This window comes from Variovorax atrisoli, from assembly GCF_014195185.1.
Lineage (GTDB): Bacteria > Pseudomonadota > Gammaproteobacteria > Burkholderiales > Burkholderiaceae_C > Variovorax > Variovorax atrisoli.
Map to the genome: position 1 here is coordinate 1 of NZ_JACIBG010000012.1, position 56470 is coordinate 56470.

The 56470-nt window shown below is 67.7% G+C and carries 53 protein-coding genes and 1 tRNA gene (1 of these 54 cut by a window edge); 33 read left to right on the forward strand and 21 right to left on the reverse strand.

Annotation, left to right across the window (positions count from 1 at the left end; genetic code table 11):
• The 6 genes from FHY06_RS31275 to FHY06_RS31300 form a co-directional block, all read left to right on the forward strand.
• Positions 1–684 (forward strand): glutamyl-tRNA reductase (locus tag FHY06_RS31275; RefSeq protein ID WP_184607370.1); only part of this gene is annotated, 684 nt, incomplete at its 5' end.
• A 183-nt stretch (positions 685–867) separates the two neighbouring features.
• Positions 868–1956 carry a peptide chain release factor 1 gene (gene prfA / locus FHY06_RS31280; protein WP_019656555.1) on the forward strand — a complete coding sequence of 363 codons (1089 nt, stop codon included), beginning with the start codon at positions 868–870 and terminating at the stop codon, positions 1954–1956.
• Complete coding sequence (prmC, locus tag FHY06_RS31285) at positions 1953–2807, forward strand: peptide chain release factor N(5)-glutamine methyltransferase (RefSeq protein WP_184607371.1); 855 nt, start codon at positions 1953–1955, stop codon at positions 2805–2807. Before prfA ends, prmC begins: the two co-directional genes overlap by 4 nt.
• A 29-nt stretch (positions 2808–2836) precedes the next feature.
• Entirely contained in the window at positions 2837–3163 is a 327-nt protein-coding gene (gene grxD / locus FHY06_RS31290) for a Grx4 family monothiol glutaredoxin (protein ID WP_019656553.1), read from the forward strand.
• A 17-nt stretch (positions 3164–3180) separates the two neighbouring features.
• A complete protein-coding gene (locus tag FHY06_RS31295; RefSeq protein ID WP_019656552.1) occupies positions 3181–3702 on the forward strand; it encodes a cupin domain-containing protein in 522 nt (173 codons plus the stop codon).
• A 141-nt stretch (positions 3703–3843) separates the two neighbouring features.
• Positions 3844–5154, forward strand: a complete 1311-nt coding sequence (locus tag FHY06_RS31300) for a polyamine export protein PaeA (RefSeq protein WP_019656551.1) — start codon at positions 3844–3846, stop codon at positions 5152–5154.
• Between the two features lie 27 nt (positions 5155–5181).
• Here the strand turns inward: FHY06_RS31300 and FHY06_RS31305 are convergent, their stop codons facing one another.
• Together FHY06_RS31305 and FHY06_RS31310 are read right to left on the reverse strand one after the other, a co-directional pair.
• Positions 5182–5889: a lytic transglycosylase domain-containing protein gene (locus FHY06_RS31305; RefSeq protein WP_184607372.1), complete on the reverse strand. Its 708-nt coding sequence runs from the start codon at positions 5887–5889 to the stop codon at positions 5182–5184.
• Positions 5886–7631, reverse strand: a complete 1746-nt coding sequence (locus FHY06_RS31310) for a proline--tRNA ligase (protein ID WP_019656549.1) — start codon at positions 7629–7631, stop codon at positions 5886–5888. Before FHY06_RS31310 ends, FHY06_RS31305 begins: the two co-directional genes overlap by 4 nt.
• 145 nt (positions 7632–7776) lie before the next feature.
• On the opposite strand from FHY06_RS31310, the gene FHY06_RS31315 reads away from it, so the two are divergent.
• Positions 7777–8448, forward strand: a complete 672-nt coding sequence (locus tag FHY06_RS31315; protein WP_126024797.1) for an RNA pyrophosphohydrolase — start codon at positions 7777–7779, stop codon at positions 8446–8448.
• Positions 8393–8989 carry a CNP1-like family protein gene (locus tag FHY06_RS31320; protein WP_184607373.1) on the forward strand — a complete coding sequence of 199 codons (597 nt, stop codon included), beginning with the start codon at positions 8393–8395 and terminating at the stop codon, positions 8987–8989. Before FHY06_RS31315 ends, FHY06_RS31320 begins: the two co-directional genes overlap by 56 nt.
• 62 nt (positions 8990–9051) lie before the next feature.
• Here the strand turns inward: FHY06_RS31320 and proB are convergent, their stop codons facing one another.
• From proB to rplU, 4 genes are all read right to left on the reverse strand, one after another.
• A complete protein-coding gene (gene proB / locus FHY06_RS31325; protein ID WP_019656546.1) occupies positions 9052–10191 on the reverse strand; it encodes a glutamate 5-kinase in 1140 nt (379 codons plus the stop codon).
• A gap of 89 nt (positions 10192–10280) precedes the next feature.
• Positions 10281–11357: an Obg family GTPase CgtA gene (gene cgtA, locus FHY06_RS31330; RefSeq protein WP_019656545.1), complete on the reverse strand. Its 1077-nt coding sequence runs from the start codon at positions 11355–11357 to the stop codon at positions 10281–10283.
• Between the two features lie 71 nt (positions 11358–11428).
• Entirely contained in the window at positions 11429–11689 is a 261-nt protein-coding gene (gene rpmA, locus FHY06_RS31335) for a 50S ribosomal protein L27 (protein ID WP_019656544.1), read from the reverse strand.
• A gap of 21 nt (positions 11690–11710) precedes the next feature.
• Positions 11711–12022, reverse strand: a complete 312-nt coding sequence (rplU, locus tag FHY06_RS31340; protein WP_019656543.1) for a 50S ribosomal protein L21 — start codon at positions 12020–12022, stop codon at positions 11711–11713.
• A 195-nt stretch (positions 12023–12217) separates the two neighbouring features.
• Here rplU and FHY06_RS31345 point away from each other — a divergent pair, with 195 nt between their 5' ends.
• The 10 genes from FHY06_RS31345 (at position 12218) to FHY06_RS31390 (ending at position 21782) form a co-directional block, all read left to right on the forward strand.
• Positions 12218–13210 (forward strand): polyprenyl synthetase family protein, encoded by a 993-nt coding sequence (locus FHY06_RS31345; protein WP_145760932.1) that lies wholly within the window; start codon positions 12218–12220, stop codon positions 13208–13210.
• Positions 13211–13261: 51 nt separating this feature from the next.
• Positions 13262–13338, forward strand: a tRNA-Pro gene (locus FHY06_RS31350).
• Positions 13339–13454: 116 nt separating this feature from the next.
• Positions 13455–15188, forward strand: coding sequence for a type IV-A pilus assembly ATPase PilB (gene pilB, locus FHY06_RS31355; RefSeq protein ID WP_019656541.1), 1734 nt, complete (start codon positions 13455–13457; stop codon positions 15186–15188).
• A 26-nt stretch (positions 15189–15214) separates the two neighbouring features.
• Positions 15215–16444: a type II secretion system F family protein gene (locus tag FHY06_RS31360; protein WP_184607374.1), complete on the forward strand. Its 1230-nt coding sequence runs from the start codon at positions 15215–15217 to the stop codon at positions 16442–16444.
• A complete protein-coding gene (locus tag FHY06_RS31365; protein WP_184607375.1) occupies positions 16444–17409 on the forward strand; it encodes a prepilin peptidase in 966 nt (321 codons plus the stop codon). The genes FHY06_RS31360 and FHY06_RS31365 overlap by 1 nt, the downstream gene beginning before the upstream one ends.
• Before the next feature lie 7 nt (positions 17410–17416).
• Positions 17417–18028 carry a dephospho-CoA kinase gene (gene coaE / locus FHY06_RS31370; protein WP_019656538.1) on the forward strand — a complete coding sequence of 204 codons (612 nt, stop codon included), beginning with the start codon at positions 17417–17419 and terminating at the stop codon, positions 18026–18028.
• Positions 18029–18097: 69 nt separating this feature from the next.
• Positions 18098–19591: an MBOAT family O-acyltransferase gene (locus FHY06_RS31375; protein WP_184607376.1), complete on the forward strand. Its 1494-nt coding sequence runs from the start codon at positions 18098–18100 to the stop codon at positions 19589–19591.
• Positions 19592–19752: 161 nt separating this feature from the next.
• Complete coding sequence (locus FHY06_RS31380; protein ID WP_019656536.1) at positions 19753–20787, forward strand: hypothetical protein; 1035 nt, start codon at positions 19753–19755, stop codon at positions 20785–20787.
• A 30-nt stretch (positions 20788–20817) separates the two neighbouring features.
• Positions 20818–21573: a cell division protein ZapD gene (gene zapD, locus FHY06_RS31385; protein ID WP_019656535.1), complete on the forward strand. Its 756-nt coding sequence runs from the start codon at positions 20818–20820 to the stop codon at positions 21571–21573.
• Positions 21570–21782, forward strand: a complete 213-nt coding sequence (locus tag FHY06_RS31390) for a DNA gyrase inhibitor YacG (protein ID WP_019656534.1) — start codon at positions 21570–21572, stop codon at positions 21780–21782. Before zapD ends, FHY06_RS31390 begins: the two co-directional genes overlap by 4 nt.
• A 55-nt stretch (positions 21783–21837) precedes the next feature.
• Here FHY06_RS31390 and FHY06_RS31395 read toward each other — a convergent pair whose 3' ends face one another.
• The 6 genes from FHY06_RS31395 to secA form a co-directional block, all read right to left on the reverse strand.
• Positions 21838–23817 carry an acyltransferase family protein gene (locus FHY06_RS31395; RefSeq protein ID WP_184607377.1) on the reverse strand — a complete coding sequence of 660 codons (1980 nt, stop codon included), beginning with the start codon at positions 23815–23817 and terminating at the stop codon, positions 21838–21840.
• A gap of 44 nt (positions 23818–23861) precedes the next feature.
• Positions 23862–25829: an acyltransferase family protein gene (locus FHY06_RS31400; RefSeq protein WP_184607378.1), complete on the reverse strand. Its 1968-nt coding sequence runs from the start codon at positions 25827–25829 to the stop codon at positions 23862–23864.
• Between the two features lie 7 nt (positions 25830–25836).
• Positions 25837–26298, reverse strand: a complete 462-nt coding sequence (locus FHY06_RS31405; RefSeq protein WP_184607379.1) for an NUDIX domain-containing protein — start codon at positions 26296–26298, stop codon at positions 25837–25839.
• Positions 26295–27170: an ATP-binding protein gene (locus FHY06_RS31410; protein ID WP_019656530.1), complete on the reverse strand. Its 876-nt coding sequence runs from the start codon at positions 27168–27170 to the stop codon at positions 26295–26297. Before FHY06_RS31410 ends, FHY06_RS31405 begins: the two co-directional genes overlap by 4 nt.
• An 82-nt stretch (positions 27171–27252) precedes the next feature.
• Positions 27253–28482, reverse strand: a complete 1230-nt coding sequence (argJ, locus tag FHY06_RS31415) for a bifunctional glutamate N-acetyltransferase/amino-acid acetyltransferase ArgJ (RefSeq protein WP_019656529.1) — start codon at positions 28480–28482, stop codon at positions 27253–27255.
• A gap of 165 nt (positions 28483–28647) precedes the next feature.
• On the reverse strand, positions 28648–31425 hold the full coding sequence (gene secA / locus FHY06_RS31420) for a preprotein translocase subunit SecA (RefSeq protein WP_019656528.1): 2778 nt from the start codon (positions 31423–31425) through the stop codon (positions 28648–28650).
• Positions 31426–31598: 173 nt separating this feature from the next.
• On the opposite strand from secA, the gene FHY06_RS31425 reads away from it, so the two are divergent.
• From FHY06_RS31425 to FHY06_RS31440, 4 genes are all read left to right on the forward strand, one after another.
• Positions 31599–31907 carry a hypothetical protein gene (locus tag FHY06_RS31425; RefSeq protein WP_019656527.1) on the forward strand — a complete coding sequence of 103 codons (309 nt, stop codon included), beginning with the start codon at positions 31599–31601 and terminating at the stop codon, positions 31905–31907.
• 56 nt (positions 31908–31963) lie between these two features.
• Entirely contained in the window at positions 31964–32950 is a 987-nt protein-coding gene (locus tag FHY06_RS31430; RefSeq protein ID WP_184607380.1) for an ornithine cyclodeaminase family protein, read from the forward strand.
• Positions 32947–33207: a hypothetical protein gene (locus FHY06_RS31435; RefSeq protein ID WP_184607381.1), complete on the forward strand. Its 261-nt coding sequence runs from the start codon at positions 32947–32949 to the stop codon at positions 33205–33207. The genes FHY06_RS31430 and FHY06_RS31435 overlap by 4 nt, the downstream gene beginning before the upstream one ends.
• Positions 33208–33554: 347 nt before the next feature.
• Positions 33555–35552 (forward strand): YadA family autotransporter adhesin, encoded by a 1998-nt coding sequence (locus FHY06_RS31440; protein WP_184607382.1) that lies wholly within the window; start codon positions 33555–33557, stop codon positions 35550–35552.
• A 108-nt stretch (positions 35553–35660) separates the two neighbouring features.
• Here FHY06_RS31440 and FHY06_RS31445 read toward each other — a convergent pair whose 3' ends face one another.
• Positions 35661–36806: a threonine synthase gene (locus tag FHY06_RS31445; protein WP_184607383.1), complete on the reverse strand. Its 1146-nt coding sequence runs from the start codon at positions 36804–36806 to the stop codon at positions 35661–35663.
• A 117-nt stretch (positions 36807–36923) separates the two neighbouring features.
• On the opposite strand from FHY06_RS31445, the gene FHY06_RS31450 reads away from it, so the two are divergent.
• A complete protein-coding gene (locus FHY06_RS31450; RefSeq protein ID WP_132799312.1) occupies positions 36924–37553 on the forward strand; it encodes a helix-turn-helix transcriptional regulator in 630 nt (209 codons plus the stop codon).
• A 16-nt stretch (positions 37554–37569) separates the two neighbouring features.
• Here the strand turns inward: FHY06_RS31450 and FHY06_RS31455 are convergent, their stop codons facing one another.
• Complete coding sequence (locus FHY06_RS31455; RefSeq protein ID WP_019656523.1) at positions 37570–38562, reverse strand: Bug family tripartite tricarboxylate transporter substrate binding protein; 993 nt, start codon at positions 38560–38562, stop codon at positions 37570–37572.
• A gap of 19 nt (positions 38563–38581) precedes the next feature.
• Entirely contained in the window at positions 38582–39814 is a 1233-nt protein-coding gene (locus tag FHY06_RS31460) for a threonine synthase (RefSeq protein WP_184607384.1), read from the reverse strand.
• 95 nt (positions 39815–39909) lie between these two features.
• Between FHY06_RS31460 and FHY06_RS31465 the strand changes: the two genes are divergently transcribed.
• Positions 39910–40830: a LysR substrate-binding domain-containing protein gene (locus tag FHY06_RS31465; protein WP_019656521.1), complete on the forward strand. Its 921-nt coding sequence runs from the start codon at positions 39910–39912 to the stop codon at positions 40828–40830.
• Positions 40831–40843: 13 nt separating this feature from the next.
• On the opposite strand, the gene FHY06_RS31470 is transcribed toward FHY06_RS31465, so the two are convergent.
• The 3 genes from FHY06_RS31470 to FHY06_RS31480 form a co-directional block, all read right to left on the reverse strand.
• Positions 40844–41494: a PA4824 family protein gene (locus FHY06_RS31470; protein ID WP_019656520.1), complete on the reverse strand. Its 651-nt coding sequence runs from the start codon at positions 41492–41494 to the stop codon at positions 40844–40846.
• A gap of 166 nt (positions 41495–41660) precedes the next feature.
• Complete coding sequence (locus FHY06_RS31475; protein ID WP_026346573.1) at positions 41661–42668, reverse strand: response regulator transcription factor; 1008 nt, start codon at positions 42666–42668, stop codon at positions 41661–41663.
• A gap of 20 nt (positions 42669–42688) precedes the next feature.
• On the reverse strand, positions 42689–46276 hold the full coding sequence (locus tag FHY06_RS31480) for a hybrid sensor histidine kinase/response regulator (protein ID WP_132799308.1): 3588 nt from the start codon (positions 46274–46276) through the stop codon (positions 42689–42691).
• A 197-nt stretch (positions 46277–46473) separates the two neighbouring features.
• Here FHY06_RS31480 and FHY06_RS31485 point away from each other — a divergent pair, with 197 nt between their 5' ends.
• From FHY06_RS31485 to ureG, 7 genes are all read left to right on the forward strand, one after another.
• The gene (locus tag FHY06_RS31485) at positions 46474–46776 is read left to right on the forward strand and encodes an urease subunit gamma (protein ID WP_019656517.1); all 303 of its coding nucleotides are present in this window, start codon (positions 46474–46476) and stop codon (positions 46774–46776) included.
• Between the two features lie 29 nt (positions 46777–46805).
• The gene (locus FHY06_RS31490) at positions 46806–47420 is read left to right on the forward strand and encodes a HupE/UreJ family protein (protein ID WP_184607385.1); all 615 of its coding nucleotides are present in this window, start codon (positions 46806–46808) and stop codon (positions 47418–47420) included.
• Positions 47421–47430: 10 nt separating this feature from the next.
• Complete coding sequence (locus FHY06_RS31495) at positions 47431–47736, forward strand: urease subunit beta (protein WP_019656515.1); 306 nt, start codon at positions 47431–47433, stop codon at positions 47734–47736.
• Positions 47736–49454: an urease subunit alpha gene (gene ureC, locus FHY06_RS31500; protein ID WP_184607386.1), complete on the forward strand. Its 1719-nt coding sequence runs from the start codon at positions 47736–47738 to the stop codon at positions 49452–49454. Before FHY06_RS31495 ends, ureC begins: the two co-directional genes overlap by 1 nt.
• A gap of 92 nt (positions 49455–49546) precedes the next feature.
• Positions 49547–50227 (forward strand): urease accessory protein UreE, encoded by a 681-nt coding sequence (gene ureE, locus FHY06_RS31505; protein ID WP_184607387.1) that lies wholly within the window; start codon positions 49547–49549, stop codon positions 50225–50227.
• 19 nt (positions 50228–50246) lie between these two features.
• Positions 50247–50915, forward strand: a complete 669-nt coding sequence (locus FHY06_RS31510) for an urease accessory protein UreF (RefSeq protein ID WP_019656512.1) — start codon at positions 50247–50249, stop codon at positions 50913–50915.
• A 16-nt stretch (positions 50916–50931) separates the two neighbouring features.
• Positions 50932–51582, forward strand: a complete 651-nt coding sequence (ureG, locus tag FHY06_RS31515) for an urease accessory protein UreG (protein WP_019656511.1) — start codon at positions 50932–50934, stop codon at positions 51580–51582.
• Between the two features lie 56 nt (positions 51583–51638).
• On the opposite strand, the gene FHY06_RS31520 is transcribed toward ureG, so the two are convergent.
• On the reverse strand, positions 51639–51818 hold the full coding sequence (locus FHY06_RS31520) for a DUF3606 domain-containing protein (RefSeq protein ID WP_019656510.1): 180 nt from the start codon (positions 51816–51818) through the stop codon (positions 51639–51641).
• 270 nt (positions 51819–52088) lie between these two features.
• Here FHY06_RS31520 and FHY06_RS31525 point away from each other — a divergent pair, with 270 nt between their 5' ends.
• Both FHY06_RS31525 and FHY06_RS31530 read left to right on the forward strand, forming a co-directional pair.
• Entirely contained in the window at positions 52089–53570 is a 1482-nt protein-coding gene (locus tag FHY06_RS31525; protein ID WP_019656509.1) for an ATPase domain-containing protein, read from the forward strand.
• Complete coding sequence (locus FHY06_RS31530) at positions 53567–55147, forward strand: hybrid sensor histidine kinase/response regulator (protein ID WP_019656508.1); 1581 nt, start codon at positions 53567–53569, stop codon at positions 55145–55147. The genes FHY06_RS31525 and FHY06_RS31530 overlap by 4 nt, the downstream gene beginning before the upstream one ends.
• 43 nt (positions 55148–55190) lie before the next feature.
• On the opposite strand, the gene FHY06_RS31535 is transcribed toward FHY06_RS31530, so the two are convergent.
• Together FHY06_RS31535 and FHY06_RS31540 are read right to left on the reverse strand one after the other, a co-directional pair.
• Positions 55191–55670 (reverse strand): hypothetical protein, encoded by a 480-nt coding sequence (locus FHY06_RS31535; protein ID WP_244164374.1) that lies wholly within the window; start codon positions 55668–55670, stop codon positions 55191–55193.
• Between the two features lie 148 nt (positions 55671–55818).
• On the reverse strand, positions 55819–56470 hold the 3' end of the coding sequence (locus FHY06_RS31540) for a tripartite tricarboxylate transporter permease (RefSeq protein ID WP_019656506.1). 860 nt of this gene lie beyond the right edge of the window; 652 of the gene's 1512 nt are visible here — the last part of the coding sequence; its start codon lies beyond the right edge, outside the window — the gene reads right to left on this strand; its stop codon occupies positions 55819–55821.

Here is a 56470-nt window from a genome sequence, read left to right on the forward strand (position 1 = left end):
ATCGACCTCGCGGCCACGCACTTCGCGGCCAAGGAGCCCAAGTCGATCGCCATCGCCAACCGCACGCTGGAGCGCGGCGAGAAGCTGGCCTCGCGTTTCGGTGGCGAGGCGATGCGCCTGGCCGACCTGCCCTCGCGGCTGGCCGAGTTCGACATCGTCGTGAGCTGCACCGCCAGCACGCTGCCGATCATCGGCCTGGGCGCCGTCGAGCGCGCGCTCAAGGCCCGCAAGCACCGCCCGATGTTCATGGTCGACCTGGCCGTGCCGCGCGATATCGAGCCCGAGGTGAAGGCGCTGGAAGACATCTATCTCTACACCGTCGACGACCTCGCCCAGGTGGTGCAGCAGGGCCAGGCCAACCGCCAGGCCGCGGTGGCGCAGGCCGAGGTGATCATCGACGCCGGCGTGCAGAACTTCATGCACTGGCTGGGCCAGCGCGGCACGGTGCCGCTGATCCAGCAGCTCAACGCGCAGGCCGACGAGTGGCGCGCCGCCGAGATGGCGCGTGCGCGCAAGCTGCTGGCCAAGGGCGAGCCGATCGAGGCGGTGCTCGAGGCGATGTCGCGCGGCCTCACCCAGAAGATGATGCACGGCGCGATGGCCGAGCTGCATGCGGGCGATGCCGCCTCGCGCGAGCAGACGGCGCAGACGATCTCGCGCCTGTTCCTGCGCAAAGAGCGTTAGCGACGCTGGCTTGCGTTCCGGTCCGCTGAATGCGGACGTCCGGACGCAGAGGGCGCGAAGGTTTCGCGAAGAACGCAAAAGAAACCTTCGAGAAAAGAACTTCTCTCCCTTCTGCGTTTTCTGCGAAACCTTCGCGCCCCCTGCGTTCGGTTCCCGCTCCCAGTTTTCCAGTACCCCATCCACGTGAAGCCTTTCCTCCGCCACCAACTCGAACGCTATGCCCAACGCCTGGGCGAGCTCGACTTCCTGCTCTCGCGCGAAGACATCATGAGCGACATGGCCCAGTACCGCACCATCTCGCGCGAGCACGCCGAGGTCACGCAGGTCGCGGGCCGCTACGAGCGCTACAGGCAGCGCGAGTCCGACATCGCCGCTGCCAGGGAGATGCTCGACGACCCCGACATGGCCGAGATGGCGAAGGAGGAGATCGCCGGTGCCGAGGCCGAGCTGGTGCAGCTCGAGGAAGAACTCCAGCGCCTGCTGCTGCCCAAGGACCCGGACGACGCGCGCAACGCCTTCCTCGAAATCCGCGCGGGCACGGGCGGCGACGAGTCGGCCCTGTTCGCGGGCGACCTGCTGCGCATGTACACGCGCTACTGCGACCGCGCCGGCTGGCGCTGCGAGATCGTGAGCGAGAGCGAGAGCGAGCTCGGCGGCTACAAGGAAGTGGTGGTGCGCATCGTGGGCGACGACGTGTTCGGACGGCTGCGCTTCGAATCGGGCGGCCACCGCGTGCAGCGCGTGCCGGCCACCGAGACGCAGGGCCGCATCCACACCAGCGCCTGCACGGTCGCCGTGCTGGCCGAGCCCGACGAAACCGTCGCGGTGCAGATCAACCCGGCCGACCTGCGCATCGACACCTACCGCGCGAGCGGCGCCGGCGGCCAGCACATCAACAAGACCGATTCGGCCGTGCGCATCACGCACATTCCGACCGGCATCGTGGCCGAGTGCCAGGACGACCGCAGCCAGCACCGCAACAAGGCGAAGGCGCTGCAGGTGCTGTCGGCGCGCATCCAGGAGAAGGAACGCAGCGAGCGCGCCGCCAAGGACGCCGCCATGCGCAAGGGCCTGATCGGCAGCGGCGACCGTTCCGACCGAATCCGCACCTACAACTTCCCGCAGGGCCGGCTCACCGACCACCGCATCAACCTCACGCTCTACAAGCTGACAGCCATCATGGAAGGCGACCTCGGCGACGTGCTGGACGCCCTTCGCGCCGCACGCGAAGCCGAGCAGTTGGCCGAGCTGGAATCGAGCCTGCCGGCATGAGCGCAGTGGAAGACCCGAAGCCGGCCACCGTGGCACAGGCGCTGGCCGCATCCATCGCCCTCGGCGTGGATCGGCTCGATGCCCAGCTGCTGCTGCTGCACGCCCTGGGCCGCGCGCCACACGACCGCGCCTGGCTGCTGGCGCACGACACCGACGCGATGCCCGATGCCGCGTGGTCCGCGCTGGCCGCGCATCTCTCGCGCCGCCGGGCCGGAGAGCCTGTCGCGTACCTGCTGGGTGAAAAAGAATTTCATGGACTCGCCCTGCAGGTCGACGCCCGCGTGCTGGTGCCGCGTCCCGACACGGAAACGCTGGTCGAATGGGCGCTGCAGTGCCTCGAGGGCCAGGCCGCGCCGCGCGTGCTCGACCTCGGCACCGGCAGCGGCGCGATCGCGCTCGCACTGCAGCATGCCCGACCCGACGCGCAGGTCGATGCGGTCGATGCCAGCGTCGACGCGCTGGCCGTCGCCCGGGCCAACGCCGGCCGGCTCGGCCTGCCCGTGCGCTTCGGCCAGGCCGACTGGCTGGACGGCGCCGGCACGGGCTACACGGTCATCGCCAGCAATCCGCCGTACATCGCCGCCGGCGACCCGCACCTGCCCGCCCTGCGCCACGAGCCCTCTTGCGCCCTGGTTTCGGGCGCGGACGGCCTCGACGACATCCGCCGCATCGTGCAGGACGCCCCCGGCCACCTCGCCGAGGGCGGCTGGCTGCTGCTGGAACACGGCCACGACCAGGCCGCGGCCGTGCGCGGCCTGCTCGCCGCGCGCGGCTTCGCCGAAGTTCAAAGCCGCGACGACCTTGCCGGCATCCAGCGCTGCTCCGGCGGAATCTGGCGCACGGTGAAATAATCCCCTCAGCCTATTTTTCAGGAGTCCCCATGTCCGACGCCCAGCAACGCATCGACGACCTCGTCAAGACCAACGACCTCGTGCTCTTCATGAAGGGCAACGCCAGCTTTCCGATGTGCGGCTTCTCGGGCCGCGCGATCCAGATCCTGAAGGCGGTCGGCGTCGACACGAAGACGCTCAAGACCGTCAACGTGCTCGAGGACGACAGCATCCGCCAGGGCATCAAGGAATACAGCAACTGGCCCACGATCCCGCAGCTGTACGTGAAGGGCGAGTTCATCGGCGGCTCGGACATCATGATGGAGATGTACGAATCGGGCGAACTGCAGCAGGTGGTGAACGGCGCCAGCGCCTGAAGCCCGAGGGAACGGTCATGAGCCACGATCACGCGGATCACGACCATTCCCATGAAGACAGCGGCAACGACAGTGCCGCCCCGGCCTGGAAGCACGACGGCGTGCGCGTGATCCCGGCCGGCCAGCTCGACACGAACACCGCCCAGACGCCCGGCATGAACCGGGCCGCCGCCATCAACTTCGCCCGCGTGGGCGCCCGCAAGCTCTGGGCCGGCACCGTGACCATCCACGCCGACGCGAAGACCGGCGCCCATCATCACGGGCACCTCGAATCGGTGATCTACGTGGTGCGGGGCCGAGCGCGCATGCGATGGGGCGAGAAGCTCGAATTCACGGCAGAGGCCGGACCGGGCGACTTCATCTACGTGCCGCCCTACGTGCCGCACCAGGAGATCAACGCCAGCGCGACCGAGACGCTCGAATGCGTGCTGTGCCGCAGCGACGGCGAGGCGGTGGCGGTCAACCTCGACATCGAGCCCGTTGAAAGGCCCGAATCGGTGCTCTGGATCGACCCGACGCACCCGCACGGCGGAACATAGTCCTGCCCGCAGGCTGCGCGCACTTCGCGCCGCCCCACCTCCCGCTTCCAGTGGCACATCGGCCGCCCGGCAGAGCCGGTTCCGCGGCCTCGCTGGAATGCTCTCCAGTCATGGCACCATGGCGATCTTCGACCTTCCACCATGACCCTCACCCAAAGCCTGCTCATCATCGCGTTGCTGATCGCGCTGAGCGCCTTCTTCTCCCTCGCCGAAATCACGCTGGCCGCCTCGCGCCGGCTGCGCCTGCGCCAGATGGCCGACGAGGGCGATCCCCGGGCGGAGAAGGTGCTTCGCGTGCAGGAGCAGCCGGGCCACTACTTCACCGTGGTGCAGATCGGGCTGAACGCGGTGGCGATCCTCGGCGGCGTGGTCGGCGAAGGCTCGCTGAGCCCGTACTTCGCTGTCGTCTTCGAGCGGTGGCTCAGTCCCGAGGCATCGGCCAGCGCGGCCTTCCTGTGCTCGTTCGTGATCATCATCGCGGTGTTCCTGGTGTTCGCCGACCTGTTCCCCAAGCGGCTGGGCATGAGCAACCCCGAACGGCTGGCGGTGCGCATGGTGGGGCCGATGCTGCTCCTGATCACCACCTTCAAGCCGCTGGTGTGGTTCTTCACGCGCTGCACCGACCTGCTGTTCAAGCTGCTGGGCATGCCGCTGGCGCGCGACGACAAGATCACATCGGCCGACATCCTCGCGATGACCGAGGCCGGCGCGCAGGCGGGCGTGCTCGCGGCGCGCGAGCAGCAGGTGATCGCCAACGTGTTCGAGCTCGACACGCGGCTGGTCAGCAGCGTGATGACCGTGCGCGACAACATCACCTGGTTCCTGCACGACGACCCCGAATCGGTGCTGCGCGCGCGCATCATCGCCGAGCCCTTCTCGGCGTACCCGGTGTGCGACGGCGACATCGACCACGTTCTTGGCTACGTCGACGCCAAGGACATGTTCCAGCGCGTGCTCAGCGGCCAGCCGCTGGCCTTCGACCAGGGGCTGCCGCTGCACAAGGCGCTGGTCATTCCCGACCGGCTCTCGCTCACCGAGGTGCTGGAGCAGTTCCAGCAGGCGCACGAGGACTTCGCGATCATCGTGAACGAATACAGCCTGGTGGTGGGCGTGATCACGCTCAACGACGTGATGAGCACGGTGATGGGCGACCTGGTGTCCACGCCCGACGAGGAGCAGATCGTCCAGCGCGACGAGAACTCATGGCTCATCGACGGCGTCACGCCCATCCAGGACGTGCAGCGCGCGCTGCACATCGACGAGATGCCGCACGCCGAGGAATACGAGACGCTGGCCGGCTTCCTGATGGTGATGCTGCGCCGCGTGCCCAAGCGGACCGACAACGTGAGCTGGGGCGGCTACACCTTCGAGGTGATGGACGTCGACAGCTACCGCATCGACCAGGTGATGGTCACCAAGGGTTCCGGCATCGCGAAGGCGCCGGCGAACTGAGCAGGAGAGCGCGGAGGCGGCGACGCCTCAGGCCGGCGAGCGGTCGCGCTGCTGTTGTTGTTGCTGCTGCTGTTGCAGCAGTTCCTTCTCGCGTTCCTTCTCGTTGAACGCCCACAGCCGCTGGTTGGAGAAAACCGCGTTCGGATACGGCGACTTGCCGCGGCTGCCGTTGTAGCGCCCCAGCGTCATGAACAGATCGCCGTTCTCCCGGTCCAGGTAGTGGCGAAGAATGACGCAGCCGAAGCGCAGATTGGTCTGCATGTGGAAGAGCTTGGCCGGGTCGCCGTCGCCGATCACGCGTGTCCAGAACGGCATCACCTGCATGTAGCCGCGCGCGCCGGCACTCGACACCGCGAACTTGCGGAAGTTGCTCTCGACCTGGATCAGCCCCAGCACCAGGCTCACCTCGAGCCCCGAGCGCTTGGCCTCGTACCAGACCGTCTGCAGGAACTCGATGCGCGTGGGCGCATCGGCCACCTTCCTCGACAGGCGCCCGCTCATCTCCCCGAGCCAGCGCAGGTAGGCCAGCCGGGCCTCGGTGTTCGCGAATTCCGGCACCGGCGGCGCCTTGTTGTGGATGGCCGAACTCAGCGCGGTGCGCACCGAGTCGATCAGCGGCTCCTCGATCTGCGCGCCGGCCATGGCGGCCCGCGGCAGCGACAGCATCGTGAGGGCGCCTGCGGTCACGGCGCCGCCCAGGCACTGGCGTCGCGAGAGGCCGCCCTCCAGGCTCATTGGGCGAGCTTGCCGACGATGAACTCGGCGATGCCGGCAGCCGGCACCTTCGTGGCCGCGGTGTCGCGGCGATGCTGGTATTCGAGCTGGCCTTCCTTGAGGCCGCGGTCGGAGATGACGACGCGGTGCGGCACGCCGATCAGCTCCCAGTCGGCGAACATCGCGCCGGGGCGCTCGCCGCGGTCGTCGAGCAGAACGTCGACGCCCTTGGCCAGCAACTCTTCATAGAGCGCCTCGGCAGCCGCCTTGACCTCGGCACTGCGGTCCATGCCGATCGGGCAGACCACCACGGTGAAGGGCGCGATCGCGTCCGGCCAGATGATGCCGCGCTCGTCGTGGTTCTGTTCGATGGCGGCCGCCGGCAGGCGGGTGATGCCGATGCCGTAGCAGCCCATCTCCAGAAGCTGCGGCTTGCCGGCTTCGTCGAGGTAGGTGGCGTTCATGTCCTTGCTGTACTTGGTGCCCAGCACGAACACGTGGCCCACCTCGATGCCGCGCTCGATGGCCAGCACGCCCTTGCCGTCGGGCGACGGGTCGCCGGCCACGACGTTGCGGATGTCGGCCACCAGATCGGGCTCGGGCAGGTCGCGGCCCCAGTTGACGCCGGTCATGTGGAAGTCGACTTCGTTGGCACCGGTGATCCAGTCGGCCATCACGGCGGCTTCGCGGTCGGCCACCAGCTTCACGGGCTTCTTCAGGTTCAGCGGACCCAGGTAGCCGGGCTTGCAGCCGAAGTGGTCCTCGATCTCGGCCAGGGTCGCGAAGCGGAAGCCCTGGTTGAGGCCGGGCAGCTTGCCGACCTTGATCTCGTTCATGTCGTGGTCGCCGCGCAGCAGCAGCAGCCAGACCTGCGAACCCTTGATGTCGCCGGCCTCGTCGACGACGTCGGTGGCTAGCACCAGCGACTTGATGGTGGTGGAAAGCGGCACGCCGAGCAACTCGGCCACGTCGGCGCAGGTGCTCTTGCCGGGGGTCGGCGTCTTCTCGAGCGCCTTGGCGGCGGCGGGGCGCGGACCGGCCGGGGCCAGCGCCTCGGCCTTCTCCATGTTGGCGGCGTAGTCGCTGTCGGGGCAGTAGACGATGGCGTCCTCGCCGGTGGCGGCGATCACCTGGAACTCCTCGCTCAGGTCACCGCCGATGGCGCCGCTGTCGGCCGCCACGGCGCGATAGCGCAGGCCGAAGCGGTCGAAGATGTTGCGATAGGCCTGCGCCATGACCTGGTAGCTCGCCTTGGCGGCGTCGAGGTCGCGGTCGAAGCTGTAGGCGTCCTTCATGATGAACTCGCGCCCGCGCATGAGGCCGAAGCGCGGACGTCGTTCGTCGCGGAACTTGGTCTGGATCTGGTAGAAGTTCTTCGGCAGCTGCTTGTAGCTGCGGATCTCCTGGCGGGCGATGTCGGTCACCACTTCCTCGCTGGTCGGCTGGACCACGTAGTCGCGGTCGTGGCGGTCCTTGATGCGCAGCAGCTCGGGGCCCATCTTGTCGAACCGGCCGGTCTCCTGCCAGAGCTCGGCGGGCTGCACCACGGGCATGGTCATCTCGACGGCGCCGGCGCGGTTCATCTCCTCGCGGACGATGGCTTCCACCTTGCGGATCACGCGCAGCCCCATGGGCATGTAGGTGTAGATGCCCGTGCCGAGCTTCTTGATCATGCCGGCCCGCATCATGAGACGGTGGCTCGCCACTTCGGCGTCAGCGGGCGCTTCCTTGAGGGTGGAGACGAAAAAACGGGAAGCTTTCATCGGGATTGCGGTGAGGGTTCGCTGGATTCGAGGTTCGGAAGTGGGGAACTGCTCCCCGGAGAGACCCTGAGAGCCTGGCATCGGCAGCTTGCCGAGGGCAACCCGGCATGCATAATCGACTCAGTTCAAAAATTGGGGTTTGATTATGCTCGACCGGGACGGCTTCAGGCCCAACGTCGGCATCATCCTGCTCAACCAGAGAAACCAGGTTTTCTGGGGCAAACGCATACGTACTCACTCCTGGCAGTTTCCGCAAGGCGGCATCGACCGCGGCGAAAGTCCCGAGCAGGCCATGTACCGGGAACTGCACGAGGAAGTGGGGCTCCACCCGGAGCACGTGCGCATCGTGGCCCGTACCCGCGACTGGTTGCGCTACGAGGTGCCGGATCGGTTCATTCGCCGTGACGCACGGGGCCACTACAAAGGCCAGAAACAAATCTGGTACCTGCTGCAACTCATCGGCCACGACTGGGATCTCAACCTGCGTGCAACCGACCATCCCGAATTCGACGCCTGGCGCTGGCACGACTACTGGGTGCCGCTCGACGTGGTCGTCGAGTTCAAGCGCGGCGTCTACGAGATGGCGCTCACCGAGCTCGCTCGCTACCTGCCGAGGCAGGACTTCCGCAACCGCTTCCTGCGCAGCAACGTGCGCGCCCGAGAATTCGAGCGCCACTCGCCGGACGCCGGGGCGCCGCCCGGACTCGATCTGCCGCCCGGCGGCAGCTTCGATCCGCATCCCGACATTCCTTCCGCGAGCAATGAACCTCCTGTCCAAGACAACAAGGCACCCCCGCCCCTTCCGACGCAGCGCTGAGCGCGTTCTCCTGCTGGCCTGCTTCGGCATCCTCGCCGGGTGCGCCTCGGGTCCGCACGACACCGACAACCCCGACTGGGCACAGGCAGGCCTGCCGCCCCCGCCCAAGCGATACGAGACGGACAAGGAGTGGGAAGAAACGGCCACCCCGCCCCCGCCGGCCTTCAGCGAAAGCCGCCTGCTGCCGATCGAAATGCCGCCCTACATGAGCCTGAAGTTCGGCATCGATCCGCAGACGATCGCCATCACCGGCGACGGCATCGTCCGCTACGTGGTGGTGGCCCAGAACCGCAGTGGCGGCGCGACCAATGCCTTCTACGAAGGCATCCGCTGCTCCACGGCCGAGATGAAGAGCTACGCCCGCTACAACAACGGGACCTGGCAGGACGTGGCGAAGCCGGAGTGGAAGCGCCTGAGCGACATGAACTCCAGCTACACCCGCAAGCTAGCCAACCAGGCCCTGTGCCGCGGCAACGCGCCGCGTGCGTCGGTGGGCGACATGGTCCAGAACCTCCGCAACCCGGTGCGCGAAGTTCAGTAGGCGTCCGCGCCGAAAGATGAAGAAACGGGGCCCATGGGCCCCGTTTTCGTTTCTGGGGCCTCTCAGCCCGGCATCAGCACCATGTTGTCGCGGTGGACCATCTCCGGCTCCGCCACATAGCCCAGAAGGCGCTCGAATTCGGACGAGGGCTTGCGGCACAGCAGCCGCGCCTCCACGCTCGAGTAGTTGGCAAGACCCCGGGCCAGCTCGACGCCGTCGGCGTCGCGCACCGCGATCACGTCGCCGCGCGAGAACTCGCCCGAGACGCCGGTCATGCCGATCGGCAGCAGGCTCTTGCCCTCGGCGCGCACCTTGGCGGCAGCGCCCGCATCGACCACGACGGAGCCGCGCAGTTGCAGATGGTCGGCCATCCAGCGCTTGCGGGCCTGGTGCTTGGCGGTCTGCGCCACCAGCAGCGTACCGATGGATTCGCCCTTCGCCAGTCGCAGCAGTGCGTCGGCTTCGCGGCCCCAGGCGATGACCGTGGAGGCGCCCGAGCCCGCCGCGCGCTTGGCCGCGAGGATCTTGGTGATCATGCCGCCCTTGCCGATGCTGGAGCCCGCGCCCCCGGCCATCGCCTCGAGCGCCGGGTCGCCGGCGGCGGCCTCGTGCACGAACTTCGCGTCCGGGTCCTTGCGCGGATCGGCCGTGTACAGGCCCTTCTGGTCGGTCAGGATGACCAGCGCATCGGCTTCGACCAGGTTGGCCACGAGGGCGCCGAGCGTGTCGTTGTCCCCGAACTTGATCTCGTCGTTGACGACCGTGTCGTTCTCGTTGATGACCGGCACCACGCCCAGCTTGAGCAGCGTGACCAGCGTCGAGCGGGCGTTGAGATAGCGTTCGCGATCCGCCAGGTCGGCGTGCGTCAACAGCACCTGGGCGCTGCCGATCTCGTTCTCGCGCAGCTTGGTCTCGTACATCTGGGCCAGGCCCATCTGGCCGACCGCGGCCGCGGCCTGGAGCTCGTTGATTTCATGCGGCCGGGTGCGCCAGCCGAGGCGCTTCATGCCTTCGGCAATGGCGCCGCTCGACACCATCACCACCTCGCGCCCGTCGCGCACCAGCGCAGCCAGCTGCCGGCACCACTCGCCGATGGCGGCCTCGTCGAGACCGCGCCCCTCGTTGGTCACGAGGCTGGAGCCCACCTTGACGACGATACGGCGGGCATCCCGCAAGGCAGTGGATCCGGAGTTCGAGGTCATCTTGGGAGGGAGTGGAGGTCTTTGGATGCTGCTGGGTTGGCTGTGTTGCGGCCGGCAGGGCCGGCCGTCGATGCTGCGGCGGATGCCGCTCAGGAGCCTTCGGGAGGCAGGGGCGCGAAACGCGGGTCGACCTCGACCGTCTGGTGCTCCGCCACCTGCTCTGCCTTGACCTGCTGGTAGATGGCCTGCACCAGATGCTCGCAGCCCTCGCGCGTGAGCGCCGAGATCTCGAACACCGGGCCCTTGAAGCGCAGGCGCTTCACGAAGTCCTTGATGCGCGCCGCGCGCTCGTCGGCGGGCACCATGTCGAGCTTGTTCAGCACGAGCCAGCGCGGCTTCTCGTAGAGATCGGCGTCGTATTTCTTAAGCTCGCCCACGATGGCCTTGGCCTGCGCCACCGGATCGACGCTGTCGTCGAAGGGTGCCATGTCGACGACGTGCAGCAGCAAGCGCGTGCGCTGCAGGTGCCGCAGGAACAGATGGCCGAGGCCGGCGCCTTCGGATGCGCCCTCGATCAGGCCGGGCAGGTCCGCCACGACGAAGCTCTGCTCGGGGCCGACGCGCACGACACCCAGGTTCGGGTGCAGCGTGGTGAAGGGGTAGTCCGCGATGCGCGGACGGGCGTTCGAAATGGCGCTGATCAGCGTCGACTTGCCGGCATTCGGCATGCCGAGCAGGCCCACATCGGCAAGCACCTTGAGTTCGAGCTTGAGGCTGCGCTTCTCGCCGGGCCAGCCCGGAGTCTTCTGGCGCGGGGCGCGGTTGATCGCGCTCTTGAAGCGCATGTTGCCGAAGCCGCCGTCGCCGCCCTTGGCGATGGTGATGACCTCGCCCTCCTTCAGCAGCTCGAACAGCACTTCGCCGGTTTCCGCGTCGGAAATGATCGTTCCGACCGGCATCTTCAGCGTGATGTCGTCGCCGGCGGCTCCGAACATGTCGGAGCCCATGCCGTGCTCGCCGCGCTTGGCCTCGTGGCGGCGCGAATAGCGGAAATCGACCAGGGTGTTGAGGTTGGAATCGGCCACCGCGAACACGTGACCGCCACGGCCACCGTCGCCACCGTTGGGGCCACCGAATTCCTTGTACTTCTCATGACGGAACGACACGCAGCCGTTCCCGCCGTCGCCAGCGGCGACGTCGATGAAGGCTTCGTCGACGAACTTCATGGGATACCTAGTTTACAAATGAAGAGGCCCCGGCAATGCGGGGCCTCGGGATGGTAGGTCTGACTCGGGGCTTAAGCCGCGGGAGTCACGTTGACCGTGTGCTTGTTCAGCGCACCCTTGGTAGCGAACGACACGTGGCCGTCGACCAGGGCGAACAGCGTGTGGTCCTTGCCCACGCCGACGTTCACGCCGGGGTGGAACTGAGTGCCACGCTGACGCACGATGATCGAGCCTGCGCTGATCAGTTCGCCGCCGAAAGCCTTCACGCCGAGCATCTTGGGCTTGGAATCGCGCCCGTTTCGCGTTGAGCCGCCGCCTTTTTTCTGTGCCATGGAATCTGCTCCTGTGCCGTGTTAAGCGGCGATCGCGCCGATTTGCAGCTCGGTGAACTGCTGGCGATGGCCTTGACGTTTCTGATAGTGCTTGCGACGGCGCATCTTGAAGATGCGAACCTTGTCGTGCTTGCCGTGCGACAGCACCGTGACCGTCACCGTTGCACCGGACACCAGGGGCGTGCCAACCTTGATTTCAGCGCCGTTGCCGACGGCCAGAACCTGGTCGATCACGATTTCCTGGCCTACGTCCGCAGCAATCTGTTCTACTTTGATTTTCTCGCCGGAAGCAACGCGATACTGCTTGCCACCGGTTTTTATGACCGCGTACATGTAAACCTCTTAGAAATGAGTCTCCGCGGCGAATTCCGCAGAGCCCAAGATTATAGCGCGGTTCGCGCCTGCTAGCCACTCCCGGGCGCAGGCCCCGCTGGCAAGCCTCTTCGGCTCCCTATAATTTGCGCCTTCCGGCCTTGCCCCGCCTGGGCTGCCCACCACCAACACTCAGCAGCGCCCCGCGCCTTCGCTTTGCCAGTTCCCGCCGCCGACACCTCCCCCACCGCCACCGTGCTGGACCTGATTGCCGGCGACATGGTCGAAGTCGACCGCGTGATCGCTCGTCGCCTCGACACGGGCGTGCCACTGGTCAGCCAGGTTTCCAGATACATCATCTCCGCAGGCGGCAAACGCCTGCGGCCGGCACTGCTGCTTCTGATGTCGGGGGCACTGGGATATACCGGCGAGCAGCGCTTCAACCTGGCGGCCGTGGTGGAGTTCATCCACACCGCCACGCTGCTGCACGACGACGTCGTAGACGAATCCACCCTGCGGCGCGGCCGGGCGACGGCCAACGAGTCGTTCGGCAACCCGGCCAGCGTGCTGGTCGGCGACTTCCTCTATTCGCGCGCTTTCCAGATGATGTTGGACGCAAACAACATGCGCGTGATGCAGATCCTGGCCGAGGCTACGAACATCATCGCCGAGGGCGAGGTGCTTCAGCTGATGAACATGCACGACGCCTCGCTGGACGAAGCGGCCTACCTGCGCGTGATCCGCTCGAAGACCGCGAAGCTCTTCGAGGCCAGCACCCGCCTTGCAGCCGTGCTGGCCGACGCATCGCCCGAACTGGAAGAAGCCTGTGCCACCTACGGGCAGGCACTGGGCACAGCCTTTCAGGTGATCGACGACGTCCTCGACTACACGGGCGATGCCAGCGAAACCGGCAAGAACGTCGGCGACGACCTGCGTGAAGGCAAGACGACGCTGCCGCTCATCTTCGCAATGCAGCGAGGCACGTCCGCCCAGAGCGAACTCGTGCGCGCCGCCATCGAGGCCGGGGACACCACCCAGCTGGGCAAGGTCATCGAGATCGTCCAGGAAACCGGCGCACTGGATGCATCCCGCGCCGCCGCTGCAGCAGAGGCGCAGCGTGCGATTCATGCATTAAAAAACTTTCCGTCGAATTTGCACGCTTCAGGTTTGCTACAATTAGCGGCTCAGTTGCTTGAGCGACGTGCCTGAACACCTCTCCTGAGTTGGCATCTAGGACGACTTCTTCTTTCTTGCAACCATCGGGGTGTAGCTTAGCCTGGTAGAGCGCTACGTTCGGGACGTAGAGGCCGGAGGTTCGAATCCTCTCACCCCGACCAGCCTTTGGCTGGCATTAATCGACAAATGGCCAGCCTGTTGCTGTGTAGCGATTTACAGCACAGGACTGTTCAGCGATGATCGTGAAGCAATTTTTCACATCTTTTTCACTCGCTGAATGGCTGCAGCCGAACTTCCTGTTAAAGAACCTTCGCAAATAGCCCTGCCAGGGCTTGCGCGCGCCCTGGTTTCGGCCGGCAAGCTTCCCGCCAAGGCTGCCGAGGACATCTATCAGAAGTCTCTTACTGCTCGCACCAGCTTCATCGCCGAGCTGACCGGCTCCGGCGCCGTTTCGGCAGCCGACCTCGCCCATACGCTTTCCTCCGCCTTCGGCGCCCCGCTGCTCGATCTGGACGCCATCGATCCGCAGCGCCTGCCGAAGGACCTGGTCGACCCGAAGCTGTGCCAGGCGTATCGCATCGTCGTCCTCAGCAAGCGCAACAATCGCCTGATCGTCGCGACGGCCGATCCTTCAGACCAACAGGCGGCCGAGAAGATCAAATTCGCCTCGCAGATGGGCGTCGACTGGGTCATCGCCGAGTACGACAAGCTGTCGCGGATGATCGAGGCCGCCGCGGTCAGCGCGGCGGAGACCATCAACAGCATCGTCGGCAGCGAGTTCGAGTTCGACGAGGTCTCCGCCGAGACCGCGAACGAGAGCAACGACCAGGCCATCGCCGAAGTCGAAGACGCACCGGTCGTGCGTTTCCTGCACAAGATGCTGCTCGACGCCGTCAGCATGCGGGCATCGGACATCCACTTCGAACCGTACGAACACAACTACCGCGTGCGTTTCCGCATCGACGGCGAACTGCGCGAGGTGGCCAGCCCGCCGACCGTCATCAAGGACAAGCTGGCCTCGCGCATCAAGGTCATATCCCGGCTCGACATCTCCGAGAAGCGCGTGCCGCAGGACGGCCGCATGAAGCTCAAGATCGGGCCCGATCGCGTGATCGATTTCCGCGTGAGCACGCTGCCGACGCTCTTCGGCGAGAAGATCGTCGTGCGTATTCTCGACCCGAGCAGCGCACGGCTGGGCATCGACGCCCTGGGCTACGACGCGGACGAGAAGGCGCGACTGCTGCATGCGATCGGCCGTCCCTATGGCATGGTGCTCGTCACCGGCCCCACGGGCTCGGGCAAGACGGTGTCGCTCTATACCTGCCTGAACCTGCTGAACCAGCCGGGCGTGAACATCGCGACGGCCGAAGACCCGTCCGAAATCAACCTGCCCGGCGTCAACCAAGTGAACGTCAACGAGCGCGCGGGCCTGACATTCGCGGCCGCGCTGCGCGCCTTCCTGCGCCAGGATCCCGACATCATCATGGTCGGCGAAATCCGAGACCTGGAAACCGCCGACATCTCGATCAAGGCTGCGCAAACCGGCCACCTCGTGCTCTCCACGCTGCACACCAACGACGCGCCCACCACGCTCACGCGGATGCGCAACATGGGCATCGCACCGTTCAACATCGCGTCGAGCGTGATCCTGATCACCGCCCAGCGCCTCGCGCGCCGCCTGTGCACGGTCTGCAAGCTCCCGGCCGACATTCCGCGTGAAACGCTGCTGGACGCCGGCTTCAAGGAAGAAGAGCTGGACGGATCCTGGAAGCCCTACCGCCCCGTCGGCTGCTCTGCCTGCAACAGCGGCTACAAGGGCCGCGTCGGCATCTACCAGGTGATGCCGATCTCGGAAGCCATCCAGGAAATCATCCTGCGCGACGGCAGCGCACTCGACATCGCCCTGCAGTCCGAGGCCGAGGGCGTGCGCTCCCTGCGGCAGTCGGGCCTGCGCAAGGTCATGCAAGGTCTCACTTCGCTGGAAGAAGTGGTGGCCTGCACCAACGAATAACGAACATACCGAACACCGGAGATCGAATGGCTACAGTTGCATCCTCCCGCACCCAGCCCACCCACAAGGAATATGTCTTCGAGTGGGAAGGCAAGGACCGCAACGGCAAGCTGGTACGCGGCGAACTTCGTGCGGCCGGCGAGAACCAGGTGCAGGCCGCGCTGCGCCGCCAGGGCGTGCTCGCCTCCAAGATCAAGAAGCGCCGCATGCGCTCGGGCAAGGCGATCAAGCCGAAGGACATTGCGATCTTCACGCGCCAGTTGGCGACGATGATGAAGGCAGGCGTGCCGCTGATGCAGTCCTTCGACATCGTGGGTCGCGGCAATGCGAACGCGAGCGTGGCCAAGCTGCTCAACGACATCCGCAGCGACGTCGAGACCGGCACCTCGCTGTCCTCCGCCTTCCGCAAGTTCCCGAAGTACTTCGACAACCTGTATTGCAACCTGGTGGAGGCTGGCGAAGCGGCCGGTATTCTGGAAGAACTCCTGGACCGGCTGGCCACCTACATGGAGAAGACCGAGGCGATCAAGTCGAAGATCAAGTCGGCGCTGATGTATCCCACCTCCGTGATCGTCGTGGCCTTCGTGGTGGTGGCGATCATCATGATCTTCGTGATCCCTGCGTTCAAGCAGGTGTTCACGTCGTTCGGGGCCGACCTGCCCGCTCCCACGCTGTTCGTGATGGCGATGAGCGAGTTCTTCGTCTCCTACTGGTGGCTGATCTTCGGCGGCGTTGGAGGCGGGGTCTATTTCTTCCTGCAGGCCTGGAAACGCAACGAGCGCTTTCAACGCTTCATGGACCGCCTGCTGCTGAGGATTCCGATCTTCGGCGTCCTCATCGAAAAATCCTGCGTGGCCCGCTGGACCCGCACCCTGGCCACCATGTTCGCTGCCGGCGTCCCGCTGGTCGAAGCGCTCGACTCCGTGGGCGGCGCTTCGGGCAACACCGTCTACGGCGACGCCACGGCGAAGATCCAGCAGGAGGTGTCCACCGGCACCAGCCTCACGGCCGCCATGACCAACGCCAACCTGTTCCCGTCCATGGTGATCCAGATGACCGCCATCGGCGAGGAATCCGGCTCCATCGACCACATGCTCGGCAAGGCCGCCGACTTCTATGAATCCGAGGTGGACGACATGGTCGCCGGTCTCTCCAGCCTGATGGAGCCGATCATCATCGTCTTCCTCGGCACGATCATCGGCGGCATCGTGGTGTCCATGTACCTGCCCATCTTCAAGCTCGGCCAGGTCGTTTGATGTTGGTTTCGCGGGAGTTCGACACCGCTTTCGCCGGTGTCCTGGGGTTGTTGATCGGAAGCTTCCTGAACGTCGTCATCTACCGCGTGCCGGTGATGATGTATCGGGAATGGCTCGCCGACGCAGTCGCCAACCTGATGTCCTCCAAGGAGGCGCCGTCGCTGTGGACGCTCGCCTTCGGGCCGAAGGTCGCGGCACCCGCGGGGCTGGAGGCCGCGGCCGACAAGGCCGCCGACCTCGTAGAGAAGCAGCCCCCCTTCGACCTGATGCGCCCTGCTTCGCGCTGCGGTGCCTGCGGCCACCGGATCCGCTGGTACGAGAACATCCCCGCGCTGAGCTACGCCGTGCTGCGCGGGCGCTGCTCTTCGTGCAAGACTCCGATCAGCCTGCGCTATCCGCTGGTCGAGCTGATCACCGGCGCCCTGTTCGCCCTGTGCGCCTGGCGTTTCGGCATCACGCCCGCCGGGGCGCTGTGGGCGGCGTTCGGGGCCCTCCTGATCTGCCAGTTCCTGATCGATTTCGACACGCAGTTCCTGCCCGATTCGCTCAACTACCCCTTGCTGTGGCTTGGGCTGATCGGCGCGGCCATGGGCTGGACCGGCGTCTCCCTGGGTTCCGCCGTCTGGGGCGCCGTGTTCGGCTACCTGAGCCTGTGGCTTGTGTACCATGCCTTTCGCCTGGTCACGGGCAAGGAAGGCATGGGCTATGGAGACTTCAAGCTGCTGGCTGCGCTGGGTGCATGGCTCGGCGCCGACTACCTCATCGCGATCATCCTCGTCTCTTCGCTGGTGGGCGCGGTGATCGGCATCGCATTGCGCGTCGCCGGCAAGCTGGCGCACAAGGACATCCCGATCGCCTTCGGCCCCTTCCTGGCCGGCGCGGGCCTCGTCTGCCTGGCGGCTGGCCCCGAAGTCGTGAGGCAGTGGATTCCGTTCGCCTTCCCCCTGGGCGCACTGATCCGCTGACATCCGCATGGTGGTGCGGCGCATCGGCCTGACGGGCGGTATCGGCAGCGGCAAGAGCACCGTCGCCGGCCTTCTGGTGGCCCAGGGAGCGGTTCTCGTGGACACGGACGCCATCGCGCGGTCCATCGCGCTGCCGGGCGGCATCGCGATGCCCGCGCTGGAGGCCGCCTTCGGCCCTGGCGTCATCGACGCGGCCGGCGGCCTGGACCGTGCCGCCATGCGCCAGATCGTGTTCGCGGACGCAGGCGCCAAGGCCCGGCTCGAATCCATCCTCCATCCGCTGATCGGAGCCGAAACCCAGCGGCAGGCCGCGGCCGCTGGCGAGGATGCGGTCGTCGTGTTCGACGTTCCCCTGCTGGTCGAATCTGGGCGCTGGCGCGCCATCGTCGACCGGGTGCTGGTGGTCGACGCCACCGAGGAAACGCAGTTGAAACGCGTCGTTGCACGCTCCGGCTGGGCGCCGGAGGCGGTCAAGGCGGTGATCGCGCAGCAGGCCACCCGACGGGCGCGCCGGGCGGCGGCGGATGCCGTGATCTACAACGAGTCCCTGACCCTGGAGGAACTCGCTCAGGAGGTCCGGGGTTTCTGGGAAAGGTGGGCTAAGTCGGGCACGCGATAATTTGGGGTTGACGCCGCGACGGCAAAAGGACGATCACGTCAAACGGCGCATGCCCAAGCGCCCCTCACGATGCTTTTCAATTCGTACCCCTTCATCTTCGTTTTCTTCCCGCTGGTCCTGATCGGCTTCTTCCTGATCGGTGCGCGCAGCCCCCGGTCGGCGGCGGGGTTCCTGGCACTGGCCTCCCTCTTCTTCTATGGCTGGTGGAGCGTCAAGGCGCTTCCGCTGCTGCTGGGGTCGATCTGCGTCAACTACTGGTTCGGGCTCCGGCTCACCCCCTCGCCCAGCCGCGAGGACAAGTACCGCAAGACGCTGCTGATCGTCGCGCTGGTGGTCAACCTCGGGGTGCTGGCGGTCTTCAAGTACGCCAACTTCTTCCTCGAGAACATCGATGCCGGGTTGGCCGCTGCGGGCCTGCCGCAGATCGACCTGGTGCACATCGTCCTGCCGATCGGCATCTCGTTCTATACCTTCACCCAGATCGCTTTCCTGGTCGACTGCTGGCAGGGCAAGGTGCACGAGCGCAGCTTCATCCACTACGTGCTGTTCGTGACCTACTTCCCGCACCTGATCGCGGGCCCCGTGCTGCATCACGCGCAGATGATGCCGCAGTTCAACAACCCGGCCACCTACCGGATCAACGCCAACAACATCGCGCTGGGCCTGGGCATCTTCGTCTTCGGCCTGGGCAAGAAGATGCTGATCGCCGACCCGATGGGCCAGTACGCCGACATGATGTTCAAGGGCGTGCACGAAGGCGTGATGCCTTCCCTGTACACGGCGTGGTTCGGGGTGCTGGCGTACACGATGCAGATCTACTTCGACTTCTCGGGCTACTCCGACATGGCCGTGGGCCTGTCGCTGTGCGTCGGGGTGCAGCTGCCGCTCAACTTCCGCTCGCCCTACAAGTCGACCAACATGATCGAGTTCTGGCGGCGCTGGCACATCTCGCTTTCGACCTTCCTGCGCGACTACCTCTACGTGCCGCTGGGTGGCAACCGCAAGGGCCCGGCGCGGCGCTACATCAACCTGTTCCTGACGATGCTGCTGGGCGGCCTGTGGCACGGCGCCGCCTGGACCTTCGTGATCTGGGGCGCGCTGCACGGCTTCTACCTGATGGTCAACCACTTCTGGAACGCCAAGGTGCGGCGCGGCAGGACCGAGACCACCTGGTACGGCCGCGTGGTCGGATGGTTCATCACCTTCGTCTGCGTGATGATCGCCTGGGTGGTGTTCCGCGCCGACAGCATGTCGGCCGCCATCGAGATCTACAAGGGCATGCTGGGCATGCACGGTGCCCCCGTGTCGGCCTTCAGCGAATTCCGCGTGCCGTTCCGCAAGCCCGAGTTCTTCCAGACCCTGCTCGTGGCCATCGTGATCTGCCTGGCGCTGCCGCCCACGATCACGCTCGACCGCTGGATTCCTGCGGTCGCAGGCCTGGCCGGTCGCCCGCGCCTGCAGCGCCTGGCCACCTGGGTCACCGGCCTGGGCTGCGTCTACCTGTTTGGCCTGTGCGTGTCGAAGTTCGGCAGCTACAGCCCCTTCCTCTATTTCCAGTTCTGAAATGAAACTCCCCCAGGCTTCGCGCAATTCGTGTCGCTTCTCCAACCCCCTCGCCGGGGGCGACGCCGGTGGCCCGGCAAAGCCGGTTCCACGGCGTCCCGCGAGTGGAGCGCGCTCGATTCATGCAGCGCAGATCAGGCGGAGCGCGGTGGGGGGCTGAGATGGAAGACACGAAATCGGCCAAGACCTGGCTTCGCATCTTCGCCGCGGGCTACCTGGTGTGCTGCGCCTTGCTGCTCGTCAGCCTGCTCACGCCCATTCCGTACGGCGACCTGACCCGCATCGGGCGCATTTCCGAGCGCGAGTTCGGCTGGCACGAGCCGCCGCCGCCCATTCCCGACGCCGACGTCAAGACCTGGCCCATCACCGAATCCGACATCCTGGTGATCGGCGACAGCTTCTCGGTGCGCTACGCCTGGCAGTCGAAGCTCGTGGGTGCGGGCTACAAGGTCACCACCACGCACTGGGACAACCTGGGCGGCGTGCTCTGCGACGACTTCTCGGGCTGGCTCCAGAAGTCGGGCTTCAAGGGCAAGGTGGTGATCGTCGAGAGCATCGAGCGGCTGCTTTCCGACCGCATCGAGAAGTCCGAGTCGTGCAGGACCATGAAGCACGCGTTCAAGCCGACGCCGCCGCCCTTCGAGAACCCGTCCAGGCCCGCACCCGGCTTCCAGCTCAACTGGGACGCGCAGCTGCTCAGCGGCTGGCTGACCTACAAGAACACGAAGGAGATCCTGGCCTCCGACAGCTGGACCAACACGCCCGAGCGCTGGGGCCCGCTGATCGACGCGCGCGTGGTGCCCGACGGCTGCAAGCAGTTCAGCCATCGCGCCTGCGACAAGCTGCTGATGACCGCCGAGGACCGCGTCAATCCGGCGCTGACGGCCGAATCCGCGAAGTTCATGAAGCGCTTCGAGAGCACCGCAGCGCCCTACAAGGTGGTGTGGATGGTCGTGCCCAACAAGACCAGCGTGTATTTGCAACAAAACCATGCCGACGAGTTCCGGGCTGCGTTCAACCCGCAAAATATCGGACCGGACCTGTTCGCGCTGGCGGAACAGAATCGCTTCAAGATGAAGGATCTTTTTCCTGCCAACGAGACACATGTGTCGACCCGGGGTTACATTCTTTTCGGGGAGCGTATGCTGGAGGCTGTGCGCGAGGTGTTCCCGCCACCGGCCCCCAAGACGCAATGAGCCCGAACCCGACGTGAAAAACCGATACGCGTGATCCTCTACGAGTACCCCTTCAACGAGCGCATCCGCACGTACCTGCGGCTCGAGCACCTGTTCCGCCGCCTCGGCGAGCTGGTGCCGGCCGAATCTCCCCTGTCGCACCACTACGCCCTGGTCACGATCTTCGAGATCATGGACGTCGCTGCGCGCGCCGACCTCAAGGCCGACGTGCTGCGCGACCTGGACAAGCACAAGAACGTCTTCAACGGCTACCGGGGCAATCCGGCGATCGCCGAGGCCGTGCTCGACCAGGTCATCGGCCAGCTCGAAGGCAACTTCGCCGCCCTCAACAGCGTCGCCGGCAAGGCCGGCCAGGCGCTGACCGAGAACGAGTGGCTCATGAGCATCCGCAGCCGCGCCGGCATTCCGGGCGGCACCTGCGAATTCGACCTGCCTGCCTACTACGCCTGGCAGCACCGCCCCGCCGCCAGCCGGCGCGCCGACCTGGAGCGCTGGTCGAACACGCTGTCGCCCCTGGCCTCGTCGATCTACCTGCTGCTCAAGCTGCTGCGCGACGCCGACGTGCCCTACAAGGTGATCGCGGTCAACGGCCAGTTCCAGCAGAACCTGCCCCAGGGCCGCAGCTTCCAGCTGCTGCGCCTGCGCATCGACCCCAAGCTGGGGCTCATTCCTGAAATCAGCGGCAACCGCCTCATGGTCTCGGTGCGCCTCATGCGCCACGACAAGGACGACCGCCTGCAACAGAGCTCGGAAGACGCGCCCTTCGAGCTTACCCTCTGCGCATGACCGTCGGCGTGAACGAAAGGGGCGAGCGCATCGTGCGTTGCCCGACCTGCGGCGGCGACAGCATCTACGCTCCCAGCAATGCCTACCGGCCCTTCTGCAGCGCGCGCTGCAAGGGCATCGACCTGGGCGCCTGGGCCAGCGAGGAATTCCGCATGCCGGCCGAAGCGCCGCCGGACGACGAGCCTTTCGGCGATCCCAAGATCCAGTAAGCAGAGAGAAATGGCGGACCGGCAGGCCGATGAGGCCGTACGGTGCAGCGGCTGGTTATTTGCCGGCCACGCCATCGTCCAGCAGCGCCGGATCGATGTACGTCGCGAAGCTGCGCGCATAGCGCGGCCTCAGGTGGCCGATGTCCTTGTAGGCCGGCGAACCGTCGTCGGGCATGCTGCGGATGCATTCGCCGCCAGCGCACAGGCTGGCGAAGGGCTCTATGACCCGCGCGCCATTGGCCTCGGCCACCTGCTTCAGGCGCGCATTGAACTGCGCCTGGTCCTGCGGCATCGGTGCCCTGAGCTGTCCGGATTCCGCTGTCATGCGTCCCAGGCGGCTTCCCTCGATCTGCCGCAGCGGATCGAAATCCATTCCTACCGGGTTGCCGAGCACCAGGTAGACCGGCTTGACCGCCGACAGCCGCTTCAGCACCTCGCCCAGCGACCTGAGCGACTGCTCGATCCCGTCGCCGCCGATGAACGGGTGCACGGCCTTGCGGTCGTCGACGAAGTAGTTCACCGTCGGACCGGCGCCGGTGAAGTAGCAGCTCCAGCACGCACCCAGCACGACCGAGTCGATCTCGGGCTTGAGCGCCAGCTCGAGCACCGCGGTGCGCCGCTCGTCGCAGCCGGTGTCCAGGCCGCTGAACAGGCCCGGCACCGGCGGGCACGAGCCCTTGGTCGCGAAGTAGATGGTGCGCGCCTTGTCGGGCTGCGTACGCACCAGCTCGAGCGCGCGGGGGGCGTACTGCTCGACGTGGCTGTCGCCGATCAGCAGCACGTTGCGCTTGCCGCTGCCGGCACGATAGACGAACTGGTCGCCCAGCGCGGCTTCCTCGAAGCCGTCGTAGTAGTTGTCCTCGCGGGTCGCGTCGGCCACCGCCTGCAGGGCCGGGCTGTCGTGGCGCGGTGTCGGCGTGCCCAGGAAAACAATGACGCCGGCCAGCGCCAGCGCCGCGCCCGCACCCGCCAGCCCGCGCAGCATCGCCTGCGAGAGGTGCAGCTTGACGAAGCGCTCCAGGAAGCGATACGTGGCCCAGGCCAGCACGATCGAGGCCACCACCAGCACGATGCGCAACTGCAGCGGCGGCTCGCCGCCGGTCACGATGCGCGCGTAGGACAGCAGCGGCCAATGCCAAAGGTAAAGCGGATAGCTGACGAGGCCGATCCACACCATCACCCGGTTCGACAGCAGGTACTTGTTCAGCACCCCGCCCGGCCCCGCCGCGATGCAGCTCGCCGCGCCGAGTACCGGCAGCAGCGCCCACCAGCCCGGGAACGCCTTCGTGCTGCGCGTCATGAAGAGGCCGAGCACGATCAGCGCGATGCCGACGATCGACTGCAGGTGCTTCTTCCACACGCGGCCGCCCGCCTGCCCCTGGCCGGCCGCCGCGGCGGCCTGCAGCTGCATGACCGCCAGCAGCCCGCCCGCCATCAGCTCCCAGGCGCGCGACAGCGGCGAATAGAAGGCGGCAGCGCGGTGCGGCTGCACCGTCAGCACGTTGACGAGGAAGGAAACCGTCGCCACCGCCAGCGTCACGCGCAGGATCGGCCAGCGCTTGCGCCAGGCCAGCCCCAGCAGCAGGGGCCAGAAGATGTAGAACTGCTCCTCGATGCCCAGCGACCACAGGTGCAGCAGCGGCTTGGTCTCGGCCGTGGCGTCGAAGTAGCCGGCCTCGCCCAGGAAGACGAGGTTGGCGAAGAAGGCGGCGCCGCCCGTCGTCTGCTTGCCCAGCTGCGAGAACTCGCCCGGCAGAAGCACGTACCAGCCGAAGGCCAGCGTCGCCAGCAGCACAAGCACCAGCGCCGGGAAGATCCGCCGGATGCGGCGCGCATAGAAGTCGCGGTAGCTGAAGTCGCCCGCCGCCAGGCTCTGCAGGAGGATGGTCGTGATCAGGAAGCCCGAGATCACGAAGAAGATGTCGACGCCGATGAAGCCGCCCGGCAGCAGGCTCGGGAAGGCGTGGTACGCCAGCACCGAGCCGACCGCGATGGCTCGCAGGCCGTCGATGTCCGGGCGGTACTTGGGATGCATGGTCGCTGGGTCTTCTTCGATCGGTCGGTCGGCTGCTGGGCCGATCAGCGCGACGGCTGCTGCGCCGGGGCGCTGCGCACGGTGCGGTCGAAGTAGCTCGCCTCTTCGCGCGCGTAGCGCGGCCGCAGGTGGTCGGCGTCCTTGTAGGCAGGCGCGCCGTCGGGCAGCGTGACCAGGCAATGGCTGCCGTCCTTGCACAGCACCGCCATCGCATCGATGGGCTCCGCGCCGCTCGCCTCGGCGATGGCGCGCAGCCTGTCGTTGAGCGCCTTCTGGTCGGCCGGCAGCGGCGCGGTCGGCGCGGAGGTCATGGCTTCCATGTGAGTGAGGCGGCTGCCTTCGATCAGGCGCTTGGGCGTGAACTCGGGGCCGCCGGGGTTGTCGAGCAGCAGGAAGACCTTCTTGTGCCGTGCCAGCTCGCGCAGCGTGGCTTCCAGCGAGGCCAGCGAGCGCTCGATGCCGTCGCCGCCCTGGAACGGATGGACCTTGTTGTCGGGTCCGCGGAAGTAGTACTCCAGCGCGCCGTGGCCGACGAAGTAGCAGTTCCAGCAGCCGCCGATCACCACCGAGTCGACCTCGGGCGTCAGGGCATAGGCCAGCATCGCGTCGCGCCGCTCGGCGCAGCCGATGTTCTTGTCGGCCTGCACGCCCGGCACCGCGGGGCAGGCGCCCTGGGTCACGAACCAGGCCGACTTGTCGGGCATCGACAGCGTGCGGGACAGCTCCATGATGCGCGGCGCGTACTGCTGCACGTGGCTGTCGCCCACGAAGAGCACGCGCTTCGGGCCGCCGCCGGTCTTGTAGACCAGCTGCTCGCCGATCTGGTCGAGCTTGAAGCCGGCGTAGTAGTCGGCGTCCAGCGTGGCGTTGGCGACGATCTGCAGCCGCTCGCTGTCGTTGCGGGGTCCGGGCACGCCGAAGAAGATCGCGGTGCCCAGCGCGGCGATCAGCACCATGCCCGCGCCCAGCGCCTTGAGGACGCCCGTGCCCGAGCGGCTTCGGGTATGCCGCTCCACGAACCGGTAGGTGGCCCAGGCCAGCAGCACGGCGGCCACCATCGCACAGGCGCGGTAGACCGGCGAGGGATGCAGCGGGTCGGCCTCGACGATGCGCACGAAGGCCAGCAGCGGCCAGTGCCACAGGTACAGCGGATAGCTGATGAGGCCGATCCACACCATCACCCGGTTCGACAGCAGGTGCTTGTTGAGCACGCCGTTCGGCCCGGCGGCGATGCAGCTCACCGCGCCCAGCGTAGGCAGCAGCGCCCACCAGCCCGGGAAGGACTTGTTGCTGCGGATCATCACCAGCCCCAGGACGATCAGCCCCACGCCCAGCACCGACTGCAGGTGGCTGCGCCACGCGCTCGGCGCCGGCGGCTTCAGCCGCATGCAGGCCAGGATGCCGCCCACCATCAGCTCCCAGAAACGGGAAGCCGGCGAGTAGAACGACGCTGCCGGCAGCGGATGCACCGTGGTCACGTTCACCAGGAACGAGACCGCCGCCACCGCCAGCACCACGCGCACGATCGGCCAGCCCTTGCGCCAGGCGAGCCCCAGCAGCAGGGGCCAGAAGATGTAGAACTGCTCCTCGATGCCCAGCGACCACAGGTGCAGCAGCGGCTTGGTCTCGGCCGCCGTGTCGAAGTAGCCCGACTCGCCCCAGAACACGAAGTTGGCGACGAAGGCGGCGCCGCCCACGGTCTGCTTGCCGAGCTCGGCGAACTCGTCGGACAGCAGCAGGTACCAGCCCGCGCACAGCGTGGCGAACAGGACCACGATCAGCGCCGGGAAGATCCGCCGGATACGCCGCGCGTAGAAGTCGCGGTAGCTGAAGTCGCCCGCCGCGAGGCTCTGGAGAATGATGGTCGTGATCAGGAAGCCCGAGATCACGAAGAAGATGTCGACCCCGATGAAGCCGCCCATCAGCGCCGTCGGGAAGGCGTGGTAGACCAGTACCGAGCCCACGGCGATTGCCCGCAGGCCGTCGATGTCCGGACGGTACTTGGGATGCATCAAGCGATCAGCTGGCCGGCGCGTCGGCAGGCGCGACCACCGGCGGCGCCACGAACGGCAGGCCGCGCTCTTCCGACAGCCACTGCAGCACCGGGAACGCGCCCGGCAGCACCGGCGCCACGTCCAGCGGCAACTGCTGCCAGGCCATGCGCTGGCCTTCGCGCATCTCGAACTCGCCGCTCCAGGCCGTGACCTTGCACCAGTGCAGACGCACCAGCGCGTGCTTATAGTCGTGCTCGGTCACCTTCCAGACCTCGGCGCCGTCGATGGTGATGCCGAGCTCTTCCTGCAGCTCACGCCGCAGCGCCTCCTCGACCGTCTCGCCCGCCTCGATCTTGCCGCCGGGAAACTCCCAGAAGCCCGCGTAGGCCTTGCCCTCGGGCCGGGTGGAAAGCAGCAGCGCATCGTCGGACAGGCGGATCAGCACGCCGACCGCGACCTCCGTGTGCTTGCGGGCCTGTTCGCTCACGCCTTGCTCCGCCCCGCGTAGTCGCGCGCGAACTGGTAGGCCACGCGGCCGCTGCGCGAGCCGCGCTCCAGCGCCCACACGAGCGCCTCGGGCCGCGCCGCCGCGATGGTGGCGTCGTCCATGCCGAACGACGAGAGCCACTGGCCCACGATCGTCAGGTATTCGTTCTGGCTGAAGGGATAGAAGCTCACCCAGAGGCCGAAGCGCTCCGACAGCGAGATCTTTTCCTCGATCACCTCGCCGGGGTGGACTTCGCCGTCCTCGGTGTGGGTGTACGAGAGGTTGTCCTTCATGTACTCGGGCAGCAGGTGGCGCCGGTTGCTGGTCGCGTAGATCAGCACGTTGGGCGTCGAGGCCGCGATGGAGCCGTCTAGGATCGACTTCAGCGCCTTGTAGCCCGGCTCGCCCTCGTCGAAGCTCAGGTCGTCGCTGAACACGATGAATTTCTCGGGCCGCTGCGAGACCACCTCGACGATGTCGGGCAGGTCGGTGAGCTCGGCCTTGTCCACCTCGATCAGGCGCAGCCCCTGCGGCGCGTAGGTCTGCAGGCAGGCGCGGATCAGCGACGACTTGCCCGTGCCGCGCGCGCCCGTCAGCAGCACGTTGTTGGCCGGCTTGCCCTCGACGAACTGCTGCGTGTTGCGCGCGATCTTTTCCTTCTGGACGTCGATTTCCTTCAGCGAATCGAGCGACATCGCCGCCACGTGCTTCACGGGCTCGAGCACGCCGTGGCCCGAACTGCGGCGGCGATAGCGCCAGGCGATGGACGCGTTCCAGTCGGCGGGCTCCGCCAGCGGTTGCGGGAGGATCGATTCGATGCGGGTGATGAGCTGCTCGGCGCGTTCGATCAGCCGTTGGAACTGCTCGTTCATCTGCGCCCGCCCGACCGCCCGAAGGGCGTAGAGCGCCCCCTCGGGGGGCAGCGACGACACGAAGTGCGGAGCGTGGGGGTCATCAGGATCTGTAGTCGGCGTTGATCGTCACGTATTCGTGGCTGAAGTCGCAGGTCCACACGGTTTCGCTGGCCTTGCCGCGGCCCAGGCCGATGCGCACCGTGATCTCGCTCTGCTTCATCACGCGCTGGCCGTCCTCCTCGCGGTACGACGGGTTGCGCCCGCCCTTGACGGCCACGTGCACGTCGTCGAGGAACAGGTCGATACCGGTCTGGTCGAGATCGGCGATGCCCGCGTAGCCCACGGCCGCCAGGATGCGGCCCAGGTTCGGGTCGCTGGCGTAGAAGGCCGTCTTGACCAGCGGCGAATGCGCCACGGCATAGGCCACCTGCCTGCACTCGGCGGCGTCCTTGCCGCCTTCGACCTGCACGGTGATGAACTTGGTCGCGCCCTCGCCGTCGCGCACGATGGCCTGCGCCAGCTTGCGGGCGACCTCCTGCATGGCGGCCACGAGGGCCTTGCCGTCGGCGGAGTCGAGCGAGGTGATGGCCGCGTGGGCGGCCTTCTGGGTCGCGATGACCACGAACGAGTCGTTCGTGGAGGTGTCGCCGTCGATGGTCACGCGGTTGAACGAGGCGTCGGCCAGTTGCTTCGCCAGCGGCTGGATCAGCGAGGGATCGATCTTCGCGTCGGTCGCCAGGAAGCCCAGCATGGTCGCCATGTTCGGGCGGATCATGCCGGCGCCCTTGCTGATGCCGGTGATGGTGACGGTGGCGCCGCCGACCTGCACCCGCTGGCTGAATGCCTTCGGAATCGTGTCGGTGGTCATGATGCCTTCGGCCGCGCGCGCCCAGTTGTCCTCCCTGGCGTCGGCCAGGGCGGCGGGAAGGCCGGCCTCGATGCGGTCGACGGGCAGCGGCTCCATGATCACGCCGGTGGAGAACGGCAGGATCTGCTCGGGCGAGATCTCCAGCTTGCGCGCCAGCGCGATGCAGGTGGAGCGGGTGCGCATCAGTCCGTCTTCACCGGTGCCTGCATTGGCGTTGCCGGTGTTGATGACCATCGCGCGGATGCCGTGGTTCGCGGCCAGGTGGTCGCGGCAGACCTGCACCGGCGCGGCGCAGAAGCGGTTCTGCGTGAACACGCCGCCGACGGCCGAGCCCTCGTCGATCAGCACGACCGTCAGGTCCTTGCGATTGGCCTTGCGCACGCCGGCTTCGGCCACGCCGATGCGGACGCCGGGCACCGCGAACAGGGCGGCAGGATCGGGAGCGGACAGGTTCACGGGCATGGCACTTATTCCTTCTGGCGTATCAATCTTTCATCGGCACCGACACGACGCACTCTTCGTCGCCCGGGATACCGCGGAGCCGGCCTTGCCGGTCCGCCGGCATCGCCCCCCGCGAGGGGCCGGCGGCCACACGGAGTGCGGCGCGCCTGCGGGAGTATCCCTACTTCAGGTGAGCTTGCCGTGGCACTGCTTGTACTTCTTGCCGCTGCCGCAGGGGCAGGGGTCGTTGCGGCCGACGCGGGCGAAGGCGGCGGCACCCGCGGCAAGCCCGGTGGCGGCGGCGCGGCGCTGGCTCTCCTCGTCGACGCGGACTTCGACCTCGCCCGTCTCGGTCGGCGCCGAGTAGGTGATGTTCGAGACGTTCTCGCCGCGGCTCTCCAGCGCTTCGGCAGCCTCCTCGAGCTGCTCGCTCGACTGCACGCGCACCGTCATGAGCTGGCGCGTGACTTCGTTCTTGACCGAATCGAGCAGCTGGCCGAAGAGTTCGAAGGCCTCGCGCTTGTATTCCTGCTTGGGTTGCTTCTGCGCGTAGCCGCGCAGGTGGATGCCCTGGCGCAGGTAGTCGAGCGATGCCAGGTGTTCGCGCCAGTGGGTGTCGATGCTCTGCAGCAGCACCATGCGCTCGAACTGGGTGAAGTTCTCCTGGCCGATCAGCGCGACCTTGGCGTCGAAGGTCTCGTTGGCGGCCTTGAGCACCTTCTCGACGATGTCCTCGTCGGAGACGGCCTCGGAAGCCTCGACCTCCTTCTTGAGCGGCATGTCGATGCCCCACTCGTTGAAGAGCGTCTTCTCCAGGCCTTCGAGGTCCCACTGCTCCTCGACCGACTCGGCCGGCACGTACTGGCGCACGAGGTCGGTGAAGCAGCCTTCGCGCAGCGCGGCGATCTGCGCCGTGAGGTCGCCCGCGTCGAGGATGTCGTTGCGCTGCTGATAGATCACCTTGCGCTGGTCGTTCGACACGTCGTCGTACTCGAGCAGCTGCTTGCGGATGTCGAAGTTGCGCGCCTCGACCTTGCGCTGCGCGCTCTCGATGCTGCGCGTGACGATGCCGGCCTCGATCGCTTCGCCGTCGGGCATCTTCAGGCGGTCCATGATCGCTTTCACGCGGTCGCCCGCGAAGATGCGCATCAGCGGATCGTCCAGGCTCAGGTAGAAGCGCGAGGAGCCGGGGTCGCCCTGGCGGCCCGAACGGCCGCGCAGCTGGTTGTCGATGCGGCGCGACTCGTGGCGTTCGGTGGCGATGATGCGCAGGCCGCCGAGCGACTTCACGAACTCGTGGTCCTTGGTCCACTCGGCGCGGATGTGGGCGATGTCGGCCTGCTTGGCCGCCTCGTCGCGGCCTTCGTCGTTCTCGATGGCCTCGATCATCTTCTCGATGTTGCCGCCCAGCACGATGTCGGTACCGCGGCCGGCCATGTTGGTCGCGATGGTGATCATCTTCGTGCGGCCGGCCTGCGCCACGATGTCGGCCTCGCGCGCATGCTGCTTGGCGTTGAGCACCTGGTGCGGCAGGCCCGCCTGGGTGAGCAGGCCGTCGATGATCTCGGAGTTCTCGATGGACGAAGTGCCCACCAGCACAGGCTGGCCGCGCTCGTAGCACTCGCGGATGTCCTGGATCGCCGCCTCGTACTTCTCCCGCGTGGTCTTGTAGACGCGGTCGAGCTGGTCCTCGCGCTTGCTCGTGCGGTTCGGCGGGATGATGACGGTCTCGAGGCCGTAGATCTCCTGGAACTCATAGGCCTCGGTGTCGGCCGTGCCGGTCATGCCGGCGAGCTTGGAATACAGGCGGAAGTAGTTCTGGAAGGTGATGGAGGCCAGCGTCTGGTTCTCGGCCTGGATCTCCACGCCTTCCTTGGCTTCCACGGCCTGGTGCAGGCCGTCGCTCCAGCGGCGGCCGCTCATGAGGCGGCCGGTGAACTCGTCGACGATCACCACCTCGCCCTGCTGCACCACGTAGTGCTGGTCGCGGTGGTAGAGGTGACGGGCGCGTAGCGCCGCGTTCAGGTGGTGCATCAGCGTGATGTTGGCCGGGTCGTAGAGCGACGCGCCTTCGGGCAGCAGCTTGAATTCGCTCAGCAGGCGCTCGGCGTTCTCGTGGCCGTCCTCGGTCAGGAACACCTGGTGCGTCTTCTCGTCGACCGTGAAGTCGCCGGGCACCGTGACGCCCTCGCCGGTGCGCGGGTCGGCTTCGCCTTCCTGCTTCTTGAGCAGCGGCACGACCTTGTTGATGGCGAGGTAGAGATCGGTGTGGTCTTCGGCCTGGCCGCTGATGATCAGCGGCGTGCGTGCCTCGTCGATCAGGATCGAGTCCACCTCGTCGACGATCGCGTAGTTCAGCCCGCGCTGGACCCGGTCGCCCGGCTCGTAGACCATGTTGTCGCGCAGGTAGTCGAAGCCGTACTCGTTGTTCGTGCCGTAGGTGATGTCGCTGCGGTAGGCGGCCTGCTTCTCCTCGCGCGGCATCTGCGGCAGGTTGATGCCCACCGTCAGGCCGAGGAAGTTGTAGAGGCGGCCCATCCAGGTCGCGTCGCGGTTGGCGAGGTAGTCGTTCACCGTGACCACGTGCACGCCCTTGCCGGACAGCGCATTCAGGTAAACCGGCAGCGTGGCGGTCAGCGTCTTGCCTTCGCCGGTGCGCATTTCGGAGATCTTGCCGTTGTGCAGCGCCATGCCGCCGAGCAGCTGGACGTCGAAGTGGCGCATCTTCATGACGCGCTTGGAGCCCTCGCGCACCGTGGCGAAGGCTTCGGGCAGCAGGGCGTCGAGGGTCTCGCCCTTGGCGATGCGGTCCTTGAACTCCTGGGTCTTGGCGCGCAGTGCGTCGTCGCTGAGCTTCTCGAACGCGGGTTCGAGCGCATTGATGCGTTCCACCGTCTTGCGATACTGCTTGAGCAGCCGATCGTTGCGACTGCCGAAAATCTGGGTCAGGAAGTTGGTTGCCATGGGTGGAGATGGGCGGGCGCCTGATGAGGTACGGCAGGCACTTCGACCGGATTCCCTAAGATATGGTGAAAGCAGTTGGGCGCGCTTTCCATGAAAGCAAGCAGCCTTTTCCCGGCGCAAGCACCGGCAAACCGGGCATTTTAGCTGTCTTGTTTCTAACCCCTGGATTACCGATGTATCGCCGACTTCCCCCCGCCATTTCACTGCAGGAAGCAGCGGAAGGCGCCCCCACGCTGGGCAGCCTGATGGCACGTGCGCGCGACACTGCCGAGCGGCTGAAGGCCGTGGAAGGCCTGATCCCGCCGGCCATGCGCCCGGCCGTGCAGGCCGGGCCGGCCGAGGGCGACGTCTGGTGCCTGCTGGTCAAGGGCAGCGCCGCCGCGGCCAAGCTGCGGCAGCTCTCGCCGATGCTCGTGACCCGCCTGAGAAACCGGGGCTGGGACGTGGCGACGATCCGGATCAAGGTGCACACGGGGCGCTGACCGGATCGCCTCTCGCTGGTTTTGATTTTTTGTCTGGAGATAGATAATATTTCCAGATGACATCCTCCATCGCGCCCGCCGACGCCCGACTCCTGCTGCTCGACAAGAACCAGGTCGACGCCCTCCTCTCCCACGACGACGTGCTCGGTGCCGTCCGCGAGGCCTTCATGCTGCACAGCGACCGCGAGGGCCGCGTATTCCCGGTGGTGCGCGAGGCGCTGGGCACCGGTGGCGTGTTCGGCATCAAGTCCGGCGACGTGCAGGCCCAGGGGCTGCTCGGATTCAAGGCGGCGGGCTTCTGGCCAGCCAATCGGCAACGCGGCGGCGAACCCCATCAGGCGACGATCATGCTGATCGACCCGTCGACAGGCCGGCCGCTGTGCGTCATCGACGGCAACACGGTGACGACGGTTCGCACGGGCGCAGCCGGCGGCCTCGGCCTGCAGCGTCTCGCGCGGGCCGACAGTGCGCGGCTCTGCCTCTTCGGCACCGGCGTGCAGGCGCACATCCAGCTCGAATTCGCGCTACGGCTGATCCCCTCGCTGCGCGAGGTTCTCTATGTGAGTACGAACGGCGGGTGCAACGCCGCCTTCGAAGCCCGCTTCGCCGGCCGCTGCAGCATCGCGCCGGCACACGACCGCAACGCGGCCGTGGCGGGAAGCGACATCGTGATCACGGCCACGCCGGGCGCAGGAGCATTGTTCGAGCTCGATGCCGTACGGCCCGGCACGCACCTGAACTGTGTCGGCGCCGACACCCGCGGCAAGCGGGAGCTGCCGGAAGGCCTGCTGGAACGCGCGCGCCTGTTCGTCGACGACCGCATGCAGGCCCGGCAGATCGGCGAGACGCAGTGGGCGCCCGGCACCGAATGCGTGGAGCTGGGCGACCTGCTCAGCGGCAAGGCTGCCTTCGAGCGGGCGCCGCAAGACATCACCGTCTTCGACATGACGGGCCTCGCGCTGCAGGACCTGACCGTCGCGCGCCTTCTTCATGCGCGCGCTGCCGAGACCCAGACAGGCACGCGCATCGCCTGGCCCTGGTGAAGCTGTTCAAAGGGCGCGCGCAATGCCGCGCCCCGTCTGCAGCGCGTCTGAAAAGCGTGATTTTTGTTGCAGACACAAGAACATTTCGGCCCCTGTGCGCCGACTCCCTCCTGGCATTTTTTGTCATCAATGCGCTGCACGACTGTTTTGACAGCGAGATTCTTCTGAAGAGAAAAATCGAAATCGCGGACTTCTTCTCGCTCAAAAAAAGAAGGCCGCAATCTGGAAATACTTCAAGCGCGGAAGAATGCCATTAATTGACATTAATGGTCATTGTCCGAGCCGATTTCCACCCGATACATTCCGCAGCCTCGAAGTCTTGACGGAGCTTGGCAACGCACCTCTCCGCGAGTTTCATCGCCGAATAAACACAGAGAGGTTGGAATGATTTCACTCGAGCCCTGCAGCTAGCTCACGCCTCGCCACTTGCCCGCTGAAAGGCGCCGGCAAGCAGCCGTCGGCGAGGCCGATTTCCCGAAGCCGGGAAATCCATCTTTCACCCGCAAACCGAATTACGCCCGATTCCGGCACTGGAATCAGGCCGTCTCGTCACGCGCATCGAGTCCGCATTTCCTTTTTGGAAGATCAATTCAAAGAAAAAGCCATGAGCAATTCCTACAGAAACACACGCGCCGGCCGCATGGGCTTCAGGCTGTCAGCCGTCACCGCGGCAGTTCTCGCCAGCGGGCTGCAGTTCTCGCCGCTCGCAGCCAACGCCTCGACCTATGCCCCTGCCAATTGCAACAGCACGGGCACCGCGACCATCGGGCGCGTGACCGTCACCGGCACGAACAGCATGCCGGTCGACGGGACCGGTCCCTGGTCCAACATCACCGGCTGCAACTCGAGCGGCAACAACCTCGAAGGCGTGACGGTGTATGGCAGCTATTCGCAGGGCACGGGAGACGGGTCCACCGCCATCGGCTTCTCCGGCACCGCGGGCAAATGGGCCACCGCGACCGGGCTCTCGAGCAACGCGTCGGGAACCGGGAGCGCCGCCTTCGGCTACGACGCGCAGGCGCAGGGGCTGAACTCGGCCGCGATCGGCGCGGCGTCCACTGCAAACGGCCAAGGTGCCGTGGCCCTGGGCAGCGGCGCCTCCGCGAAGTACGACAACTCCGCCGCCATCGGCGCCGGCAGCACCACCTCCAACTCGCTGGCGAGTCTGCAGGGATCACCCACCTACGCGCCAGCCGCAGGAACCGCCGTCGCAGCCGCGACGCCGGCCGGCGAGCTGTCGGTAGGCAGCAGCGGCAGCGAGCGCAGGGTCACCAATGTCGCCGCCGGCGGCGCCCCGACCGACGCGGTCAACGTCAGCCAGCTCTCGACCGCCACCGCTTCGCTGTCGACCAGCCTGGACACGACCAACGGGACCATCGCGAGCCTGTCCACATCCACGGCAGGCAGCATCGGCAGCCTCTCGACCGGCCTGAACACGACCAACGGCGCTCTCGCAAGCCTGTCGACGTCCACTGCGGCCGGCATCGGAAGCCTCTCCACCGGCCTGTCCACCACCAACGGCAACCTGCGCAGCCTGAGCACCTCGGTCAGCACCATCTACAACACGGGCACCAGGTACTTCCATACCAGGTCGACGGCGGGCGACTCGATGGCCAGCGGCGACAGTTCCGTGGCGATCGGCCCGCAGTCGGAAGCCAGCGGTTCCAACTCCCTTGCGGCCGGCACGGGTGCCAAGGCAGCAGCCAACAGCGCAGTGGCCGTGGGCTCCCACGCCCTCGCGACGGGCGCGAACGCGATCGCCATCGGCACCGGCGCACTGGCCGCGGGCTCGCAGGCCATCGGCGCGGATTCGCGCGCAGGGGGCGGCGGCACCGCTCTGGGCGATGGTGCCGATGCCGGTGGAACCTCGCTGAGCCAGGCGCCGCGGATCGCCAAGGGCACTGCCATCGGCTTCGGCGCGGTGGTGCAGCAGAGCGAGGGCGTGGCGCTGGGCGCCGGCTCGGTGGCCGCCACCGGTGCCGGCGTGGCCGGATACGTGTCTCGCAATGCATCGGCGCAGCATCAGGCTGCCGTGAAGGCGACGACCAGCACGCAGGCGGCGGTCTCGGTCGGCGACGCGTCCGGCGGCCGGCTCCGCCAGATCACCGGCGTGGCTGCCGGCACGGCGGACAGCGATGCGGCGAACGTGGCACAGCTCAAGGCATCCGAAGCCGCCTCGCGGGCCAGCAGCGCGCAGTACGCGACCAACCCCGATGGCTCGGTCGACCACAGCCAGCTCGTGCTGGGCAACGGTCAGGCACCGGGCGGCACGCGCATCTCCAATGTGGCGCCGGGCGTGCTTCCCACCGACGCGGTCAACGTGAACCAGCTCAACCAGCTGCGCAGCCAGGTCGCCGACGTCGCGCGCATCGCCTACACGGGCACGGCAATGGCCATGGCCATGTCGGGCACCTACCTGCCCACGCTCGCCCCGGGCGAGAAGACGGTGGGCGTCGGGGTGGGCAGCTACAAGGGCTACAGCGCCGTGGCGCTCACCTTCAAGGCGCTGGCCGGCGACGGAAGGACGTCCTGGGGCGCGGGCATTTCGACCACCGGCAAGGAATGGGGTTTGAACGCCGGCGTGGGCTGGAAATGGGAATGAGGGCTCGGAGGAAATAGAGCCAATCAGGGAGCGAGCCGGCAACGAATCGGCAAGCAAGAGGATGGCCCCCATGCCGAGTGGCGTGGGGGCCATTTTTTGAAGCGCCCCCTACGCGGCTGCAGCGTCCGCGAAGAGCCCGGTCATGAACTGCGTCGACTTGAGCCCGGTGCCCGTCAGCAGCGCCACCGTCGTCTCCGTGCCTTTGATGTCGCCGCGCTGCGCCAGCACGTCGATGGCCGCCGCGGCGGATGCGGAAGTGGGCTCGGCATAGAGGCCGCAGGCTGCGAGCCGGCGCACCGCCGCCGCGATCTGCTCCTCGGTCAGCGCGACGGTCCTGCCGTTGGTCTCGCGCAGGGCCTGCATGATTTCCGGCAGCCGCACGGGCCGCTTGATCGCCGTGCCTTCGGCGATCGTCGGCTGCACGGCGCGCTCCACCGGGGTGTCGACGCCCGCGGTGAAGCTTGCGTCGATCGGCGAGCAGTTCAGCGGCTGGGCGACGAAGATGCGCGGCAGCTTCGCGATCTGCCCCGCCGCCAGCAGCTCCTTGAAGCCGATCCAGCAGCCGAGCACGTTGCTGCCCGCGCCGGTCGGGATCACGACGTTGTCCGGCGCCTCGAAGCCCAGGTCTTCCCAGAGCTCGTATGCCAGCGTCTTCGTGCCCTGCAGGAAGAACGGATGCCAGTTGTGGCTTGCGTAGAAGATCGACTCCGACTGCCGCACCGCCTCGTGCTCGGACTCCTCGCGCGGCCCGGGCACCAGCTGCACCTCGGCGCCGAAGGCGCGGATCTGCGCCACCTTCGGCGCGGGCGTGTAGCTCGGCGCAAGCACCTTCACCCGCATGCCGGCCGCCGCCCCCGCGGCCGCGATGGCCGCGCCACCGTTGCCCGAGCTGTCCTCCAGCACCGCGTCGACGCCGATCTGGCGCAGGAAGGACATCATCACCGCCGCGCCGCGGTCCTTGAAGCTGCAGGTCGGGTTGAACCACTCGAGCTTGAAGTACGGCTCGAAGCCGCCCCAGCGCTTCTGCACCAGCGGCGTACAGCCCTCGCCCATGCTCGCGGGACGGTCGATGGCCACCGGCAGCGCCGCACGATAGCGCCACAGCGAACGCGTGCGCGAATCGATGTCGTCCCGCCCGATGCCAGGCAGCGGCGTGACCAGCATCGGGTTACCGTCGTCCGAACGCCAACGGCGCTCCGACAGCCCATGGTGCCTGCCGGTGCGAGGGTCGACGTAGCGTGCGCGTTCTGTCATTCGTGGCTCCTGGATCATCAAAGCGAACAGGATTGGATAATACATCCAACACTGTACTTTTTGTACAAATCAGATTGTTCGTCCAGAGCTGGATACGTACCCGATACATTCCCCGGTATGAAGAAGAAGCCGAACAAGCAGATGCTCGACATGCTCAGCAACATCGCCGAGGGCCTGGGCCAGACCTTCGCGCCCTTCTGCGAGGTGGTGGTGCACGACCTGAGCAATCCGAAGAACGCGATCCACGCGATCGAGAACGGCCTGAGCGGCCGCGAGGTCGGCGATTCGGTCACCGAGCTGGGCCTCGCGCGCATCCGCGACCCGGAGTTCCCGGCGGTGATCGCGAACTACGCCAACACCTTTCCCGACGGGCGCAAGGTCAAGAGCACTTCCATCGGCATCAAGGACGAGAGCGGCGAGTACGTGGCCGCGCTGTGCCTGAACGTCGACCTGACGCTGTTCCAGAGCTTCCAGGGCGCGATCTCGCAGTTCATGCGCATCGACGACCAGGAAGTGCACGAGCACCTGGAAGCCGGTGGCGGCAGCCACTCCGACCGCATCCACGCGCGCATCGACGAGTTCGCGGCCGCACGCGCGACCACGCCGCGCTCGCTGAAGCCCGCCGACCGCAAGCAACTGGTGCAGGAGCTGAAGAAGGCGGGAATGCTGGAAGTGCGCCGCGGCGCAGAGATCGCGGCAGCGCACATGGGCGTGTCGCGCGCCACCGTCTACAGCGACGCGAAGTAGCCCGGCAGCCGACCGCCTACTGCGGCTGCAGCCCGATCTCCTGCGCGGCCTTCTGCCAGCGCTCGGCCTCCGAGCGCAGGAAGGCGCGCAGCTCGGTCGGCGTCGATCCCTTCATCTGCACGCCGAGCACCGACAGCCGCTCCTTCACCGAGGGATGCTCCAGCGCAGCGACGGCCTCGCGGCGAAGCTTCTCGATCACGTCCAGCGGCGTGGTGGCCGGCGCCACCAGGGCCCACCACTGGTCGATCTCCAGGCCCCTGAGTCCGCTCTCCGCGAGGGCCGGCACGTTCTGCAGGCCCGGCAGGTTCACGCGCTGCGTGCTCGTCACCAGCAGCGGGCGGATGCGGTTGCCTCCCAGCAGGCTCGAGCCGCTCGCCAGGGTCGCGAAGTGGCCTGCCACCGTGCCGGCCGCCACGTCGGTGAGCGCGGGCGCCGAGCCGCGGTACGGAACCATGTTGAACCTGATCTTCGTGCGGCTCGCCAGCAGCTCGGCCGCCAGGTGGCTCACGGTGCCGGCGCCGCTGTGCGCGATGGCCGGCGGCGCGCCCTTCGCCGCGGCCGCAGCCGCTGTCTTCAGGAAGGTCTTGAAGTCCTTGCTGCCCTCGTCCATGCCCGAGAAGAACACCAGCGGCGAGGTGCCGATCATGGTCACCGGCGTGAAGTCGCGCAGCAGGTCGTAGGGCAGCTTCGCCGTCACCGCCGGCGCGATGGCGTGCGGCAGCTCGACGATGGCAAGCGTGTAGCCGTCGGGCGCGGCCTTGGCCACCGCGTCGGTGCCGATCATGCCGGCGGCGCCGGGCCGGTTGTCCACGATCACCGGGCTGCCGATGGTCTGGCTCATGCGCTGCGCCATGGCGCGGGCGATCGCGTCGGTGCTGCCGCCGGCCGCCCACGGCACGACGAGCTTCACCGGCCTGTCGGGATAGGCCGCCCAAGCCGGGCTGAGAAAAGAAGCGAGCAGGGCTGCAGAGCCGGAGGCCGCGAAGGCCCGGCGATTCATCGTCGGCATGTTCAGTTCCTGGAAGGGTTTACGCGCGATCGGGCCAGCTCGGGTCGCCGGTCGCATTGGCCGTCAGCATCAGCACCACGTGCGCGTCCGCAGCGATGGAGTTGCTTTCCCGCAGTTGGCGCAATGCGGCGAGGCCGCCTGCGGCGCACAGCTCGGCGCTCACGCCGGCTGCCGTGAGCACGCGCCGTGCGGCGCGGGCCTCGTCGTCGTTCACCACCACGGCGCCGCCGCCGGTGGCCGTGGCCGCCTGCCACTGCAGGTAGGTGACGGTGGCACCCGCGGTGGAGAACTGCGCCGTGTGGCCCGGGTAGCTGCCGTTGATGGCGCCGCCCGCGAACACGCGCGCCAGCCGCGGGAACGGCTCCACCAGCCAGAGCTTGGGCAGGCGCGCGATGCGCCCGGCCGCCAGCAGGTCGCGAAAGCCTGCGTAGATGCCCCAGGCGAGGTCGCCGCGCGCGGTCGGGATCACGACGTGGTCGGGCAGGCCGCCCTCGTTCACGCACTCCAGCGCGATCGGCTTGTAGCCCTCGATCGCCAGCGGGGCGCTGCCCAGCGCGGGCAGGCGGTAGTTGGTGAGCGCGAAATAGCCGGGGTGCTGCGAGCGCTCGCGCACGAAGGCCCAGCGGCCGGCGTTGTCGGAGAACACGTAGCGACGTGCGCCCAGCGCGTCGAGCTGCCGCGCGTAGGTGGCCGGCATGCCCTCGTAGGTCGCGACCTCGCAGCCCAGCCCGGCCGCCCAGGCGTAGTGCGCGGCGGAGACGGCCGCGTTGCCCGAGGAGGCCAGCACGAGCGTGTGGGCGTCGAAGTCGAGCGCCTGCGCCACGCCCACCGCGGTCATGCGGTCCTTGTGCGAGCCGGTGGGGTTGCACGACTCGTCCTTGATGGCCAGTCGCGCCACGCCGAACTGGCTGGCCAGCTCGGGCATGTCCTGCAGCGGCGTCTGCCCTTCGCCCAGCGCGAAGCTGGAGGTGTAGGGCATGGGCATCAGCTCGGCGCTGTCGGGCAGGTAGCTGGCGCGCAGGGCCACGTGGATGCCTTCGCGCCTGCATGCCGGGCAGCCGTCGTGCGTCAGCGTGACCGGGTAAAACGCATCGCAGCGCACGCACTGCAGGCCGCGCAGGTTCGGATTGCGCACGGGCTTGGGGGTGCGGTCGCGAACCAGCCCGAGGGGGTGGCCCAGCGCTGCGGAATGGCCTGGCGGATCCTGCGGGAGAGCGGCGAACTTGAAGTCCAGAACGGGCGATGTCGTCACGGGGGTCAGCGTCTGATGAAGTTGTGACTAAATCTTATTCAATCGGAAATAAAATTATGCAGCCCCAGATACTCAACCGATAACAAAACTTATCGATGCGATTCGGCGAAATCGAAACGTTCCGGGCGCTCATGCGCAGCAGCTCCACCCGCAAGGCCGCGGCCCTGCTGCACGTGACGCAGCCCGCCATCAGCCAGTCGCTCAAGCGGCTGGAGGCTCAGGCCGGCATGCTGCTGTTCCAGCGCACCGGCGGGCGGCTGGTGCCGACGCCCGAGGCGCGCGCGCTGTGGGTGGAGGTGGAACGGGTCTTCATCGGCATGGACGCCATCGAGCACCGGATGCGCAGCCTGCGCGACTTCGGCGTGAGCCAGCTCGAGCTCAGCTGCTTTCCGGCCTACGGCCTGGGTTTCATGCCGCGTGCGCTGGCACGGCTGAAGGCCCACCGCGGCGCGAGCCCCTGGCCGCAGGTGTCGCTGCAGGTGCTGAGCTCCAAGGACGTGCGCGACCGCGTGGCCATGGGCATCTCCGACTTCGGGCTGATGGCCGACGAGCTATCCCTCGAAGGCATCGACCATTCCACCTTCTCGCGCTTTCCCGGCGTGGTGGTGATGCCGCAGGGCCACGCGCTGGCGCGCTTCAAGACGATCAAGCCCGAGCAGCTTGCCGAGGCGCCCTTCATCTCTCTGAACCCCGAAGACCCCTCGCACCAGCGGCTCGAGGCCGCGCTGGCGCCCCATGGCGTGGCGCTGCGCGTGCTGGTGCAGACGCCCTACGCGGCCAGCGTGTGCGAGATGGCGCTGCGCGGCCTGGGCGTGGGCCTGGTCAACCCGATCACCGCGCTCGACTACGTGGAGCGCGGCCTGGTGGCGCGGCGGTTCTCGGTCGACGTGTACTTCACCTGCCTTCTCGCGTTGCCCGCGGGCAAGGTGCTTTCGGCCACCGCGCGCGACTTCATCTCGCTCATGCGCCAGCAGCTGGCCGAGGACGAGAAGCGCATCCAGCGCCACCTGCGCTAGGGTGAATCGACATTCACTTCCAGCTGAACTCGTGGTTCAGCCCGATCACGAAGCCGCGCACGCCCTGCGGGCCGGTGCGCGATGCGCTCACATCGACGCTGATCAGCGGCGTGATGCTGAAACGCCCGCCCACGCGCGAGGTCCAGACGTTCGATGCGCGGTTGCGCTCGGCGATGAGCGACACCGTGTCGTTCAACGCCCACTCCACGCCGACGCCGCCGCGTGGCGTGCGCACGCCGGTCCCGGTCGCCCAGTCGGCGCCGACGTTCGCGTGGACCTGCAGGCTGCCGAGCGGCCGCCAGGTGACGGGAACGACGAACTGCCCGCCCGCGCGGCCGCCGCGCTTGAAGTCGAACACCGCGCCCATCGACACCGCAGCGCTGAAGGGCGCGTCGGCCGCCTGGCCGTAGAAGTTCCACTTGAGCTGCGGGCCGCCGGTGACCGAATGGACGCCGCCCACCGAGCTGCGGTCGAGGTTCAGGCCCAGCTCGAAGGGCCCCACGCGGCAGGCCGGCCCGAAGTGGAAGCCCGTGACGGGCTCGACGCCAGTGCGGCCCCACCAGGTCTCGTACTGGCACTGGCCGGGATCGAGGGTGCTGGCGTCGTCCACGTCGAAATGGCCCGCCGCGTGGGCGACCGGCCCCGCGAGCAGTCCTGCGAACATTCCCGCCTTCAAGCAGGAAGCCGCCAGCATCCGGCCGCGCGACGGCGGTCGGGTCCTTGTTGTGCTGTGCCTGGTGTTCTTCATCGCTCGCGTCCCCGGGGCCTCGAACCATTCTAGGGACGCGGAAAGTAGGCGCCGTGACGCGGCGCCGCGCGATGGGTACCCTTCAGATCTCGAACTGTGGCTGCAGCTCGCGGATGCGCTTGATGGCCACGCCCGCAGCCGCCGTGCGCGTCTCCACGCCCAGCTTCACGTACACCCGCTCCAGGTGCTTCTTGGCCGTGGCCGGACTGCTGCCGAGAATCTCGCCGATGTCCTTGTTGGTCTTGCCCTTGACCACCCAGTACAGCACCTCGGCCTCGCGCGCGGTGAGCTTCAGGCTCAGGCTCATGGCCTCGATCACCGCGGTATCGGACACCTCGCGCATGATGATCATCCACTCGTCGCCGTCATCGTCTCCGCCGGTCTGCTGGTGCAGCCGCAGCGTGAGGCTGCCGGCGCCCTGCACGATGGACAGCGGCGGCGGCTCGATGCCGCGCTCGCGCGCATCGGGCGTGTGGCTGCGCAGCCATTCGAGCACCGCCGGCGGCGTCTCGGGCGCGCGGGTCTCGCAGTAGCGCTGCAGCAGGTCGCGCGCGAGCGCCGTCTGCCAGATCAGCTTCCCTTCGGGCAGTCGCACCGTGATGCTCGCGTAGCCGAAGGCGTCGAGCGCATTGCGCGCCTGGCCGGCCTGCCGCGCGTCCTGCCGCGCGCGGCGCGCGCCCTGCAGGTGCACGTTCATGCGCGCGAGCACCTCCTTCGGCTTGATGGGCTTGGTGACGTAGTCGACGCCGCCGGCCTCCAGCGCGGCCACCAGGTGCTCGGTCTCGGTGAGCCCCGTCATGAACACGATCGGGATGTGCGCCGTCGCGGCATCGGCCTTGAGCCGCCGCGCGACCTCGAAGCCGTCGATGCCCGGCATCATCGCGTCGAGCAGCACGATGTCGGGCTTGGCCTGCACCGCGCGCTGCAGCGCCTGCTCACCGTTGGTGGCGATGAGCACGGTGTAGCCCGACTCGTCGAGCGCGTCGTGCAGCACCGCGAGGTTGTCGGGCACGTCGTCGACGATGAGCACGAGGTCGCTGTTGGCGCCCTGCTGTTCGCGCAGGGTCCTGGCGAGCGATGAGGTTTCCATGGCTGCAGATGGCTTCGTGGTCATGCTGCGCTTTCGACGGCCTCGGCCAGCGCGCGGCTCATGGCTTCGAACTGGAACTGGCGGGCCAGCACGCGCTGCGCTTCGGTCCATGCCGCGCACTCGGGCTGCGCGGCGTCGATGTCGTCGAGCTGGTTCATGATGCCCCGGAAGTAGCCCAGGCCCACCGCCTCCTCCAGCGCGCGCAGCCGGGCCAGCGAGGGCGCCAGCATCGCACGCGGCTCGGCCACGGCGGCGGGCTTCGCGGCGGTCTCGGTCCAGCGCAGGCCGAGCCTGCGCTCGAGCCAGTCGAGCAGCTCGGTGTGGCGCACCGGCTTGACGAAGAAGTCCTCGGGCGCGATGCCCACGTCGTTGTCCAGCCCCTTGTCGAAGGCGTTGGCCGAGACGATGGCCACGGCAGCCTCGGTCAGGCCCAGCTTGCGCGCACGGCGGATGGTCTCCCAGCCGTCGATGCCGGGCATCGCGAGGTCGACGAACATCGCATCGGGCCGGTAGCCGGCGGCGACGAGGTCGAGCGCGTCGTGGCCGCTGGCGGCGCTTCGCAGCTCGAAGCCCAGCGGTGCGAGCAGGTGGCCGAGCAGGTCGCGGTCGGCCTCCTCGTTGTCGACCACCAGCAGACGCCGGCGCGGGCCCTCGTAGCCGCGCCGCGCGCGGGCGACGGGCAGCGCGCGCCCGGCACCGGCCACGGTGTCGTGCACGCGCGGCAGGAACAGGCGCACGCAGAAGAGCGAACCCACGCCCGGCGTGCTGCTCACCTTCATCTCGCCGCCCATCAGGTCGGTGAGCATCTTCGCGATGGTCAGGCCCAGCCCCGCCCCCGGCGCGGCGGCCATGCCCGTGGCGTTGCCGCGCGCGAAGGGCTCGAAGATGCGCTCGATGTCCTCGGCTGGCATGCCGGGGCCCGTGTCCTCGATCTCGATGGAGGCGAACTCGCGCGCGTAGGCCAGCCGCAGCGTGACCTGCCCCGCCGCCGTGAACTTGATCGCGTTGCCCAGCAGGTTGATGAGGATCTGGCAGACGCGCTTCTCGTCGGCGCGCACCACCTCGGGCAGCTGCCCCGCGGCCTCGAAGCGGAACTGCAGGCCCTTCTCGGCCGCCTGCAACTCGAACATGTCGGCCAGCTCGCGCAGCGTGTCTGCAAAGCGCATCGGCCGCGCATGCAGCGTGAGCTTGCCGGCCTCGATGTGCGCGATGGCCAGCGTGCCCTCGATGAGCGACAGCAGGTGCTCCCCGCCGCGCTTGATGACGGCCACCGCCTGCTGCCGGTGCGGCGGCACGGAATGGTCTTCGCCCATGAGCTGTGCGTAGCCCAGGATGCTGTTGAGCGGCGTGCGCAGCTCGTGGCTGATGGCGCTGATGTAGCGGCTCTTGGCCTGGTTGGCCTGGTCGGCGGCCTGCTTGGCGAGCTCGGCCGCGAGCTTGGCCTGCTCCGCGATCTCGCGCGCCTCGTCGGCCGACTGCTTGGCGGCCTGCAGTGCGCGGTCGGTCTCGCGGTGCAGCTCGATCTCTCGCACCAGCAGGTGGGTCTGCCGGTTCGACTCCTCCTGCGCCACCTTGCGGCTCTGGTGCGCGAGCACCAGCCACCACGCGACGATGCCCGCGATGACCAGCAGCGCCATGTACGCCTTGAGGAAGCCCGAGCGCAGCGAAAGCTTCTGCACGCCCGCGAGCGCGGCCGCCGCGTCGGGCTCGGTCGCAAGCTCCAGCGCGCCTTCGGCGAAGGCGCGCAGCTCCTGCTGGTAGAGCACGCCGAACACCACCGCCAGCAGCGGCACGATCACCAGCATCAGCAGCAGGAAGTGTCCCAGCCCGGTGTCGAGGTAGCGCCAGCTGCGCCGCGGCAGCAGCCAGCGCAGCACCGCCGACCACTGGGACGACAGGCTCGCGTGCGGCTTGCACAGGTCGCCGCAGCGCGCGTCCAGCGTGCAGCACAGCGAGCAGATCGGGCCCTGGTAGGCGGGGCAGTGGGCCATGTCGGGCCCCTCGTACTCGCGCTCGCAGATCACGCAGTGCTGCACCTTCAGCCGCTGGTAGCTGCCCTCGTGCTCGACCCTGGCCCAGCGCACCGCGCCGGCACCGGAAGAAGGCACGCCGCGCGCCAGGTAGTACTTGCCGCCGGTGGCCCAGGCCAGCAGCGGCGAGGCCACCAGCGCCGTGCCCAGCGCGATCAGCGCCGAGAAGGCCTGCGCCAGCGGACCGAAAACGCCCAGGTGCGCGGTGATCGACAGCCCCGAGGCCAGCGCCATCGCGCCCACGCCCACCGGATTGATGTCCCACAGGTGCGCGCGCTTGAACTCGATGCCCGGCGGCGACAGGCCCAGCGGCTTGTTGATGACCAGGTCGGCCACCACGGCCATCATCCAGGCGATGGCGATGTTGGCGAACAGGCCCAGCACGTCGCCCAGCGCCTCGAACACGTTCATCTCCATCAGCATGAAGGCGATGAGCGCGTTGAACACCACCCACACCACCCGCCCCGGGTGGCTGTGCGCCACGCGCGAGAAGAAGTTGCTCCAGGCCAGCGAGCCGGCATAGGCGTTGGTCACGTTGATCTTGAGCTGCGAGATCACCACGAACAGCGCCGTGGCCGCCACCGCCCAGCCGTAGTGCGGGAACACGTACTCGTAGGCCGCCAGGTACATCTGGTTCGGATCGACCGCCCGGTCGGCCGGCACCATGTGCGTGATCGCGAGGTAGGCCAGCAGCGCGCCGCCCAGCATCTTGAGCACCCCCAGCACCACCCAGCCCGGCCCGCCGGCCAGCACCCCGGCCCACCAGCGGCGCGCCGTGGCCGCCGTGCGCGCGGGCATGAAGCGCAGGTAGTCGGCCTGCTCGCCCATCTGGGTGATGAGAGCGATGCCGACTGTGAGTGCTGCGCCAAACAGGTGCAGATCGAAGCCCTTCGTGCCCGAGCGCACGCCGTTGTAGTGCACGATGCCCGCAAACGCACCAGGATCGCGCACGAGCACATAGGCGAAGGGCACCACCAGCATCAGCAGCCACAGCGGCTGGGTCCACAGCTGCAGCCGGCTGATGGCCGACACCCCGTGCGTGACCAGCGGAATCACCACCAGCGCGCACACCAGGTAACCCCAGACCGGCGGAATGCCCAGCGCCAGTTCCAGCGCGTAGGCCATCACCGCCGCCTCGAGCGCGAAGAAGATGAAGGTGAAGCTCGCGTAGATCAGCGAGGTGAGCGTGGAGCCGATGTAGCCGAAGCCGGCGCCGCGCGTGAGCAGGTCCATGTCCACGCCGTAGCGCGCCGCGTAAACGCTGATCGGCACGCCGGCCAGGAAGATGATGAGCCCCGTCGCCAGGATCGCCCAGAAGGCGTTGGCGAAGCCGTACTGCACCAGCAGCGTCGCGCCCACCGCCTCCAGGATCAGGAACGACGCCGCCCCGAACGCCGTGTTGGCCACCCGCCATTCGGACCACTTGCGGAAGCGCTGGGGCGTGTAGCGCAGGGCGTAGTCTTCCAGCGTCTCGCTGGCCACCCAGCTGTTGTAGTCGCGCCGCACCTTGACGATGCGCTGCGGGGCGTCGTCGGGTGTGGCGGTCGTGGCTTCAGGGTTCACACCGTTTCGGTGCATCTTTCATGCCTGAACTGTTGCTCGCCCCCAGGCTGCGCGCACTTCGTGTCGCTGCGCCAACCCCCAACCGGGGGGGCGGGCCGGCCGCTTCGGGCGGCCGTGCGCGGCGGCCGCTGGGACGTTCAACGGCACGACTGTTGCAAAGAAGCCGGCTTGCCCATAATGGCCGCCTCTTCCTGCCACCCGACCCCGACCCCATGGAACTGACCCCGCGCGAAAAAGACAAGCTGCTGATCTTCACCGCGGCACTCCTGGCCGAACGCCGCAAGGCCCGCGGCCTCAAGCTCAACTATCCCGAAGCCGTCGCCCTGATCTCCGCCGCCGTCATGGAAGGCGCGCGCGACGGCAAGAGCGTCGCCGAGCTCATGAGCGACGGCCGCAGCGTGCTGACCCGCGCCGACGTGATGGAGGGCATCGCCGAGATGATTCCCGACATCCAGGTCGAAGCCACTTTTCCGGACGGCACCAAGCTCGTGACCGTCCATCAGCCCATCGTCTGAATTCCACTCGAAGAACAACAGGAGCCCTCATGCGTCACAACGCCTCCCGTACCCTTGCCCTGCTCGCCTCCCTGCTGCTGCCTTTGGCGGCCAGCGCCCACACCGGCGTCGACGGCGGCATGCACCACGGCTTCGTCACCGGCTTCATGCACCCGCTGACCGGCGCCGACCACCTGGCAGCCATGGTCGCGGTCGGCCTGTGGAGCGCGCTGGCCGCGCGCCGTGCCTGGCCCGACCTGCTCTGGGCGCCGCTGGCCTTCGCCGGCATGCTGCTCGCGGGCGCGCTGGCGGGCGCGCTGGCGGGCCTGGCGGGCGTGCAGCTGCCGGCGGTCGAGCCGATGATCGCGGCCTCGCTGCTGGTGCTGGGCCTGCTGGTGGTCACGCGCGTGCACCTGCCGGCCGTGGCGGCGATGGTGGTGGTGGGCGTGTTCGCCGTCTTCCACGGCGTGGCGCACGGCTACGAGCTGGCGAGCGAGCAAGGCGCCGCCCTCACGCTGGCCGGCATGGTCTGCGCGACGGTGCTGCTGCACGCCGCGGGCATCGCGATCGGCTGGGCGCTGCGCCATGCCAACGCGTGGCTGCCGCGCGTGGCCGGCGCCGCGGTCGTCGGCCTGGGTGCAACGCTGCTGGCGCAGGCCATCTGAGGCGGCCGGCATGATCCCCGGAGAACTCTTCACCGACGAGGGCGAGCACACGCTCAACCCCGGCCGCCGCACCCTCACGCTGGTGGTGCAGAACACCGCCGACCGGCCGATCCAGGTCGGCTCGCACTATCACTTCGCCGAGACCAACGGCGCGCTCGGCTTCGACCGAGAGGCCGCGCGCGGCATGCGGCTGAACATCGCCTCGGGCGCAGCGGTGCGCTTCGAGCCGGGCCAGCAGCGCACGGTCGAGCTGGTCGACTTTTCGGGCGATCGCATCGTCTACGGCTTTCGCGGCCTCATCCAAGGAAAACTCTGATGGCGACCATCGGCAGACGCGCCTACGCAGAAATCTTCGGCCCCACCGTGGGCGACCGCGTTCGTCTTGCAGACACCGAGCTCGTCATCGAGGTCGAGGCCGACTACACCCTTCGCGCCGGAGGCTACGGCGAAGAAGTGAAGTTCGGCGGCGGCAAGACGATCCGCGACGGCATGGCGCAATCGCAGCGCACCAGGGCGCAAGGCGCGGTCGACACGGTGCTGACCAACGCCCTCATCCTCGATCACTGGGGCATCGTGAAGGCCGACATCGGCCTGAAGGACGGCCGCATCGCCGCCATCGGCAAGGCCGGCAACCCCGACGTGCAGCCGGGCGTGGACATCGTCATCGGCCCGGGTACCGAGATCATCAGCTGCGAGGGCAACATCGTCACCGCGGGCGGCATCGACAGCCACATCCACTTCATCTGCCCGCAGCAGATCGAGGAGGCGCTCTCCTCCGGCGTGACCACCATGCTCGGCGGCGGCACCGGCCCCGCCACCGGCACCTTCGCCACCACCTCCACGCCCGGACCCTGGCACATCGAGCGCATGCTGCAGGCGGCCGACGCCTTCCCGATGAACCTGGGCTTCCTCGGCAAGGGCAACGCCAGCCTGCCGCACGCGCTGCACGAGCAGATCGAGGCCGGCGTCATCGGCCTGAAGCTGCATGAAGACTGGGGCACCACGCCCGCGGCCATCAGCAACTGCATGGACGTGGCCGACGCCACCGACACGCAGGTGGCCATCCACAGCGACACGCTCAACGAATCGGGGTTCGTGGAGAACACCATCGCCGCCGTGGGCGGGCGCGGCATCTGCGCCTTCCACACCGAAGGCGCGGGCGGCGGCCATGCGCCCGACATCCTGCGCGTGGTGGGCGAAGAGAATTTCCTGCCGTCTTCGACCAACCCGACGATGCCCTACACCGTGAACACGCTCGACGAGCACGTCGACATGCTCATGGTGTGCCACCACCTCGACGCCGGCATCGCCGAAGACCTGGCCTTCGCCGAGTCGCGCATCCGCAAGGAGACCATCGCGGCCGAAGACGTGCTGCACGACTTGGGAGCGATCAGCATGTTCAGCTCCGACAGCCAGGCCATGGGCCGCGTCGGCGAGGTGGTCATCCGCACCTGGCAAACCGCGCACAAGATGAAGCTGCAGCGCGGCACGCTGCCCGAGGACAGCGCGCGCAACGACAACTTCCGCGCGAAGCGCTACGTCGCCAAGTACACGATCAACCCCGCCATCGCGCACGGCATCGCGCACGAGGTGGGCTCGCTCGAAGTCGGCAAGTGGGCCGACATCGTGATCTGGAAGCCGGCCTTCTTCGGCGTGAAGCCATTCACCATCCTCAAGGGCGGCAGCATCGCGCTGGCCGCCATGGGCGACCCGAACGCATCGATCCCCACGCCGCAGCCGGTGCACTACCGCCAGATGTTCGGCGCCTACGGCGGATCGCTCGCGAAGAGCTCGCTCACTTTCGTCTCGCAGGCCGGCCTGGCCGCTGGCATCGGCGAACGCTACGGCCTGAAGAAGCAGCTCAGCGCGGTGAAGAACGTGCGTGGCGTGCGCAAGAAGGACCTGATCCACAACGGCTACGCGCCCAAGATGGAGATCGACGCCCAGACCTACGCGGTGCGCGCCGACGGCAACCTGCTGACCTGCGAGCCGGCGAAGCTGCTGCCGATGGCGCAGCGGTATTTCCTGTTCTGAAGCCCTGGGGAACGCGGCTGCTTGACAGGCTGCGTATCCTCGAAGGTATTCATCCAGCCAGCGGGCGCCCTCCGGGGCGCTCCATTTGCACCATGCTCACCGCCAACAAACTCATGCCCCAGGGCCGTGGCCTTGCGCCCGTGCTGCTCAAGCGTGCCGCCACCATCGAACTCGACTGGGACATCCGCCAGAAGAGCCGCTTCGACGCCACCGATTCGCAGGGCCGCCAGATCGGCGTGTTCCTGCCGCGCGGCACGCTGGTGCGCGGCGGCGACGTGCTGGTGGCCGAAGACGGCTCGCTGGTGCGCGTGATCGCCGCGCCGCAGCCCGTGCTTCGCATCACGCACTGCACCGCCCACGGCACGCCCTTCGACCTGACGCGTGCGGCCTACCACCTGGGCAACCGGCACGTGCCGATCGAGCTGAAGCCCGACCACCTGAAGATCGAGCCCGACCACGTGCTGGCCGACATGCTGCGCTCGATGCACCTGATCGTCGTGGCGGCGGAGGAAGCCTTCGAACCCGAGGGCGGCGCGTACGGGTCGCACGAGCATTCGCACGGCGGCGGTCACGGCCACAGCCACGACCACGGGCATTCGCACGACCACAGCCACGACCACGGGCATTCGCACGACCACGGCCACGACCACGGCCACTCGCACGACCACGGCAGTGGCCCGAAGCCTTTGGTGCTCGCGCCGGAGCTGCTGGACGACCACGGCCATTCGCACGGTCACGATCACGGCCACGGACACCACGGCCATTCCCACTGACGCCACCGCTCCCACCGAAGTGTCCGCCCAAAGCCTGCTGCAGCTGATCTGGCTCGCGTCTCCCGCGCTGCCGGTCGGCGGCTTCTCCTACTCCGAGGGCGTCGAAGCCGCCGTCGAGTGGGCCGGCATCGATTCCGAAGCGCGCGCGGCCGAGTGGCTGTCCGACCAGCTGCACCTGAGCTTCGCCCGCGGCGACCTCGCCGTCTTCGCCCAGGCCATCGCGGCATGGAGCGCCGGCGACCTGCCGCGCATCAGCGAGCTCAACCGCTGGGTGATGGCCACCCGCGAATCGGCCGAGTTCCTGCTGCAGACCGAGCAGATGGGCCGCTCCTTCGTCGAATGGCTGAAGCTGCACCATGCCGACACGGCGGAAGTCTTCGCCGGCATGGATGCGAGCTATCCCGTCGCCTTCGCCTTCGCCGCCAGCCGCGCGGGCGCCACGGTGCACGACGGCTGCCTGGCCTTCGCCTTCGGCTGGGCCGAGAACATGGTCGCCGCCGCCGTCAAGGCCGTGCCGCTGGGCCAGAGCGCGGGCCAGCGCATCCTGGGGCGGCTGGCGCAGGAGATTCCCGATGCCGTGACCCGCGCCATGGCCCTGGGCGACGACGAGCGCCAGGCCTTCGCGCCCTCGCTGGCGGTGCTGTCGGCCCGCCATGAAACACAATATTCCCGCCTTTTCAGAAGCTGAACCGGACACCACTGCCATGACCTCCGCCCTGCACCACATTCCCAACCGCACCAAGAGACTTCCGCCGCTGCGCGTGGGCATCGGCGGCCCGGTCGGCTCGGGCAAGACCACGCTGCTGGAGATGCTGTGCAAGGCCATGCGCGACAAGTACGACCTGATCGCCATCACCAACGACATCTACACCAAGGAAGACCAGCGCCTGCTGACGGTGGCCGGCGCGCTGCCGGCCGAGCGCATCATGGGCGTGGAGACGGGCGGCTGCCCGCACACTGCGATCCGCGAAGACGCCTCGATCAACCTCGAGGCCATCGACCGCATGCTTGAAGACTTTCCGGACGCCGACGTGGTGTTCGTCGAGTCGGGCGGCGACAACCTCGCGGCCACCTTCAGCCCCGAGCTGTCGGATCTCACTATCTATGTGATCGACGTGGCGGCCGGCGAGAAGATCCCGCGCAAGGGCGGCCCGGGCATCACCAAGAGCGACCTCTTCGTGATCAACAAGACCGACCTCGCGCCCTACGTGGGCGCCAACCTCGACGTGATGGAGCAGGACACGCAGCGCATGCGCCGCCAGCGGCCCTACGTGATGACGAACCTCAAGACGCTCTCGGGCGTGGCCGACGTGGTCGCGTTCATCGAGGAACGGGGCATGCTTACCGCCGCCTGAGCGATCGGGCCGGCTGCGGGCCGGCCGCGCGCCTGCCCCGAAGCAGCGGTATCAAGTCAAGGAAGGCCGAGATAGACCCGCAGGTCGTCCTTCACAGTGCCGGCGGAGGCCACGGCGGTGCGCAGGCGCTCCTCGCTCACACCGAACCATTGGGTCCAGTAGTCGACCTCCTTGAGGTCGGTGACGTCGATCCGTTCATCGTCCCTTGGAATGCGGATCTCGGTGTCTTCGCGCATTGTCTTCTCCTGAAGAGCAAGAAATTGGTTGACCGGTTGATGGCTGAGTGAGGGGCCGCGGCTGCAATGGCCGCCGCGTGCCCGCTTCGGTGGCCGGAAATGGAGTTTCTCCGCCTGCCTTGCCGGACCGGCCGGACGAATCCGCTCCCCCTTGCAGGACAACAGCCATAGTCGAACGCATGGGAGCGCCATGCGGTGCCGTCCTGCAAGCCGCCCCCGGCCGGGGTGCTTGAATTCGCCCGTGACCTTACTCATTCGCGGAGAAGCGACATGGAGCCTCATGACCAGCGGCTGCTAAGCATGGGCGTGCCGGGCCTGAACGACGTGCTCGGCGGCGGCCTCGAGCCGAACCGGCTTTATCTTTTCGAAGGCACGCCAGGTGCCGGGAAGACCACCATCGCGATGCAGTTCCTGCTCGAAGGCGTGGCGCGCGGCGAGTCCGTGCTGTACGTGACTCTGTCGGAGACCGAGCACGAACTGCGCGGCGTCGCCGTCTCGCACGGCTGGGACATTTCCAACGTCCACGTGCGCGAGATGCTGCCCACCCAGGACAGCCTGCAGCCCGAGGAGCAGTACACCATGTTCCACCCCTCGGAGGTGGAGCTGAGCGAAACCACGCTGCGCCTGCTGCGCGACGTGGAGGCCATCAAGCCTTCGCGCATCGTGTTCGATTCGCTCTCCGAGCTGCGGCTGCTTTCGGGCACCTCGCTGCGCTACCGCCGGCAGATCCTGGCGCTCAAGCAGTTCTTCGCAGGGCGCCAGTGCACGGTGCTGCTGCTGGACGACATGACCGCCACCGAGCACGACCTGCAGGTTCAGAGCATCGCGCACGCGGTGGTGCGGCTGGAGCAGTCGAACTCCGACTACGGCGCCGCCCGCCGCCGCCTGCTGGTCGTGAAGTACCGCGGCCAATCGTTTCGCGGCGGCTACCACGACTACAAGATCGGCCGCGGCGGCCTGCAGGTGTTTCCGCGCCTGGTGGCGGCCGAACACCTCAACGACACCGCGCTGACCAAGCTGCCCAGCGGCCTGGAGGCGCTCGATGCGCTGCTGGGCGGCGGTCTCGAGAAGGGCACCAGCACCCTGTTCATCGGCGCGCCGGGCACGGGCAAGTCGTCGGTCGCGGTGCAGTTCGCCGTCGCGGCGGCCGAGCGCGGCGAGGCTTCGGGCCTCTTCATCTTCGACGAGAGTGTCAACACCCTGCGCACGCGCTGCAACGGCCTGGGCATGAAGCTGGAGCCACATCTCCGATCGGGCCTCATCCGCCTCAAGCAGGTCGACCCGGCCGAACTGTCGCCCGGCGAGCTGGTGCACGAGATCCGCCAGGCGGTGACCCAGCACGGCGCGAAAGTGATCGTGATCGACAGCCTGAACGGCTACCTCAACGCGATGCCCGACGAGCGCTTTCTCATCGTGCAGCTGCACGAGCTGCTCACCTACCTCGGGCAGTCCGGCGTGGCGACGCTGCTGGTCGGCGCGCAGCACGGGCTCATCGGCGCGCAGATGCAGACGGCGGTGGACGCCAGCTACCTTGCCGACGCGGTGGTGCTGCTGCGCTACTACGAGGCCGAAGGGGAAGTGCGGCAGGCCATCTCGGTGCTCAAGAAACGCGGCGGCGTGCACGAGCGCTCCATCCGCGCTTTCTCGATGGACCAGCACGGCCTGCACGTGGGCGATCCGCTGCGCCGCTTCAGAGGCATCCTGACCGGCGTGCCGGTGCCGATCGACGGCCCCGCCACACCCCCGCCGTGACCGAGAGCCTGACGATCCAGCTGCCGCAGCTGCGAGATCCGCAGTTGCGCGTGCTGATGAGACCTGCGACCGCGAAGGACGCCGCGATGACGGCGGTCGTGCTCGAGCGCGCCGGCATCGAGGCCCGTACCTGCGCCGATCTTCCCGAGGTGCTGCGAGAAATGGCCGAGGGCGCCGGCGCGCTGCTGGTGTCCGAGGAACTGCTCTCGGGCAGCGGCGCCGCCGAACTCGCCGCGGCCGTGGCGGCCCAGCCCCCGTGGTCCGACCTGCCGGTGCTGATACTCGCGCGGCAGGGCGCCGACTCGCGCGCCATCTCCACCGCGATGGAAGGAATGGCCAACGTCACCGTGCTGGAGCGTCCGCTGCGCGTGGCCTCGCTGGTCAGCGCGTTGCGCAGCGCGCTGCGTGCGCGCCGCCGGCAGTACGAACTGCGCCGCATGCTGGACGAGCTCAACGAGGCAGACAGGCGCAAGACCGAGTTCCTGGCCACCCTGGCGCACGAACTGCGCAACCCGATGGCGCCGCTGAGCACCGCGCTGGCCATCCTCAAGCGCAAGCCGCTGACGTCGGAAGCCGCACTGCCCTACTACGAACTCATGGGCCGCCAGCTCGACCATATGGTGCGGCTGGTGAACGACCTGATGGAGGTCTCGCGCATCACGCGCGGCAAGATCGAACTCCAGCTGGACGAGCTCGCGCTGGAAAAGGTGATCCGCGGCGCGGTGGAGCTCAGCCGACCCCTGATGGACGCCGGCCGCCACACCCTCGGGCTGCACATCGCCGACGCCTCGCTGGCGGTGAAAGGCGACGGCGTGCGCCTCACCCAGGTGTTCTCGAACCTGCTGAACAACGCCGCCAAGTACACGCCCGAGGGCGGACGCATCGACGTCTTCCTGGAGCACGACGGCCACGGCCATGCGGTGGTGCGCGTGAAGGACAGCGGCACCGGCATCCCGGCCGCCATGCTGGACGCGATCTTCGACATGTTCGTGCAGGTCAGCGGCACCGCGCGCGCAGCGCAGGGCGGGCTGGGCATCGGGCTCACGCTGGTGAAGAGCATCGTGGAACTGCACGGCGGCACGGTCAGCGCCAGGAGCGAGGGGGCGGATCGCGGGAGCGAGTTCACCGTGTCCCTGCCCCTGCTCGGCCACGGCGCGCGAACCAGTACGGAGTCGACGACGCCCGAAGCCGCGATGGCGGTGAACCATCGCATCCTGGTGGTGGACGACAACCGCGATGCGGCCGAATCGCTGGAGACGCTGCTGGGGCTGCTCGGCGCGAAGGTCGCGGTGGCGTTCAATGGCCCGGACGCGCTGGCGAAGGCCGAACTCTTCGATCCGTCGCTCGCCATCCTCGACATCGGCATGCCCGGCATGGATGGCTGCGAGCTGGCGCGCCGCCTGCGGGCGCATCCGCGGCTGCATGGCATCGGCCTGATCGCGCTCACGGGCTGGGGCCAGCCCGACGATCGGCTTCGTATCGCGCAGGCAGGCTTCGACCATCACCTGCTGAAGCCGGTCGATGTCGACGAACTGACGTTGGCGCTGCAGAAGCTCGAGCGGCGCGCCGCGGGCTGAGGCGCCCCGCGAAGGAAGGGCTCTGGCAGCCCTTCCCTTTTCCTCAGAGCTCGCTGCCGTCGCGCAGCTGCCGCGCCTTGTAAACCAGCCGCACGCTCGCCCGCCGCGGGTCGCCCGACTGCTGCTGCACGTAGATGTCGGTGTCGTTGCTCACCCATGCCGCATACGCGCTGCCCGGGTCGCGCGACGAAAGCTCGTTGCCGAACGCGCCGCGGCCCCATTGCACCAGTGCCGCGAAGGCTGCCGCGCCGGCATCGGGCGTCGATTGCGCCGAGGCCACGTACTCGACGCGCCGCAGCTCCGAGGCGGCGAAGAAGAAGGTCGGCTCGAACAGCAGGCCGGCCATCTCGACGGGCGCCGCACGCCACGAACCCACGAGGCCGCCACCCAGGCGCTGCGGCCTCTGCACGCGTTCGGCGGCAGGCAAGGCGGCCTGCAGTTCCTCCGCCGACATGCCCAGGCGCACGCCGGGCGGCAGGGCCTGCGCGTGCAGGGCGCCTGCGGCGAGAAGGGCCGCGCTCATGGCGAGCGCGCGAAGAATGATCGGAAAGCGGGGAAGTCTCACGTCGGGCATCGGAGGAAGGGGGCGGCGGCAGCGTGGGACCGCAAGTATCGCGCGGAGTTCCGGTCCGCCACCTTTCCCCTGCCCTACCCCTGCCCTTGCCTGGTCGTCAGTCCTCGACGAAGGCCTCTTCGCGCTTGGCCTTCACCGAGGGCAGCAGCACCACGATCAGCAGCAGCGCGGCCGCGACCAGCAGGCCCGCCGACAGCGGCCGCGACACGAACACGCTCCAGTCGCCGCGCGACAGCAAGAGCGCCCGGCGCAGGTTCTCTTCCATCATCGGCCCGAGGATGAAGCCCAGCAGCAGCGGCGCGGGCTCGCACTTCAGCTTGAGGAACAGATAGCCCACGATGCCGAAGATGGCCACCATCCACACGTCGAAGGTGTTGTTGTTCTCCGAGTAGACGCCCACCGCGCAGAACAGCACGATCGACGGGAAGAGCCACTTGTAGGGAATGGTCAGCAGCTTGATCCAGATGCCAATCATCGGCAGGTTCAGCACGATCAGCATCAGGTTGCCGATCCACATCGAGGCGATCAGGCCCCAGAAGAGCTCGGGGTTGCTGGTCATCACCTGCGGACCCGGCTGGATGTTGTGGATGGTCATCGCACCCACCATCAGCGCCATCACCGCGTTGGGCGGGATGCCCAGCGTCAGCAGCGGGATGAAGGAAGTCTGCGCACCGGCGTTGTTGGCCGACTCGGGGCCCGCCACGCCGCGGATGTTGCCCTTGCCGAAGTCGGTCTCGCCCTGCTTGAGC

Excerpts from the sequence above, each read along its gene's own strand:
- FHY06_RS31480 (WP_132799308.1), bottom strand. The coding sequence starts at position 46,276 with ATGCACCGAAACGGTGTGAACCCTGAAGCCACGACCGCCACACCCGAC.
- ureG (WP_019656511.1), top strand. The coding sequence starts at position 50,932 with ATGACCTCCGCCCTGCACCACATTCCCAACCGCACCAAGAGACTTCCG.
- grxD (WP_019656553.1), top strand. The coding sequence starts at position 2,837 with ATGTCCGACGCCCAGCAACGCATCGACGACCTCGTCAAGACCAACGAC.
- FHY06_RS31425 (WP_019656527.1), top strand. The coding sequence starts at position 31,599 with ATGTATCGCCGACTTCCCCCCGCCATTTCACTGCAGGAAGCAGCGGAA.
- FHY06_RS31320 (WP_184607373.1), top strand. The coding sequence starts at position 8,393 with ATGAACCTCCTGTCCAAGACAACAAGGCACCCCCGCCCCTTCCGACGC.
- FHY06_RS31490 (WP_184607385.1), top strand. The coding sequence starts at position 46,806 with ATGCGTCACAACGCCTCCCGTACCCTTGCCCTGCTCGCCTCCCTGCTG.
- FHY06_RS31395 (WP_184607377.1), bottom strand. The coding sequence starts at position 23,817 with ATGCATCCCAAGTACCGCCCGGACATCGACGGCCTGCGAGCCATCGCG.
- FHY06_RS31400 (WP_184607378.1), bottom strand. The coding sequence starts at position 25,829 with ATGCATCCCAAGTACCGTCCGGACATCGACGGCCTGCGGGCAATCGCC.
- FHY06_RS31525 (WP_019656509.1), top strand. The coding sequence starts at position 52,089 with ATGGAGCCTCATGACCAGCGGCTGCTAAGCATGGGCGTGCCGGGCCTG.
- FHY06_RS31465 (WP_019656521.1), top strand. The coding sequence starts at position 39,910 with ATGCGATTCGGCGAAATCGAAACGTTCCGGGCGCTCATGCGCAGCAGC.
- FHY06_RS31365 (WP_184607375.1), top strand. The coding sequence starts at position 16,444 with ATGTTGGTTTCGCGGGAGTTCGACACCGCTTTCGCCGGTGTCCTGGGG.
- FHY06_RS31360 (WP_184607374.1), top strand. The coding sequence starts at position 15,215 with ATGGCTACAGTTGCATCCTCCCGCACCCAGCCCACCCACAAGGAATAT.
- proB (WP_019656546.1), bottom strand. The coding sequence starts at position 10,191 with ATGACCTCGAACTCCGGATCCACTGCCTTGCGGGATGCCCGCCGTATC.
- FHY06_RS31485 (WP_019656517.1), top strand. The coding sequence starts at position 46,474 with ATGGAACTGACCCCGCGCGAAAAAGACAAGCTGCTGATCTTCACCGCG.
- coaE (WP_019656538.1), top strand. The coding sequence starts at position 17,417 with ATGGTGGTGCGGCGCATCGGCCTGACGGGCGGTATCGGCAGCGGCAAG.
- FHY06_RS31445 (WP_184607383.1), bottom strand. The coding sequence starts at position 36,806 with ATGACAGAACGCGCACGCTACGTCGACCCTCGCACCGGCAGGCACCAT.
- FHY06_RS31535 (WP_244164374.1), bottom strand. The coding sequence starts at position 55,670 with ATGAGCGCGGCCCTTCTCGCCGCAGGCGCCCTGCACGCGCAGGCCCTG.
- rplU (WP_019656543.1), bottom strand. The coding sequence starts at position 12,022 with ATGTACGCGGTCATAAAAACCGGTGGCAAGCAGTATCGCGTTGCTTCC.
- prmC (WP_184607371.1), top strand. The coding sequence starts at position 1,953 with ATGAGCGCAGTGGAAGACCCGAAGCCGGCCACCGTGGCACAGGCGCTG.
- FHY06_RS31410 (WP_019656530.1), bottom strand. The coding sequence starts at position 27,170 with ATGAACGAGCAGTTCCAACGGCTGATCGAACGCGCCGAGCAGCTCATC.
- FHY06_RS31375 (WP_184607376.1), top strand. The coding sequence starts at position 18,098 with ATGCTTTTCAATTCGTACCCCTTCATCTTCGTTTTCTTCCCGCTGGTC.
- FHY06_RS31430 (WP_184607380.1), top strand. The coding sequence starts at position 31,964 with ATGACATCCTCCATCGCGCCCGCCGACGCCCGACTCCTGCTGCTCGAC.
- argJ (WP_019656529.1), bottom strand. The coding sequence starts at position 28,482 with ATGCCCGTGAACCTGTCCGCTCCCGATCCTGCCGCCCTGTTCGCGGTG.
- FHY06_RS31450 (WP_132799312.1), top strand. The coding sequence starts at position 36,924 with ATGAAGAAGAAGCCGAACAAGCAGATGCTCGACATGCTCAGCAACATC.
- secA (WP_019656528.1), bottom strand. The coding sequence starts at position 31,425 with ATGGCAACCAACTTCCTGACCCAGATTTTCGGCAGTCGCAACGATCGG.
- FHY06_RS31470 (WP_019656520.1), bottom strand. The coding sequence starts at position 41,494 with ATGTTCGCAGGACTGCTCGCGGGGCCGGTCGCCCACGCGGCGGGCCAT.
- FHY06_RS31390 (WP_019656534.1), top strand. The coding sequence starts at position 21,570 with ATGACCGTCGGCGTGAACGAAAGGGGCGAGCGCATCGTGCGTTGCCCG.
- rpmA (WP_019656544.1), bottom strand. The coding sequence starts at position 11,689 with ATGGCACAGAAAAAAGGCGGCGGCTCAACGCGAAACGGGCGCGATTCC.
- FHY06_RS31295 (WP_019656552.1), top strand. The coding sequence starts at position 3,181 with ATGAGCCACGATCACGCGGATCACGACCATTCCCATGAAGACAGCGGC.
- FHY06_RS31305 (WP_184607372.1), bottom strand. The coding sequence starts at position 5,889 with ATGAGCCTGGAGGGCGGCCTCTCGCGACGCCAGTGCCTGGGCGGCGCC.
- FHY06_RS31300 (WP_019656551.1), top strand. The coding sequence starts at position 3,844 with ATGACCCTCACCCAAAGCCTGCTCATCATCGCGTTGCTGATCGCGCTG.
- FHY06_RS31380 (WP_019656536.1), top strand. The coding sequence starts at position 19,753 with ATGGAAGACACGAAATCGGCCAAGACCTGGCTTCGCATCTTCGCCGCG.
- ureE (WP_184607387.1), top strand. The coding sequence starts at position 49,547 with ATGCTCACCGCCAACAAACTCATGCCCCAGGGCCGTGGCCTTGCGCCC.
- ureC (WP_184607386.1), top strand. The coding sequence starts at position 47,736 with ATGGCGACCATCGGCAGACGCGCCTACGCAGAAATCTTCGGCCCCACC.
- FHY06_RS31475 (WP_026346573.1), bottom strand. The coding sequence starts at position 42,668 with ATGGAAACCTCATCGCTCGCCAGGACCCTGCGCGAACAGCAGGGCGCC.
- FHY06_RS31440 (WP_184607382.1), top strand. The coding sequence starts at position 33,555 with ATGAGCAATTCCTACAGAAACACACGCGCCGGCCGCATGGGCTTCAGG.
- pilB (WP_019656541.1), top strand. The coding sequence starts at position 13,455 with ATGGCTGCAGCCGAACTTCCTGTTAAAGAACCTTCGCAAATAGCCCTG.
- FHY06_RS31310 (WP_019656549.1), bottom strand. The coding sequence starts at position 7,631 with ATGAAAGCTTCCCGTTTTTTCGTCTCCACCCTCAAGGAAGCGCCCGCT.
- FHY06_RS31315 (WP_126024797.1), top strand. The coding sequence starts at position 7,777 with ATGCTCGACCGGGACGGCTTCAGGCCCAACGTCGGCATCATCCTGCTC.
- cgtA (WP_019656545.1), bottom strand. The coding sequence starts at position 11,357 with ATGAAGTTCGTCGACGAAGCCTTCATCGACGTCGCCGCTGGCGACGGC.
- FHY06_RS31455 (WP_019656523.1), bottom strand. The coding sequence starts at position 38,562 with ATGCCGACGATGAATCGCCGGGCCTTCGCGGCCTCCGGCTCTGCAGCC.
- FHY06_RS31520 (WP_019656510.1), bottom strand. The coding sequence starts at position 51,818 with ATGCGCGAAGACACCGAGATCCGCATTCCAAGGGACGATGAACGGATC.
- FHY06_RS31495 (WP_019656515.1), top strand. The coding sequence starts at position 47,431 with ATGATCCCCGGAGAACTCTTCACCGACGAGGGCGAGCACACGCTCAAC.